The organism is Comamonas sp. HJ-2 (genome assembly GCF_053615495.1).
Window position 1 is genome coordinate 57,012 of sequence record NZ_JBSIFD010000021.1, and the last position, 56,016, is coordinate 113,027.

Below are 56,016 nucleotides of genomic sequence, written 5' to 3' on the forward strand. Positions count from 1 at the left end.
AAGTCTCGCAAGCTGCACGCCGAGGCGCAAGCTGCGGTTAGCCCCAGTAAGGCCGTGGAAGGGGCTGCCACCAAGTCTGCGGGCCGATCGCTCGCAAAAGGTCAGCAAACCAAGGCCACGATTGTCGAGGCCGCGCTCAATCTGGCCACCCATATCGGCCTTGAAGGCCTGTCCATTGGCGCGATTGCCGAACTCACGGGCATGAGCAAATCAGGTGTGTTTGCCCATTTCGGTTCGCGTGAGGAATTGCAGATTTCCGTGGTGCACGAGTACCACGACCGTTTCGAGCAGGAAGTCTTCTACCCCGCCATCGAGGCGCCGCGCGGCATTCCGCGTCTGCGCGCGCTGTTTGGCAACTGGATGAAGCGCACCTCCATAGAGATCGACTCCGGCTGCATCTATATCAGCGGAGCAGTGGAGTTCGACGATCGCACGGGCCCGGTGCGCGATGCGCTGGCCGAGTCCGTCGGCACCTGGCTGGCCGCCATGCGCCGCACCATTGTGCAAAGCCAGGAATGCGGCGATCTGCGTGCCGATGCCGATGCCAGCCAGTTGCTGTTTGAAATTCACGGCCTGATTCTTGCCCTGCATTACGAGGCGCGCTTTCTGCATAGCGAGGGCTCTATAGAGCGGGCTCATGCAGGCTTCAACAACATTCTGGCGCGCTATGCCAGCCAGCCGCCAGCCGCCTGACGCAATTCACGACCCGCGTCAGTTCCAACCCCAAAAAAGCAAACCGTTCAACGCGCAACCATCACAGGAGACGACAAATGCCCAGCTACAACCCGCCACTGCGTGACATGCAATTCCTCATGCACGAGGTCTTCAAGGTCACCGAGACCTATCAGCAGATTCCCAAGTACGCGGAGGTCGATGCCGACACCATCAACGCGGTGGTCGAAGAGGCGGGCAAATTTGCGGCCAATGTCACGTTTCCCTTGAATATCTCCGGCGACGAAGAGGGCTGCACGCTGAACAAGGAGACCCACGAGGTCACCACGCCCAAGGGCTTCAAACAGGCGTATGCGCAGTTCATCGAGGGCGGCTGGCCGGCACTGTCCTGCGATCCGGAGTATGGCGGCCAGGGCCTGCCCTTCGTGCTCAATTCGGCGCTGTATGAAATGCTCAATAGCGCCAATCAAGCCTGGACCATGTATCCCGGTCTCTCGCATGGCGCCTATGAGGCTCTGCATGCCTATGGCACGCCGGAGCAGAAGAAGACCTACCTGGGCAAGCTGACCAGCGGCGAGTGGACCGGCACCATGTGCCTGACCGAGCCCCATTGCGGCACCGACCTGGGCATGCTGCGCACCAAGGCCGAACCGCTGGCAGACGGCAGCTACAAGATTACCGGCAACAAGATCTTCATCTCGGCCGGCGAGCATGACTTCACCAGCAACATCGTGCACCTGGTGCTGGCGCGTCTGCCCGATGCGCCTGTCGGCTCCAAGGGGATCAGCCTGTTTGTCGTGCCCAAGTTCAAGGTGAAGGCCGATGGCTCGCTGGGCGAGCGCAATCCCATCTTCTGCGGTGCGCTGGAGCACAAGATGGGCATTCACGGCAATGCCACGGCCCAGATCAATATCGACGGTGCCATCGGTACCCTGGTGGGCGAGCCCAACAAGGGTCTGCAGGCCATGTTCGTGATGATGAACGCAGCCCGTCTGGGCGTGGGCAACCAGTCGCTGGGGCTGACCGAAGTGGCCTACCAGAATGCGCTGGCCTATGCCAAGGACCGCCTGCAGATGCGCAGCCTGTCGGGCGTGAAGGCCAAGGACAAGCCGGCCGATCCCATCATCGTCCACCCCGATGTGCGCCGCATGCTGCTCACGGCCAAGGCCTATGCCGAAGGCGGCCGCGCGTTGTCCACCTTCTGCGGTCTGCTGCTGGACAAGGAGCTGCACCACCCCGACGAGAAGGTGCGCAAGGACAGCGGCGAGTTGGTGGCATTGCTGACGCCCATCGTCAAGGCCTTCATCACCGACAACGGCTGGACGGCGACGACGCTGAGCCAGCAGGTCTTCGGCGGCCACGGCTTCATCAAGGAATGGGGCATGGAGCAGTTTGTGCGCGATGCGCGCATCAACATGATCTATGAAGGCACGAACGGCATCCAGGCGCTGGATCTGCTGGGCCGCAAGATCCTGGGCAACCAGGGCGCGACGCTCAAGAAGTTCGGCAAGCTGATCGCCCAACTGGTGGAGGAAGAAGGCGTCAACGAGAAGATGAGCGAGTTCATCACGCCCATCGCCGTGCTGGGCGAGCAGATGACCAAGTTCACCACCGAGATCGGCTTCAAGGGCATGCAGAACCCCGACGAAGTCGGCGCAGCCGCCGTGGACTATCTGCGTGTGGCCGGCCATCTGGTCTTCGGCTACCTGTTTGCCCGCATGGCCCAGGTGGCGCTGCGCGAGATCGCGGCCGGCAATGCAGATCCCTTCTACCAGGGCAAGCTGCAGACCGCGCGCTTTTACTTCGCCAAGCTGTTCCCCGAGACGGCGACGCTGATGCGCACCGCGCGCGCCGGCAGCCAGTCGCTGATGGACAGCGACGCGGCCCTGGCCTGATGTTCCGCAGGCGCGTGCTGCTTTGCTATTTAAAGAGTAGCTGCATGCGCTTATTCATCCCTTGTTTTGAATATAAAGGACTCGGAAATGAAGAAGATAAAAGCGGTAGCAGCTCTTGTATTGGTAGCGGGCAGCATGTCGGCGGCCTGGGCGCAGATGTCGCCCGTAGGCACCTGGCGCAGCATGGATGAAAAGGAAAACACGCCCAAGGCGCAGGTGAAGATCACCGAGGCCGGCGGTGTGGTCACGGGCAAGGTCGAGGCCCTGCTGCGCAAGGGCGCTGACCCGAATGCGCTGTGCACCGAGTGCAAGGAAGAGCTCAAGGACAAGCCCGTGGTGGGCATGACGCTGATCAGCGGCGTCAAAAAAGTCGAGGGCAAGGATGTCTGGGAAGGCGGCAGGATTCTCGATCCCGAAAACGGCAAGACCTATACCGTGCGCCTGACGCCCGTCGATGCAGGCCAGAAGCTGGAAGTGCGCGGCTCCATCGGTCCTTTCTGGCGTACCCAGACCTGGATCCGCGTTCAGTAAATCTCAAGACAGAAAACAGCCAGCGCCTCAGTCCCATGCTTTGTCCTTGGCAAGGCCGCTGGCCCTTAATGGAACATAGCTCATGTCCCGATTCAATGTGAAAAAAGTCGCCGTGCTGGGCGCGGGCGTGATGGGTGCGCAGATCGCCGCCCATCTGGTCAACGTCAAGGTGCCGGTCATTTTGTTTGACCTCCCGGCCAAGGAAGGCCCCAAGAGCGGCATTGCAGAGCGTGCCATTGCCAATCTGAAAAAGCTCAAGCCTTCGCCGATCGGCGTGGCCGAGGATGTGGAGCTGATCCAGCCGGCCAACTACGAAGAGCATATGAAGTTGCTCAAGGGCTGCGATCTGGTGATCGAGGCCATTGCAGAGCGCATGGACTGGAAGCTGGACCTGTATCACAAGATCGCGCCCTTCGTCGCCAAGCATGCGCTGCTGGCGTCCAATACCTCGGGCCTGTCGATCACCAAGCTGTCCGAGGCCTTGCCCGACGCCATCAAGCCGCGCTTTTGCGGCATTCACTTCTTCAACCCGCCGCGCTATATGCAGCTGGTGGAGCTGATCAACACGCCCACCACGCAGGCCGAGGTGCTGGATCAGCTCGAAGCCTTTGTCACCAGCACGCTGGGCAAGGGCGTGGTCCGTGCGCACGACACGCCCAACTTCATCGCCAACCGTATCGGCATCGCCGGCATGCTGTCCACGATGAAGGAGGTCGAGAACTTCGGTCTGTCCTTTGACGTGGTGGACGACCTCACGGGCAAGAAGCTGGGCCGAGCCTCCTCGGGCACCTTCCGCACTGCCGACGTGGTGGGCCTGGACACCATGGCCCATGTCGTCAAGACCCTGCAGGACAATCTGAGCCTGGAGACCGACCCCTTCTACGGCAGCTTCGGCACGCCGCCCGTGCTGGCCAAGCTGATCGAGCTGGGCAACCTGGGCCAGAAGACCAAGAAGGGCTTCTACAAAAAGGTCGGCCGTGACATCTTCCAGTTCGAGCTCGACAGCGAGGACTACATTCCCGCAGGCGGCAAGGCCGACGAGGTCTATGGTCGCATGCTCAAAAAGCCCGCTGCAGAGCGCCTCAAGCTGCTGCGCAATGCCGAGGGCAAGGAGGGCCAGTTCCTCTGGGCCATTCTGCGCAACAGCTTCCACTATGCTGCCGTGCACCTGCAATCCATTGCCGACTGCGCACGCGATGTGGACCAGGCCATGCGCTGGGGCTTCGGCATGAAGCAGGGCCCGTTCGAGCTGTGGCAGGAAGCCGGCTGGCTGGAGGTGGCCAGGATGGTCCAGGAGGACATCGACGCCGGCAAGGCGCTGTGCAAGGCGCCGCTGCCCCAATGGGTCTTCGAAGGTCCGGTGGCCGAGGCCGGCGGAGTACACACGGGCAATGGTTCGTGGAGCCCTGCGCAGAATAAGTTCGTGCCGCGCCGTGTGCTGCCCGTGTACGAGCGCCAGCTCTTCCCCGAGAAGCTGCTCGGTGAAACCGATCTGCCCGACTGGCAGACGGCAGGCACGACGATTGCCGAAACCAGGGCGCTGCGCACCTGGACGCTGGACGAGGATGACAGCCCCTCCGGTAAGCGGGTCTTGATTGCCAGCATCAAGAACAAGATGCATGCCATCAGCCCCGAAGTCATGGAAGGCCTGATGGAGGCGGTGGAGACGGCCGAGAGCGACTTCGACGCCATGGTCATCTGGTCCGGCGATGCGCCCTTCAGCGTGGGCGCCGACCTGGAGGCCACCATGCCGGCCTTTGTGATCGGTGGTGCCGACGCCATCGAGAGCATCGAGCAGGAGCTGCAGAACCTGATGCTGCGCCTGCGTTATGCACAGGTGCCCGTGGTGTCTGCCATTCACGGGCTGGCGCTGGGCGGCGGCTGCGAGATGGCGGTGTACTCGGCACGCCGCGTGGCCCATATGGAAAGCTATATCGGTCTGGTGGAAGTCGGCGTGGGCCTGGTGCCCGGCGCGGGCGGCCTGACCTATATCGCGCGCCGCGCTGCCGAAAATGCAGCCACCAGCACCGGCAAGGATTTGCTGCCCTTCCTGACCGAAGGCTTCACGGCTGCCGCCATGGCCAAGGTGGGCACCAGCGCGCTGGAGTCGCGCAAGCTCGGCTATCTGCTGGACAGCGACATCGTCGTGGCCCACAAGGACGAGGTGCTGTTTGTCGCCATCAACGAGGCCAAGGCCATGGCAGCCAGCGGCTGGCGTGCGCCGCACAAGCGTAGCTTCCCCGTGGCGGGCCGCAGCGGCCAGGCCACGATCAAGGGCTCGCTGGTCAATATGCGCGACGGCGGCTTCATCAGCGAGTTCGACCAGCATATTGCGGGCCTGATCGCCAATGTGGTCTGCGGCGGCGATGTCGATGCCGGCACGCTGGTGGATGAGGCCTATCTGATGAGCCTGGAGCGCAAGGCCTTCTGCCATCTGATTGCTCACCCCAAGACCCATGAACGAATCCTGGGCATGTTGAACACCGGCAAGCCGGTTCGCAACTGATTGGATATGAGCATCCCCCTGAGTCGCTGCGCGCCTTCCCCCTTCTCTCGCTTTGCGGGAAGGGGGACGCCAGCAACGCTGCGGGGCGGCCCTTGCTCGCTGGCTGCTGGTATGCGCCGCGAAGCAATTGAAGCCTTGCACACAGGTTAAAGAGCTAAGAGACAACCAAGGAATTTGGTCATGAAACAAGTACAAGACGCCTATATCGTTGCGGCCACGCGCACTCCTATCGGTCGCTCGCACAAGGGTTTTTTCCGCAACTACCGCCCCGACGATCTGCTGGCCACCACGCTCAAGGCGGCGCTGGCCCAGGTGCCTGGCCTGGACCCCAAGGCGATCGAGGACATCGTCTGCGGCTGCGCGATTCCCGAAGCCCAGCAGGGCCTGAACGTGGCGCGTATCGGTGCCGTGCTGGCGGGACTGCCCACCAGCATCGGCGGCATCACCGTCAACCGTTTCTGCGCCTCCGGTCTGTCGGCCGTGGCCATGGCGGCGGACCGTATCCGCGTCGGTGAAGCCGATGTGATGGTTGCTGCCGGCGTGGAGAGCATGAGCATGGTGCCCATGATGGGCAATGCGCCCAGCCTCTCGCCCAGCATCTTCGAGCGCGACGGCGATGTGGGCATTGCCTACGGCATGGGCCTGACGGCGGAGAAGGTGGCCCAGCAGTGGAAGGTCTCGCGCGAGGCGCAGGATGCGTTTGCACTCGAATCGCACCGCCGCGCGATTGCCGCGCAGCAGGCCGGCGAGTTCGCTGCCGAGATCACGCCGATCGAAGTCACCGACCGCACGCTGAACATCGCCACCGGCGAGACCGTGGCCAGCATGCGCACAGTGAGTCTGGACGAAGGCCCGCGCCCCGATACCAGCCTCGAAGGCCTGGCCAAGCTGCGCACCGTGTTTGCGGCGCGCGGCACGGTCACGGCGGGAAATAGCTCGCAGACCAGCGACGGTGCGGGCGCGCTGATCCTTGCCAGCGGCGATGCCGTCAAGCGCTTTGGTCTGACGCCGCTGGCGCGCTTCGTCAGCTATGCCAGCAAGGGCGTGCCGCCCGCCATCATGGGCATTGGCCCCATCGAGGCCATTCCCGCCGCGCTGCGCTATGCGGGTCTCAAGCAGGACGATATCGACTGGTACGAGCTCAACGAGGCCTTTGCGGCCCAGTCCCTGGCTGTCATCAACACCCTGGGTCTGGACCAGAGCAAGGTCAACCCCATGGGCGGTGCGATTGCATTGGGCCATCCCCTGGGGGCGACCGGTGCCATCCGTGCCGCCACCGTGGTCCATGCGCTGCAACGCAAGCAGCTCAAGTACGGCATGGTGACCATGTGCGTGGGCATGGGTCAGGGCGCGGCTGGCATCTTCGAGCGCGTCTGAACGCCGCAGCCGCCATGCAGACCGCCCAGTCGCAAGCCTCCGTACAAGCTCCGGTGCAAGCTGCCGTGCAATGGACGGAGATGGCCTTGCCCATCTCCGTGGGTTCGGCCCATCTGGTGCTGCGCCAGTGTCAGCCCAGGGCGGCAGCGCCGCTGGCGCAGGTGGTGGTGGCTGGCGCCATGGGCGTGCAGCAAAGCTATTACCAGGCCTTTGCCCGCTGGCTCGCGGAGCAGGGCTATGGCGTCACCACCTTCGACTACCGTGGCCATGGCCTGTCGCTGCAAGTGCCGCTGCGTGACGCCAGGGCCGACCTGCTGGACTGGGCCAAGGACTGCGAGCTGGTGGCAGCGCATCTCAAGCAGCAGTTTCCCCAGCAGCCGTTGATCTGGATCGGTCATAGCGTGGGCTCGCAATTGCCGGGCCTGGCATCCATTCCCCTGCCCATCAACGGCTTGCTGTCCGTGGGCAGCGGCAGCGGCTACTGGCGCGACAACGCTGCGCCAACCAAGCGCATGGTCAGGCTGTTCTGGTGGGGCGTCGCTCCGCTGGTCACTGCTTTGTACGGCGCGTTTCCGGGGCGCAAGCTGGGCATTGTGGGCGATCTGCCGGCAGGCGTGATCTGGCAATGGCGTCGCTGGTGCCTGAATCCTCTGTACGCCATGGGGGTGGAGGGGCGCTGGGCGGCCGAGGCCTATGCGGCAGCCCACTACCCCTTGCATGCGCTGTATTTCGAGGACGACGAAATGATGTCGCTGGCCAGCGTGCAGTCTTTGGTGGACTGGTACAAAAGTGCGCCCAGCACGCTGGAGCGTGTCGATCCGGGCCTGGCTCCGTCCGGACGCATAGGCCATCTGGGGTATTTCAAGGAAGAGATGCGTGAGCTACTGTGGCAGCCCCTGTTGCCTTTGCTGCAGAGCTGGCGCGACGGTGACCGTGGCCCAGGCAAACCCTTGTTCGGGCCGCTTGAGTCACCTGTTTGACGGCTTTCATTCCCGCCCTTGGGCAACACTGCCAATCATGAGCACAGACCTCCACCCCTTTGATCGTGCCGTAGCGCTGAGCGCTACGGGCGTGCCCAATCAGTACCAGGGAACGGCTTCGCCCGATTACTGGAATATGGTCGGCCCTTATGGCGGCATCACGGCGGCCAGCCTGGTGCAGGCCATTCAGCAACACCCTCAGTGTCTGGGCGATCCGCTGTCCATCACCGTCAACTATGCGGCAGCCGTGGGGCCGGGTACGTTTGAGATCGACGCCAACCCGGTGCGTACCAACCGCTCCACCCAGCACTGGCTGCTGACCATCACCCAGCCCGATGCCCAGGGTCAGCCGCAGGTCGTGACCACGGCCACGGCCGTGACGGCGGTACGCCGCCAGACCTGGAGCGTCAGCGATATGCCCATGCCCGAGGTCCGGGCTGCAGCCGAGGTGGAGCGCGTGCCGCCGCTGTTCAAGGCCTCCGAGTGGCTGACCCGCTATGAGATGCGATTTGTGGACGGAATCCTGCCGCGTGATGAGGACGGGGCAGAGCGCGACAGTCTGACGCGACTCTGGGTGAGGGACAATCCGCCGCGTCCGCTGGATTTCGCGTCGCTGGCTGCAGTCTCCGATGTGTTCTTTCCACGGGCGTGGTTACGCCGCGCCAAGCGCGTGCCGGCGGGTACGGTGTCCATCACGGTCTATTTCCATGCCGGACGCGAGGAGCTGGCTGCAGCAGGTGACGGATTGCTGCTGGCGCAGGCGCGAGGGCAGGAGTTCCGCAACGGCTTTTTTGACCAGACGGCCCAGCTGTGGGGCCAGTCCGGTCAGATGCTGGCGACCAGCCACCAGATTGTTTACTACAAGGAATAGCGCGCCGAAACCAGCAAGCTGTTCACATCATTCACAAGGCAAGACCATGAGCAATACCCAGGATAGCCAGGACATCCTGGTGCACACCGAAGAGGGCGTGTGCACCATCACCTTCAACCGTGCGGCGAAGAAGAACTCCTTCACCGAGGCCATGTATACCCAGATGGCGGATGCATTGGCCGCCGCCAAGGTCGACGCAGGCGTGCGCGTGGTGGTGTTTCAGGGCGACATCGCCATCTTCAGCGCAGGCAACGATATTGCGGACTTCCTGAAGCAGGCCTCAACCCCCGGTGCAATGGGGGCCGATGCGCCCGTGTGGCGTTTTCTGCAGGAAGTCTCGGTCTTCCCCAAGCCTCTGATTGCTGCCGTCTGTGGTCCGGCCGTGGGCATTGGCACCACGCTGCTGCTGCACTGCGATCTGGTCTATGCCGGCGATAACGCCGCATTCTCGCTGCCCTTCATCAACCTGGGCGTATGCCCCGAAGCGGCATCCAGCCTGCTTCTGCCCCAGATGCTGGGTTATCACCGTGCCGCCGAAGCCCTGCTGCTGGGCGAGCCCTTCATGGCAGAAGCCGCGCTGGAAGTGGGCCTGATCAACCGCGTGGTACCGCCCAGCGAATGCAATGCCGTGGCACAGGCCCAGGCCAGGAAGCTGGCGCGCAAACCCCTGTCCTCGCTGATCGAGACCAAGCGCCTGATGAAGGGCGGCCAGGCCAAGGCAGTGGGCGAGCGTATCGTGGAAGAAGGCGCGGTCTTCGCCCGCATGCTGTGCGAGCCCGCGGCCAAGGAAGCACTGACGGCCTTCATGGAAAAACGCCACCCTGACTTCAGCCAGTGCTGAAGTCAGACATTGCGGCAGCAAGACGAGCGCAGCGATGGGGGGCGATTTCGCCAAAAACGCCACCCTGACTTCAGCCAGTGCTGAAGTCAGACATTGCGGCAGCAAGACGAGCGCAGCGATGGGTGGCGGTTTCGCCAAAAACGCCACCCTGACTTCAGCCAGTGCTGAAGTCAAACATTGCGGCAGCAAGACGAGCGCAGCGATGGGTGGCGGTTTCGCCAAAAACGCCACCCTGACTTCAGCCAGTGCTGAGGTCAGACCTTGCGGCTGCAAGATGAGCGAAGCGATGGGTGGCGGTGTTACCCAAAGCGCCATCCGGATTTCGGCATGTGTCGAATCCGGGCCAGCTTCGCCAGCTTGTACCAGTGCCGATCTGAGAATCGCCCCTTGCCGGGCGATTTTTCTTTGACCTCTTTTCAGGGTTGCCTATGACATCCAGGTCCGTATCGTCCCGTAATTCAGCGCAGGAAATTGCCGAGCCCGTGCAGTTCGAGCCTGAGTTCATCTCCGGCTTGCGAGAGATCTTTGAAACGCGCGTGGCCTTCAACCAGACTATCGGTCTGAAGATCGGCGAGATCACGCCCACGCTGGTGCAGGGGCATATCGCCATGCGACCTGATCTGATCGGGCATTCGGCCTATCAGCGCATTCATGGCGGCGTGATCAGCGCCGGCCTGGACTCCATGGGCGGGCTGGCTGTGATGGCGGCCATTGCGGCCAAGCATATGGACGATACGCCCGCGCAAAGACTGCATCGTTTTTCCCGGCTGGGCACAATCGATCTGCGTGTGGACTACATGCGCCCCGGCATCGGCAAGGAATTTCTGCTCACGGCCAGAGTGCTGCGCCTGGGCTCGCGGGTGGCGAATACTCAAATGGAGTTTCTGTCGGTGGATGGTGAGTTGCTCTCTACCGGCACGGCGGCCTATATCGTCTCTTGACGATCTCTGAAACGAGAGCGTAAAGCGCCGGCGAAATATGGGCTGGCAGCAAAAAGTGCCTCAAAGACAGGCAAGTGAACGCTTGCCCGGATGCTGCCAAATCTTTCATTGTGTGAGATCAGGCAATGCATGCAAGTAACTGAAACTTGTGAAAGCTTTGCTTACCGTTATTGCGAGATGACGGTAAATGTTGCTACTTATGCTGCATAGGATGGCACTTTCTGACTAGGAGATTCCCGCCATGGCTGTGCAAAACCCGTTCTTCGGCAAACGCGATAACGATAACTTTCCTTCACGCAGTTCCGTCACCGGGCTTTCGACAGCGAATACCGCTGCGACATCTGGCGCCAGCTCCCTGAGTAACGCGGGCCTTGGCACGGCACCATCCAGCCCCATGCGTGCGGCTGCGACTGCTGCTCCCACCGCGCCTGTTGCGGAGGAAAACGGTGGCAGCAAGCTGACTGTCGGTCCGAACATCAAGCTCAAGGGCGTGGAAATCACGGACTGCGATACCTTGGTCGTGGAGGGAACGGTTGAGGCGACCATGAACTCCCGCGTCATCAAGATTGCCGAGCAGGGGGCGTTTCACGGTACGGCCGAGATCGATATTGCAGAAATCCACGGCAAGTTCGACGGCACTCTCACGGTGCGCGAAAAGCTGGTGATCTATGGCTCCGGCAAGGTCAGCGGCACGATCCGCTATGGCAAGGTGGTGATCGAAGAGGGGGGCGAGTTGACGGGGCAGATCGAAGCGGGAACCCGTTCCGGCACCAGCAGTTCCAGCAATGCCTCCGCTTCCGCCTGGAGCAAGAGCAGTGCCGGCAGCAGCACGGCGACGGCTGCAACCAGCAGCAGTGAAACCACGGGTAGCGCTGCTGTCGCCTGAATCTCTGCGCACAGCCCATGAAAAAAGCGACCGCTAGAGGTCGCTTTTTTCATGCTCGATGCATGGATCAGCTCTTGGCGGCCGCCTGAGCCTGGAGTTTCTCGCGCCAGGCACGTGTCTGCTCGGTATCAGGCAGAGACTGGGGCTTGCCGGTGGCATCAATGGCCACATAGGTCAGGCGGGCCTCGGTCACCTTCACATATTTGCCCTGGTCGGAAAAGCGCTCGGCAAAGACTTCCACATCCACAGCGACCGAGGTGCGACCCACATGCTGCACGCCCGCGTAAAAGGACAGAATGTCGCCCACGCGCACGGGCTGCTTGAAGATGAACTCGTTGACGGCCACAGTCACCATGCGGGTGTGGCTGATGCGCTGAGGCAGCACCGAGCCGGCCAGGTCCACCTGCGCCATGACCCAGCCACCGAAGATGTCGCCATTGGCATTGACATCGGCAGGCATGGGCACGACTTTGAGGACCAGTTCCTTGTCGGCGGGCAGGGCAACGCTGGGAAGGTCGGGCGAACGGGGAGGCATGGAAATCTGTGACACGAATGGAAAGATTGAATTGTCCCTCAACATCGGGTTTCTACCATGTTGGCGAGAGAAAGCCACTAGCGACGGTTCGGGCAAGTAAGTAGGGGGTAACTATGGGACGGTGTTTGTGGTGGATCTGTGGATGCCTGAGTGTCGTGCTGGCGGCTTGCAGCAGCCATCCGGTAAAAGCCCCAATATCGGGCAGAGACGATGTGACATCGGCAAGGTCGCTCAAGCCGCCTGTGCAGGCCGTGCAGCCCTCCTGCCATCCGGAACCCCTGACCGGCGCGGCAGCGCTGGCCGGACCTTTCACTGCAATGAATCCCAGGCAGGCCTTGCAGGCCGGTGCGCTGAATGCGCGTGTCTGCTGGGCTGGCGGGCTGCGCACCATAGAGGCGGTCGGCGAGCAGCGCGATTGCATGGTTCTGTTGCATGCCGAGTTCAGCGAACAGGGCTTTCTGTCCTGGCCACGCGAGGCAAGCTTCTTCAAGGCCTGCGGTGCCGGCCCGTATGACAGGCAGTTGCTGCAGCCCTTCACCCTGGTCTGGGTGAGCGCAAAAGTGACGGGACAGGCAGAATTCGCGGGTACCCCGATTCCCGTCATAGAAATAGACGCCCTCTACCGCGGCTCCGACTGCCAGCAGGGCGACACAGCCCCACAATGCGTTCACAGTTACCTGCAACCCCAGAAGAAGCCGCAGTAGCGGCAAACCAGTCAGACGGCACCACGCTGCGTCGCCTCTTTCCCTATATCTGGCGCTACAAATGGCATGCGCTGGCGGCGCTGGCGTTCATGATCTGCGCCAAGCTGGCCAATGTGGGCGTGCCCATCTTGCTCAAGCATCTGGTCGATGCGCTGGATATCAAGCCCGGGCAGGCACAGGCCGTGCTGGTGGTCCCCGTGGGTCTGCTGGCGGCCTATGGATTGCTGCGGTTTTCCTCAACGATGTTCACCGAGCTGCGCGATCTGGTCTTTTCCAAGGCCACGCAAGGGGCATCACGCTCGATTGCGCTGTCGACCTTCGAGCATCTGCATGCGCTGAGCCTGCGCTTTCATCTGGAGCGCCAGACCGGAGGCATGACGCGCGACATCGAGCGCGGTGTGCGCAGCACCGAGTCGCTGATCTCGTATTCTCTCTACTCCATCCTGCCCACGCTGATTGAGATGGCGCTGGTGCTGGGCATTCTGGCCGTGCGTTTCGACATCTGGTTTGCCGTCATCACGCTGGCAGCGCTGGTGTTCTATATCGGCTTCACGGTCACAGTGACGGAGTGGCGCACACGCTTCAGAAAAGAGGCCAATGCCCAGGAGTCGGCGGCCCATACCAAGGCCATCGATTCCTTGCTCAATTACGAGACCGTCAAGTATTTCAACAACGAACAGTTCGAGTCAGCGCGCTACGACGAGAACCTAGAGAACCTGCGCCGCGTGCGGCTCAAGAGCCAGACCACGCTGTCCATGCTCAACTGCGGCCAGCAGCTCATCATCGGTGCTGCGCTGGTGGCCATTCTGTGGCGTGCCACGCAGGGCGTGGTCGACGGCAGGCTGACGCTGGGCGATCTGGTCATGATCAATGCCTTCATGATTCAGCTCTATATCCCGCTGAATTTCCTGGGCGTGATCTACCGCGAGATCAAGCAGAGCCTGACCGACCTGAACCGCATGTTCACGCTCATGGACAAGGAGCGAGAGGTGGCCGATGCGCCCGGTGCCCAGTCCTTGCAGATCGACAATCCGCCGCCCGAAGTGCGCTTTGAAAACGTGCAGTTCGCCTACGATAGCGCGCGGCCCATACTGCATGATGTGAGCTTCACCATTCCTGCGGGCAAGACCGTGGCCGTGGTCGGTCCCTCGGGGTCGGGCAAGAGCACGCTGGCGCGTCTGCTGTTTCGCTTCTATGACGTGCAGGGCGGCCATGTGCGCATTGCCGGGCAGGACATCCGCACGGTGACCCAGAGCAGCGTGCGCCACTGCGTGGGCATTGTTCCGCAGGACACGGTGCTGTTCAACGACACGGTGGCCTACAACATCGCCTATGGCCAGCCGGGCGCCACGCAGGAGCAGGTGGTTGCAGCGGCCAAGGCTGCGCGCATCCATGACTTCATCGAGCGCACGCCCCAAGGCTATGCCACGCGTGTGGGCGAGCGCGGCCTCAAGCTCTCGGGCGGTGAAAAGCAGCGTGTGGCCATCGCGCGCACCCTGCTCAAGAACCCGCCGATCCTGATCTTCGACGAAGCGACTTCGGCACTGGACAGCGCCAACGAACGTGCCATCCAGAACGAGCTGCGCAGCGCGGCGCAGGGCAAGACATCGCTGGTCATTGCCCACCGCCTGTCCACCGTGGTCGAAGCGCATGAAATCCTGGTCATGGACAGCGGCCGCATCATCGAGCGAGGCACGCACGAGGAGCTGCTGGTCACCGGAGGGCGTTACTCCAGCATGTGGAATATGCAGCTCAATCAGCAGGAGTCATCGGAGATTCCCGCCTGAGTGCGGCCGCCTCTCGCCAGACGTTTGATAAGCCACCTTCGGGTGGCTTTCTTTTTGACTGTTTTGCTTATATGTATACATGTTGTTAGGTATTTACCCTTGGATTTGCAATTAAATCGCTGTTTTATGATTTTTATGTATACATTTATTCCGTCTACCAAGAATTAAATACCCCGCGAGACATGCCACCCTCCATTGCCCCCGCTGCTGCAGCGGAAGAAAACCATTCCCAGGTCGTGAAGGCGCAGCTGCAGCTGCGCGAAATGATTCTTGCCGGCGAGATGGCGGCCGGCGAGCGCATCTCCGAGCTGGTGCTGGCCGAGCGTCTGGGTATCTCCCGCACTCCCATACGTGCAGCGCTGATGCGGCTTGAGCAGGAGGGCATGCTGGAGGCCACGTCCGGCGGGCGCGGCTACAAGGTGCGCGTGCTGTCCGAAGCCGATGTCTCGGACGCCATCGAGCTGCGCGGCACGCTGGAAGGTCTGGCGGCGCGCATGGCGGCCGAGCGCGGGGTCGATGCAGCCCTGCTGGCGAGAGCCGCGCGCTGTCTGGATGCCATCGACCGTGTGCTGGATGCCCAGAACTGGGGCGACGAAGCGTTTTCCGCCTATGTGGCCTTGAACTCCGAATTTCACGACATCTTGCTGGAGATGTCGGGCAGCAGCTTCATGCAGCGCGAGCTGGAGCGGGTCAAGCGCCTGCCCTTTGCCTCCCCCTCGGGTTTTGTGGTGGCCGACTCCGAGTCGCCGCGCGCGCTTCGCAGCCTGATCCTCGCGCAGGAGCAGCACCGTGAAGTGATTGACGCCATCGAGCACCGCGAAGGCGCGCGTGCCGAGGCGCTGATGAAAGAGCACTCACGCATTGCGCGGCGCAACCTGCGCGAAGCCATGCGCTCGCCCGAGACCACGCGCGTACCCGGTGCGCAACTGATTCGCGCCAGCCGCTGATACCCGGTCCGTGGCGGAGCAGGCGGTGCCCGGACCAGACCCCGACCGATAAATACAAGGAGACACCCACGATGAGCAAGCAAGCACAGCCCACCTATCCTCGCAACACCTGGTACGTCGCTGCGACGGCGGCCGAAGTCACGGACAAGCCGCTGGGGCGTCAGATCTGCGGCGAGCGCATGGTTTTCTACCGCGCCCTGGAAGGCAAGATGGCCGCCGTCGAGGACTTCTGCCCGCATCGAGGCGCACCGCTGTCGCTGGGCCGCGTCTGCGAAGGCAAACTGGTCTGCGGCTATCACGGGCTGGAGATGGGCTGCGACGGCAAGACGGTTGCCATGCCCGGCCAGCGCGTGCGCGGCTTTCCTGCCATCAAGAGCTATCCGGTGGAAGAGCGTTACGGCTTTGTCTGGGTATGGCCGGGCGACAAGGATGCGGCCGATGCAGCGCTGATCCCGGATCTGCAATGGCATGACAACCCCGAGTGGGCCTATGACGGCGGGCTGTTCCACATCAAGGCCGACTATCGCCTGATGATCGACAACCTCATGGACCTGACCCATGAGACCTATGTGCATGCCAGCAGCATCGGTCAGGCCGAGATCGACGAGACGCCCTGCAAGACCGAGGTCCTAGGCGACAGCGAGGTGGTTACCAGCCGCTTCATGGAGAACATCGAGGCACCTCCGTTCTGGAAGATGGCTCTGCGCAGCAATGGTCTGGCCGATGACGTGCCTGTGGACCGCTGGCAGGTCTGCCGCTTCACCCCTCCCAGCCATGTGCTGATCGAAGTCGGTGTGGCACATGCGGGCAAGGGCGGTTATGACGCAGCGGACGAGCACAAGGTCTACAGCATGGTGGTGGACTTCATCACGCCCGAGACCGACGGCAGCATGTGGTACTTCTGGGGCATGGCGCGCAAGTTCAATCCCGGCGATGCATCGGTGACGGCGGCCATCAAGCAAGGCCAGCACAAGATCTTCAGCGAAGACCTGGAGATGCTGGAGCTGCAGCAGCGCAACCTCGAGGACTATCCGCAGCGTCAGCTGCTCAAGCTCAATATCGATGCCGGCGGCGTGCAGTCGCGCAAGATCATCGAGCGCCTGATCGATGAAGAGAAATGCGAGTCGCGCGTTGCGGCGCTGGCTTGAGCGGCGGCAGGCGGGGCAGATCATGCCTGTAGATGGAGTAATCTTGCAGCTCCTCGAATCGGAGTCAGCGATGCCCATAGGCAGCGCTGCCCTTGCTACGCTGCTGCATGGAATCGCCCACCACACCCAACCCGCTTTCCCTGGATCTCTACGACCAGCCAGGTCATCTGATTCGACGAGCCCAGCAGATTGCTGCGCTGCTGTTTCGAGAAGTGCTGGGCCCCGATGTGACGCCGGTTCAGTACGCCATCCTGCGCATGCTGCAAGAGTCTCCCGGCATCGACCAGGTGACGCTGGCGCGTCTTGTCGCACTGGACAACTCGACCACGGCCGATATCGCTGCGCGTCTGGAAAGCAAGGGATGGATTCATCGCGAGCTGCTGCCAAGGCGTCAGCGCCGTTTGAGCCTGACCACCGAGGGCGAAGCCATGCTGGCAGCGTTTGTGCCCAATGTCTACGAGCTGCAGCAGCGCATGCTTTCCGCGCTGGAGCCCGAGGAGCAGACGGAGTTCAAGCGTCTGCTGCGCAAGTTCGTGCAGTTGCACGACAGCACTGAAGCCGGCGAGCAAGCGGCGATCAACGGCTGACAGCCCGTTCTGGCTCGGCGGCTTCACTGCGATCACGCCGGGCAGCGCCGGCGGTGAACCGGCACGACTAGGGAATTCACTTGTGCTGGATCAAAAGTTCATTCAGTAAACTGAATGTGATTCAGTATGCTGAATGATTGATAAAAAACAAGGAGACAACGATGGAACAGGATTTGCGCGCGCATCTGGACCAGCGGCCCATGACGACCTTCCAATGGTCGGTCATCGCGGTATGCATGGCCCTGAACATGATTGATGGCTTTGACGTGCTGGTGATGGCCTTCACGGCTTCGGCGGTGTCCGGGCACTGGAAGCTCAGCGGCTCGGAACTGGGCTTTTTGCTCAGTGCCGGCCTCTTCGGCATGGCCGCAGGTTCGCTGCTGCTGGCGCCCATGGCCGACAAGCTGGGGCGCCGTCCCCTGATTCTGCTGTGCCTGGCCGTGTCCGGGCTGGGCATGCTGGCTTCGGCCTGGAGCCAGACGCCGACGCAGCTGGCCGTGCTGCGCGTGATCACGGGCCTGGGCGTGGGCGGCATTCTGGCGTGCAGCAACGTGATTGCCAGCGAATATGCCTCGCTGCGCTGGCGCAGTCTGGCGGTCACGCTGCAATCGACCGGCTATGCGCTGGGCGCGACCATTGGCGGCAGTATTGCGGTCTGGCTGCTGGCCCACCATGGCTGGCGCTCCGTCTTCCTGTTTGGCGGTTGCTCCACGCTGGCGGTGCTGGTTCTGGCCTGGTTTGCCTTGCCCGAGTCCCTGGACTTTCTGCTGGTCAAGCGACCCGCCAATGCGCTGCAGCGTCTCAATGGACTGATCCGCAAGATGGGCCTGCCGGTACTGGGCTCCCTGCCTCAGACCGTGGCGGCAGGCAGCGGTGAAGGCAAGCGCATGGGCCCTTTGCAACTGCTGTCTCCCAAGCTGCTGCGCCCCACGGTGCTGGTCTGGCTGTCCTTCTTCTCGGTGATGTTCGGTTTTTATTTCGTGATGAGCTGGACGCCCAAGCTGCTGGCGGCCTCGGGGCTGACGCCCGAGCAGGGCGTGACCACGGGCGTGCTGCTGAGTCTGGGCGGCATTCTGGGCGCGACCTTGCTGGGCCTGCTGGCGGCGCGTTTCGCGATTCACCGTGCGCTGGCGGTCTTCATGCTGGTGACGGCAGTGCTGCTGTGCTTTCTGGTGGGTAGCTCCGGCGCGCTGTGGATGTCGTACACGCTGGCCTTTCTGATTGGTGTGTTTGTGAATGCCTGCGTGGCCGGCCTCTATGCGATTGCGCCTGTGGTCTACGGCAGCGATGTGCGCGCCACGGGCGTGGGCTGGGGCATAGGCATCGGCCGCATCGGGGCGATTGTGTCGCCGCTGGTGGCCGGTGGCCTGCTGGATGCGGCCTGGTCGCCCGATCAGCTGTACCTGGGTTATGGCCTGGCGTTTGTCCTGGCTGCCGTCATCGTGTCCATGCATCGCATTGCAGGCCCGCAGGCTGCGGACAGGCGCGCTGCATCCGAGACAGTGGCTGCCGCTCATTGACCAGGGAGATTTCGATGAACCAGATTTCCCAACCCACGAGCGCGGCCCTGCCGGCCTTTCCGCTGGATCAATGGTATGTGGCAGGCTTTGCCTGGGAGCTCAAGGACCAGCCGGTGGCGCGCACCTTGCTGGGCCAGCCCGTGGTCTTGTTCCGCACGGAAGATGGCCGCGTCGCGGCGCTGGAGGATCGCTGCTGCCACCGCGAGCTGCCGCTGTCCTGCGGCACGGTGGAGGCTGCGGGTCTGCGCTGTGGCTACCATGGTCTGCTCTTCAGTCATGAGGGGCGCTGCCTCGAAATACCGGGCCAAGAACGGATTCCGGCCAAGGCCTGCGTGAAGTCCTTCGAGCTGCGCGAGCGCGACCAGATTCTCTGGATCTGGATGGGCGCGACGCCGGATTCCGTGCCGGGCACGGAGCCACCGGCCTATGCCATGCACAGCGACCCGCAATATCGTTTTGGCGGCGGCGTCTACCACTACGACGCTCCGTATCAGCTGATTCACGACAATCTGCTGGATCTGAGCCATCTGGGCTATGTGCACCTCAAGACCATAGGCGGCAATGCCAGGGTGCATATGAACGCGGATCTCAAGGTCAGCCAGGACGGGGACAGCGTGAAGGTGGTGCGCTGGATGCCGGATTCGGACCCGCCGCCCACCTATGCGCAGGCCTGGCCTTTTCAGGGCCGCATCGACCGCTGGCAGGAAGTGGAGTTCCACCCCTCGCATGTGCGTATCTGGACCGGTGCCATGGATGCCGGCCAGGACAGACTGGACAACCCGGCGCGCGAAGGATTCCATATGCGCGGCTTTCACGGCGTGACGCCGGAGACGGAGACCAGCGCGCATTACTTCTGGACGATTGCGACCAATCCGCATCCGCAGATGCAGGACACGACACAGCTGGTGATCGATCAGACGGCGGCCACTTTCAAAGAAGACAAGGTGGTAATCGAAGCCCAGTTCCGCAACCAGCAGCGGTTTGGTTCACGCGCCGTGGTGGATATCCACGTGGATGTGGGGCCCAACCGTGCGCGGCGCGTGATCGAGCGCTTGCGCCAGGCCGGCGCGCAAGCCTCGCAGGCGCTGGCCTAGCGACGCACAAGCAAAAGAGAAGTACCCGAGATGAAGACTGAAACCACGTTCGAGGTGCGCATTGCGCACAAGCAGGAGCAGGCAGCCGGTATCTGCAGCCTGGAATTGCGGGCTCTGGAAGGCAGCAGCCTGGCGCCGTTCAGTGCGGGTGCGCACATCGATGTGCACCTGCCTGGTGGGCTGGTGCGCCAGTATTCGCTGAGCAACGATCCCGCCGAGCTGGACCGCTATGTGATTGCCGTGCTGCGCGAGCCCGCCTCGCGCGGTGGCTCGGCGGCCGTGCATGAGCAGCTGCAGGCCGGCCAGCAAATCACCATCAGCCTGCCGCGCAACCATTTCGAGCTGCATGCGCCGGCCCGCAAGCATCTGCTGCTGGCAGGCGGCATAGGCATCACGCCGATTCTGGCCATGGCGCGCAAGCTGGCGCGCGACGGTGCGGATTTCGCACTGCACTACTGCGGCCGCTCGCGTGAGCGCATGGCGTTTGCCCAGACCATAGAGGCTGCGCAATGGGCTGACAAGGCGCAGATCCATGTGGATGACGCCCATGGAAAGTCGTCGCTGGGCTTGAGCGAATTGCTGCAGCAAAGAGAGCAGGGGCAGCATCTGTATGTGTGCGGACCCAAGGGCTTTATGGACGCCGTGCTCGATACGGCACGAGAGGCGGGCTGGCCCGCCGAACAGCTGCACTACGAGTTCTTTGCCGCCGAAGTGGAGCACCGCGCCGACGACGAGAGCTTCGAGGTGGAGGTCGCCAGCAGCGGCCAGGTGGTGCGTGTCACGCCCGCGCAGACCGTGGTGCAGGCGCTGGAGTCCATCGGAGTCTGCGTCCAGACATCGTGCGAGCAGGGCGTCTGCGGCACTTGCCTGACGCGCGTCATCTCTGGTCAGCCCGATCACCGCGATATGTATCTGACGGAAGACGAGCAGGCTGCCAACGACCAGTTCCTGCCCTGCTGCTCGCGCGCCAGGTCGGCTCGCCTGGTGCTGGATCTGTGATGAACGGATCGGGCAGGTTTTGACCATGCACGGGCAGGGCTGGCGCAGCCTGCTCAAAATAGGCGTTTTCCATGAAAGCGCCGCGTTCCCGCCATGAAGCCTGCCCTGCTAGTCCTGAATCTCCAGGTCCCCGCCCATCTGCAGCAGATGGAGCAGACCTTTGCCGACTTTGATGTGATCTATGCGCCCGAGGCCGATCAGGCCGAGGCCGCAATCGCCGCCCACGGAGCTCGCGTGCAATGCGTGTGCACGATTGGCGCAACGGGCCTGTCGGCCGCGCAGATGCAGCGCATGCCCGGGCTTGCTCTGGTCTGCGCCATGGGCGCGGGTTACGAGAACATCGACGTGGCCTATGCCAAGGCGCACGGGATTGCCGTCGGCAACGGCGTGGGGACGAACGACGACTGCGTGGCCGACCACGCCATGGGTCTGCTGATCGCCGCAGTGCGCGGCATCGTCAAGCTGGACAAGGCCACGCGTGCCGGCATCTGGCGCTCGGCCCTGCCGCTGCCGGCCAATGTCTCGGGCAAGCGCCTGGGCATCGTGGGGCTGGGCCAGATCGGCGCCAAGATCGCCAGGCGCGCGGCCGCCTTCGATATGCCCGTCGGCTATCACAACCGCAAGCCGCGCGAGGGCGCCGACTACCGCTACTTCGACGATCTGCTGGCGCTGGCTGCCTGGGCCGATGTGCTGCTGGTGGCCACGCCGGGCGGCGCTGGCACGCGCCATCTGATCAATGCCGAGGTGCTCGATGCGCTGGGCGAGAAAGGCGTGCTGGTGAATATCGCGCGCGGCTCGGTGGTCGATACCGAGGCGCTGGCCGACGCCGTGCGTGCAGGTCGCCTGGCCGGAGCCGGACTGGATGTCTACGAAAGCGAGCCGCTGCCGCCGAAGGAACTCATCGATCTGGACGCCGTGGTGCTGACGCCCCATGTGGGCGGCTGGTCGCCCGAGGCCGTGCAGAACTCGGTGGACCGCTTCATCGCCAATATGCGCTGCCATCTGGATGGCAAGCCCTTGGTTTCGCCCATCTGAGTGCTATTGAATTGAAAGCTGCTTGCGATTGATGTGGTTGTATTTCAATTTGATTTGATGTTGAAATTCACTTATATCAGGCGCTTACAGCTTTGATATTCATAGCAAAAAAATCCCCGCCACGGCAAGCCGTGCGGGGATTTTTACTATCTGCGGCGCCATGAAGCTGGCGCGGACCAAACCAGTGACACCAAGCAAGGGCCGCCCCGCAGCGAGGGTGTCGTCCCCCTCCCGAAGAGAGAGGGGGAAGCCGCGGGGCCGCCTAGGCGTAGCGGCTCAGGGGGAGCTTATTTCTGGCTGGCTGCAATGGCCTTTTCGGCCTTGTCGACCAGCGGTGCGCCGATTTGGCTCTTCCACTTGTCGAACACGGGGCGCGTGGCCTTCACAAAGGCTTCGCGCTCGGCAGCGTTAGGCGTGGTCACGGTCACGCCCAGGCCTGCCAGGTCCTTGAGCAAGGGCTTGTCGGCTTCGACCAGGCCCTTGCGAGCGATGGCGATTTCTTCCTTGGCGGCATCCAGCGCGGCTTGCTTGACGATGGCCTGGTCAGCCGGTGTCCAGCTGTTCCAGATGTCCTTGTTCACCACAAAGATCAGCGGATCGTTCATGTAGCCCCACATGGTCAGATGCTTCTGGCCCACGGACTGCAGCTTGGCCGCCATGTAAACGCCGATGGGGTTCTCCTGGCCGTCCACGGCGCCGCTGGCCATGGCGGGCTGGGCATCGGCCCAGCTCATCTGCGTGGGATTGGCGCCCAGGGCCGTGAAGGTGTCCAGGAACAGGGGCGAGCCCACGACGCGAATCTTCATGCCCTTGAGGTCGGCGGGCGTCTTGATGGCGTGCTTGGAGTTGGAGATTTCGCGGTAGCCGTTCTCACCCCAGGCCAGAGGCACGACGCCGCCTTTTTCCAGGGTCTTGAAGATTTCCTGGCCCACTTCGCCCTGGGTCACGGCATCCACGGCCTTGAAGTTGGGGAAGAGGAAGGGCATGGAGAACAGGTTCAGCGACTTGACCTGGGGCGACCAGTTGATGGTCGAGCCCACGGCCATGTCGATCACGCCCTGGCGCAGCGCGGAGAACTCACGCGTCTGGTCGCCCTGCACCAGCGAGGTGCCGGGGTAGAGCTTGATGTTGATGCGGCCCTGGGTGCGCTCGCGCACCTTGTCGGCCCACAGCTCGCCGCCCTTGCCCCAGGGAAAGGCCGTGCCCAGCACCAGGGACATGCGGTATTCGCTCTTGTACTTGGTCTGTGCCATGGCCATGGGCGATGCAAAGGCCAGTGCGGCGGCTGTCGCCACGGCGGATGCGAGGAAGCTACGAAGTTTCATTTGGTTTGTCTCCCTTTTAGAAACGAAAAAATGCTTTGCTTGTTAGATGCATTGCACATTGAATACGCACGGCCCATCTCAGTAGACACCGCGCAAGGGCCGCCCCGCCGCGCTGGTGTCGTCCCCTCCCGAAGAGAGAGGGGATGCGGCAAAGCCGCTCAGGGGAGGCTAGTACCCCATCTTTGCGGGCAGCCACAGCGCGAGCTGGGGGAAGGCAATGACCAGAATCATCACGGCGAACATGGACAGCAGCATCCAGCCCACCCAGCGCACGGTGGACTCCATGCGCACGCCCGCAATGCGGCAGCTGACCATCAGGTTCACGGCCAGCGGCGGCGTGAACTGGCCCAGTGCCACCTTGAGCGTGAGGATCACGCCAAACCAGACGGGATCCCAGTGGTAGTGATTCATGATGGGCAGCAGCAGCGGCACAAAGATCAGGAAGATCGAGATGCCGTCGAGGAACATGCCCACGGTGATCAGCAGCAGGATCAGCAGACCCAGCACGCCGTATTCGCCGAGACCGGAGTTCACGATGGCGTTGGCCACGGGATCGATCACGCCCAGGGTGGACAGCGAGAAGGCAAAAATGCCGGCCAGCGACACCACCAGCAGGATCACGGCCGACAGCTCGCCGGCTTCGCGCAGAATCGGGAACAGGTCGCGCACGCCGATGGTGCGGTGAATCACCATGCCGACGAACAGCCCGTAGAACACGGCAACCACGGCGGCTTCGGTGGGGGTGAACCAGCCCATGCGCATGCCGCCCAGGATCAGCACCGGAGCGGCCAGGCCCCAGGAGGCCTCGCGCAGGCTTTTCCAGAACGGCGGGCGGGGCATGGAGGCTTCGAGCGCACCCATCTTGTGCTTGCGCGACATCCACACGGCGGGAATGATGAGCGCAATACCCGCCAGCACGCCGGGAATCATGCCGGCCGCGAACAGGGCCGGCACCGAAGCGCCGGGCACCAGCACCGAGTAGATGATGAAGGCCACCGAAGGCGGAATCAGAATGTCCGTCGCTGCGGCCGCTCCGACCACGCTGGCGGAGAAGCTCTTGGGGTAGCCCGCGCGGCTCATGGCGGCAATCATCACGCCGCCCACGGCCGCTGCATTGGCCGGCCCGGAGCCGGAGATGCCGCCCAGGAACATGGCCACGGCAATCGCCACCAGCGGCAGCATGCCGGGGCCGCGGCCCACGATGGCCACGGCAAAGTTCACCAGCCTCAGGGCAACGCCCGAGCGATCGAAGATGGAGCCCACGAGCACGAACATGGGAATGGCCAGCAGCGGATATTTGCCCAGCCCGGCATAGAAATTCTGCGGCACGGCCAGCAGGCCGAACCACTGCGTATCGGCATTGGCCAGGGCAATCGCCGCCGCACCGGCCAGACCGAGGGCGGCACCTATGGGCACGCCGATGAACATCAGGCCCAGAAAGGCCACGAACAGCAAGGTGGCGATCATGCGATCTCCTTGCTGTGGTCTTTTTCCACGGGCTCGTCGGGGAAGGCGCCGGGCTTGCCCTGGCGGATGAACAGGCCGATGGCGCGTGCAGTGATCAGTGCCGAGACCACGGGCAGCCAGATCGAATACCACCATTGGGGCAGGCCGATACCGGGCGAGGTCTCCTCGAAACGGAAGTCGTCCCAGACCACGCGCACGCTGAGCACGGCAATGATGGCAAACAGCAATGCCACCATCAGAGAGCCGAACCGGGCCAGTGCCTTGCGGCGCTGGACGGAGCCGCTGTCCGAGAAAAACTCGATGCGGATATGCTGATTGCGCGCCACGGCGGCAGAGCCTGCGACCAGGGCCAGCAAGATCATCAGAAAGACCGAGATTTCCTCGGTCCAGGCGAAGGAGGAGTTGGTGAAGTAGCGCACCAGCACATTGGCAAACGTGATCAGGGCCAGAGCGGCCATGATGATCACGGTCAGCCAGTCTTCAATGCGCAGGGAACGAGGCTCGTCCGGGCGCGCGCCGGCATCGGCGGCACCATCGGTCTCGGGAGGAGTGGAGGACATGAACGCGGAAAGTCAGAAAAACACACAGGAGTCAGGGCAGCTCGCCTGAATGGCGTGATCCGCGCGCACTCGATGAGAATGCCCTTATGTTCACGACTTACGCAAAACGGGTTCCGGCAAGACGATTGCCTCAGGAGGCAGGCCGCGTTGCATTCTTGTTTGCGTAAGTCCTTATGTTGTTCCTTGACCTTCACGGCGTTGTGCGCCGGGATGGCTTGGAGCGAGTAGACACACCGGATAGATGTGAGCAAATATTATCAAGGTATCTATGTCGCAGGGCTTACGTCCGGCGGCAGGCATTACCCTAGGGTCTGGCGACCAAGGCATGGCTCATCGTCGAGTCTGTGTTTTGTCCCGTTTACTAGCCAACAAGGATTACCTCCGTTGCACAGCTTTGGTGCAGGGCAGCGGATAATGAGAGTCTATGGAAACCAAATGGCTTGAAGATTTTGTCAGCCTTGCTGAAACCCGCAGTTTCAGCCGCTCGGCCCAGCTGCGCCACGTTACGCAACCTGCGTTCTCGCGCCGCATCCAGGCGCTGGAGGCCTGGGCGGGAACCGATCTGGTCGACAGAAGCTCGTATCCGACGCGACTGACGCCAGCAGGCAAGACCATGTACGAGCAGGCGCTGGAGATACTGCAGTCCTTGCAGAGCACCCGCACCATGTTGCGTGCCCACGTCAGTGCGGGCAAGGGCATGGTGGGCTTTGCCGTGCCGCATACCTTGGCGTTCACGTTCTTCCCGAACTGGGTTTCGGCCGTGCACGAGAAGTTCGGCCCCTTCCGCAGCCGTCTGTTCGCACTCAATGTGCATGACGCGGTGATGCGTCTCGTGGAAGGTGGCTGCGATCTGCTGATTGCTTACTACCACTCTTCGCAGCCCTTCCAGCTGGACCCTTCGCGCTATGAGATGGTGAGCCTGGGGCATGAGGTGCTGGCTCCCTACTCCAAGCCGGACGAGAACGGCAACCCCATCTTTGCCCTGCCCGGCCGCCAGGGCCAGCCTTTGCCATACCTGGGCTATGCCGCTGGCGCTTATCTGGGGCGGGTGACGGAGCTGATCCTCAAGGAGGCGGCCGAGGCCGTGCACCTCGAGCGCGTCTATGAAACCGATATGGCCGAAGGCCTCAAGGCCATGGCGCTGGAAGGTCATGGCGTGGCCTTTTTGCCCTATAGCGCGGTACGCGGCGAGCTGGAGTCCGGTCGACTGGTGCGTGCAGTGCCGGAAGGTGTGACCGGTTTTCAGATGGACATGGAAGTGCGGGCCTATCGGGAAAAACCCACGGGCGATGCCCCTCAGGGAGGAGCGGCTGCGCTATGGAACTTCCTCAAGGAGCAGGGCGAGATTGCGGGTGGCGAGGTCAAGGCTGTGTAACCCGATCGAGTGTTGCTTTTCTTCCAAAAGGGCCAGTTGGCCCTTTTTTTGCTTGTGTGACCAGCTTGCCGTGATTTCAGGTGTTTTACTGGTGAAAACCCTAATGTTATGCATCGGGTTAATACTGAATATGCAAGTTGCGCATAAGGATTTTTGCCATCGGCATTGGCTTGTGAAATCACGAAAGCATTAGAGTTCGCAGCTTGCACAAAAAGAGGTGCTGCTTTGCAACACAAGATTGAGGCGGTAAGTAGGTGGTTGCCTTCCTGAATTGCCTACGGGAAAAGTCTTAGAAATGATTGCATTTCAGCCATCTTCATGACTGCACAATGTGTGCAGTACATTTGTTAACGCAACCTGTCCACCCTCACAAAGGGCGATGCGTTAAGGAGTGGCAAGCGTTTTTGGTCCTTACCAATAGGAGATCCGTATGAAGAAGCATTTGTTGGCCATCGCCGTAACCGCACTGGCAACTGGCACCGTGTTTGCCCAGGCCAATGACACCTTGGCCAAGATCAAGTCCACCGGCAGCGTCACTCTGGGCGTGCGTGAATCGTCCGGCCTGGGCTATACGCTGGGCAATGGCAAATATGTAGGCTTCCATACCGAAATGGGTGAGCGCATTCTCAAGGACATCCAGAAGCAACTGGGCCTGACAGCGCTGGAAGTGAAGTACCAGCCCGTGACCTCGCAAAACCGTATTCCTCTGGTGCAGAACGGCACCGTGGACATCGAGTGCGGCTCCACCACCAACAACACGGCTCGTCAGAAGGATGCAGCCTTTGCCTTCACCACCTATGTGGAAGAAGTGCGCATTGCCACCCGTGCCAACTCCGGCATCACCGGCATCAAGGACCTGAACGGCAAGACCATCGTGACCACGACGGGTACGACTTCCGTGCAGACCCTGCGCAAGAACAAGCGCGCTGACGGCCTGACCTTCAAGGAAGTCATGGGCAAGGACCACGCCGACAGCTTCCTGATGCTGGAAACCGGCCGCGCCGATGCCTTCATCATGGACGGCTCCATCCTGGCTGCCAATATCTCCAAGTCCAAGGCTCCCAACGATTACAAGATCGTGGGTGAAGTGCTGTCGGTGGAACCCATCGCCTGCATGATGCGCAAGGACGATCCCGCCTTCAAGAAGGCTGTGGACGAATCCATCGTGCGTCAGATCAAGGATGGTTCTCTGACCAAGCTGTACGACAAGTGGTTCCTGCAGCCCATTCCTCCCAACAACGTGAAGGTGGGTCTGCCACTGTCGGCAGCGACCAAGGATGCGTGGGCTCACCCCAACGACAAGCCCATGGAAGCTTACGAAGTCAAGTAATCCCGCCTATAGGTGTACCGCCCCTTCTGCCAAGCGGTTAGAAGGGGCTTTTTTGTTGCGAGGGCCGGTGTGAGCGTTTGCCCTCATAAACCAAGAATGAAAGAGGTGCTCGTATGAGTTGGGATTGGCAGGTGTTCTGTCAGGACACCATTACCCAAGAGGTCGGGCAGAGTTGTTTTGGCAAGAACGGTGACATCACCTATCTGGATTGGATGATGTCGGCCTGGGGCTGGACCGTGTCGGTGGCATTGCTGTCGCTGGTCATCGCTCTGGTGCTGGGCGCAGTCATCGGTACCTTGCGTACCTTGCCCGATCGTCCGTGGATAGTGCGCCTGGGCAATGCCTGGGTGGAGTTGTTCCGCAATATTCCCTTGCTGGTCCAGGTGTTCATCTGGTACCACGTGGTTCCGGCTATCTTCCCCGCAATGAAGTCCCTGCCGGGCTTTGTGCTGGTGGTGTTTGCGATCGGTTTCTTCACCTCTGCCCGTATTGCCGAGCAGGTGCGCTCCGGTATTCAGGCTTTGCCGCGGGGCCAGCGCTACGCCGGCATGGCAGTAGGTTTCACGACCTTCCAGACCTACCGCTATGTGCTGCTGCCGATGGCGTTTCGCATCATCATTCCGCCGCTGACCAGCGAGGCCATGAACGTGTTCAAGAACTCGTCCGTGGCGTTTGCCGTGTCCGTGGCCGAGCTGACCATGTTCGCCATGCAGGCCCAGGAAGAGACGGCTCGTGGCGTCGAAATTTATATGGCTGTGACAGGTCTGTATGTGATTTCTGCCTTCATCATCAACCGCATCATGGCCTTCATCGAGAAGCGTTCTCGCGTGCCCGGTCTGATTGCAGCCAGCGGTGGAGGCCACTGATATGAATCTCAACCTCGACTGGTCGTTTTTCTCGTGGGACCTGTTCAGCAACTTTGTGCTGAAGGGGCTGTATTTCAGCGTGTCCCTGACCGTGATCGCCACGCTGGGCGGCATCTTCTTCGGCACCTTGCTGGCGCTGATGCGCCTGTCGGGCAAGAAGTGGCTGGACCTGCCTGCCACCATCTATGTCAACGGCATGCGCTCCATCCCGCTGGTGATGGTGATTCTGTGGTTCTTCCTGCTGATGCCCATGCTGATCGGCAAGCCCATCGGTGCGGAGACTTCGGCCATCATCACCTTTGTGGCGTTCGAAGCAGCATATTTCTCTGAGATCATGCGTGCCGGCATCCAGTCCATTCCACGTGGACAGGTGTTTGCCGGACAGGCGCTGGGCATGACCTATGGTCAGAACATGCGTCTGGTGGTGCTGCCTCAGGCCTTCCGCAACATGCTGCCCGTGCTGCTGACCCAGACCATCATCCTGTTTCAGGATACCTCGCTGGTCTATGCAATCGGTGCCTACGACATGCTCAAGGGCTTCGAAATCGCCGGCAAGAACTTCGGCCGACCCATCGAATCCTATCTGGCGGCTGCCGTGACCTATTTTGTGATCTGCTTTGCACTGTCTTGGTTCGTCAAGCGTCTGCACAAGAAGATTGCCATTATTCGATGAAACACCCCCTGAGTCGCTTCGCGCCCTCCCCCTCAAGGGGGACGACGGCCTCGGCTGCGGGGCGGCCCTTGCTGGCCGTCCCTGGCCTGACCGAGCCCGTTGCAGGCGCTGCGATGGATCACTGACAAAAGTCGGAGTGAAAAATGATTGAACTCAAGAACGTTTCCAAGTGGTACGGCAGCTTTCAGGTGCTGTCCGATTGCTCCACCAATATCAACAAGGGCGAGGTGGTGGTGGTGTGCGGCCCTTCGGGCTCCGGCAAGTCCACGCTGATCAAGACCATCAATGCGCTGGAGCCTTTCCAGAAGGGCGAGATCTTTGTGGACGGCACGGCAGTGCACGATCCCAAGACCAATCTGCCCAAGCTGCGCAGCCGCGTGGGCATGGTGTTCCAGCACTTTGAGCTGTTCCCCCACCTGTCGGTGACGGAGAACCTGACCATCGCACAGATGAAGGTGCTGGGCCGCAGTGCTGCCGACGCCAAGACCCGTGGCCTCAAGATGCTGGACCGTGTGGGCCTGACCGCTCACAAGGACAAGTTTCCCGGCCAGCTCTCCGGCGGCCAGCAGCAGCGCGTGGCCATTGCGCGCGCTCTGTCGATGGATCCCATCGTGATGCTGTTCGACGAACCCACTTCGGCACTGGATCCCGAAATGGTGGGCGAAGTGCTGGACGTGATGATGGGCCTGGCCAACGAAGGCATGACCATGATGTGCGTGACCCATGAAATGGGATTTGCGCGCAAGGTGGCAAGCCGTGTGATCTTCATGGACGTGGGCGGCAAGATTCTGGAGGACTGCAGCAAGGAAGAGTTCTTCGGCCATCCCGAAAACCGCCAGCCGCGTACTAAGGAATTCCTCAACAAGATCCTGCAGCATTGATGCTGCAGGCAAGCCGCAAAAAGGCGCTCGCAAGAGCGCCTTTTTTCATGGCCTCGCGCCAGACCCAGACCGGCCGCTCAGCATTGCAGCACGCCGCGAGGCTCGCGCATCAGCGTGCTCTGCCCGAACAGGCTTTGCACCAGATCCACCACCAGCTCCGCCGTCTGGTTGCGCAGGTCCAGCGCCGGGTTGAGCTCCACAATGTCCAGCGAGGCAAGACGGCCGGAGTCGGCAATCATTTCCATGCACAGCTGGGCCTCGCGGTAGGTGGGGCCGCCGCGTACCGGCGTGCCGGTGCCGGGAGCAATGTCAGGATCGAGAAAGTCCACGTCAAAGCTCAGATGCAGATGGATGTCCCTGTCGTTGCGTCCCAGCAGGCTGACCAGGGCGCGGCGCATCACTTCACGCATGCCCAGCTCGTCAATGGCCCGCATGTCGTAGACCTCCAGCCCCAGCTCTCGGATCATGTGCTTTTCGCTCTCGTCCACGCTGCGCAGGCCGATCTGGCAGAACGATGAGGCAGGCAGGGCGGGAGTCGTGCCCGACAGCGAGGCCAGTTCCGCCGGTCCCAGTCCGCAGAGGCTTGAAACCGGCATGCCGTGCAGATTGCCCGTGGGCGAACTTTCGGGGGTGTTGCAGTCCGAGTGGGCATCCAGCCAGAGCACGCGCAGTTGCTTGCCCGTGGCGCGGCAATGGCGGGCCACGGCGCTGATGGAGCCTGTGGCCAGCGTATGGTCGCCACCCAGCAGTATGGGCAGCCGGTGTTGCTGCAGCACCTGCAGCACCGCGTCATGGGCGATCCGGTTCCAGCTCAGGCATTCGGCCAGATTGCGCAGACCCTGAGCATCGCGCGCGCCACGCGGGTTGGCGGGGCCGCTCAGATTGCCCAGATCGCTGACCTGCACACCCAGCCGTTGCAGCGCCGGACCGAGCTGGGCCACACGCAGGGCATCGGGCCCCATGGCCGCGCCAAGGCGCGAGGCACCGATATCGGTGGGCAGACCGATCAGTGTGGACGATGTGTATGCCATGAGCCGCTCCGCTTCAGGCCGTCTTACGGGCCGCAAGATTGATGATCTGGGGACTGGCTGCCTGTCTCACCATGGCAAACAGATCCTTGGGGTCGGCGAGCTCCGGCACCAGCTCGATCTGTGACAGCAGGCCCGCGCCTCGTGCCAGGCTGTGCATGGTGCGCAGCGCCGAGTAGTCCTCCAGCGCGAAGCCCACGGAGTCGAACAGGGTGATCTGGGCATCCGATGTCCGGCCCGGCGCCAGCTTCTGCAGCACGCGCCAGAGCTCGGTCACGGCAAAGTCGGCGGGCATTTGCTGCAGCTCGCCCTCGATGCGCGTCTGCGGCTCGTACTCGACAAAGACCTGCGCACGCTGCAGGGCGCTGGCATCGAACTCGGTCTTGCCGGGGCAATCACCGCCCACGGCATTGATATGCATGCCGGGCTCCAGCAAATGTCCGGGGATGATGGTGGCGCGGGTCTTGTCGGCGGTGGCGGTGGTCACGATGTCCGTGCCGGCCACGGCGTCCCGCACGCTGGTGCAGACGATGACCGTGGCGCAAAAGCCGGGCAGGAACGGCTGCAGGTTGCGCAGCAGCTTTTGCGAGGCCGCAGGGTCGATGTCGAACAGGCGCAGCTCGCGCACGCCCAGCAGCTCCATGAAGGCCAGAGCCTGGAATTCGCTTTGCGAGCCATTGCCGATCAGCGCCATGCTGCGGTTGCCGGCGCGCGCCAGATGGCGCGCAGCCATGGCGGATGTGGCGGCGGTGCGCAAGGCCGTGGTCAGCGTCAGCTCGCTGACAAAGCGAGGCATGCCGGTGGCGACATCGGCCAGCGCGCCGAAAGCCATCACGGTGGGCAGGCCCAGGCGCGGATTGTGCGGGTGGCCGTTGACGTATTTGAAGGCGTAGTCCCGCGCATCGGCCACCGGCATCAGCTCGATCACGCCGCTGGCTGAATGGGCGGCGGTGCGCGCGCTTTTGTCGAAGTCCTGCCAGCGGCCGAAGTCGGCCTCGAGGGCTTGGCTGATCAGGCGCAGCACCTGGGTGATGCCGACGCGCGCGACCAGCCGGGCAGCGTCGCTGGCGCTGAGAAAGTCGGTCCGGAATGGTGTACCGGCCGGAGCTTGAGGAACAGGCATGAGACTTCCTCCTTGGCTTCATTTTTGAGGATTTTTGCGCCAAATGCCAGAGAGAAGAGCCTGTGACCGCCGTGGGAGCACTGCTCTTGCGGGGTCGGGTGCGGCCTTGCCGCCAGGGAAGATGGGACAATATCGGCCATGACTCAGACCATCACGATTACCCGCCCCGATGACTGGCACTTGCATGTGCGCGATGGCGATGCCATGCGCTGCGTGGTGCCGCACACTGCCCGCCAGATGGGCCGTGCCATCATCATGCCCAACCTCAAGCCCCCGGTCACCACGGCGGAGATGGCTGCGGACTACCGCGCCCGCATTCTGTCGGCCGTGCCTGAAGGCAGCCAGTTCCAGCCGCTGATGACGCTGTATCTGACGGACAACCTGGGCCCTCAGGAAATCGTGCGCGCCAAGGCGGCCGGCGTGGTGGCCTGCAAGCTGTACCCCGCAGGTGCCACGACCAATTCCGACCATGGCGTGACCGATCTGCGCAAGATCTACCCGACGCTGCAAGCCATGCAGCGCGAAGGCCTGGTGCTGCTGGTGCATGGTGAAGTCACCGATCAGAGCATCGACCTGTTCGACCGTGAAGCCGTGTTCATCGAGCAGCAGCTCAAGCCTCTGCGCAAGGATTTCCCCGAGCTCAAGATCGTCATGGAGCATGTGACGACCAAGGAAGCCGCCGAGTACGTGGCTGAGGCCGATGATTTCCTGGCTGCGACCATCACGCCCCAGCATCTGCTGTTCAACCGCAACGCCATCTTCCTGGGCGGCGTGCGCCCGCATTTCTATTGCCTGCCGGTCCTCAAGCGCGAAACCCATCGCCTGGCGCTGGTGCAGGCCGCCACCAGCGGCAGCAGCAAGTTCTTCCTGGGCACGGACAGCGCACCCCATGCAGCGCATCTGAAGGAAGCCGCGACCGGTTGCGCCGGCTGCTACAGCGCCCACGCCGCCATCGAGATGTATGCCGAGGTGTTTGACGGCGTCGGGGCTCTCGACAAACTGGAAGCCTTTGCGTCCTTCAACGGCGCCGACTTCTACGGACTGCCCCGCAACACCGACACCATCACCCTGGTCAAGGAAAGCTGGAAGCCGCCCGTGAGCTTTGCATACGGCGAAGGGGCGCAGCTCAAGCCGTTGCGCTTTGGCGAAGCCCTGCCCTGGAAGATGCTGGATTAAAAACAGTAGCTGCAGGCGCCTGTGTTCACTTGAATTAAAGGTATTTTCGGTCTGAAATCAATAAAGGAGTTGCGCAAGCTGCTCCTTTTTTAATTTGGCTTTGAGCAAGGCCTCGGTTAGGCTTGGCCAAACAGCGCTCAGGAGATTGCATGCCCAACGATGTCCAGCCCAGGATTGCCTTGCTGATCGATGCGGACAACGCGCCCGCGGAGATGATTGACGAGATATTGACCGAGCTGTCCACCTTCGGCCTGATCAATATTCGCCGTGCCTATGGCAACTGGACCAAGGCCGGTCTGCACGGCTGGCAGAGCAAGCTGCTGGAGTACGCCGTGCGGCCCATGCAGCAGTTCGACTACTCCAAGGGCAAGAACGCGACCGATATGGCCATGACGGTGGATGCCATGGAGCTGCTCTATACCGAAAAGCCCGATGCCTTCGGCATCGTTTCCTCGGACGCCGATTTCACGCCGCTGGTCATGCATTTGCGCGCCAAGGGCGCTGCGGTCTATGGATTCGGTGCGGAGCAGACGCCCAGGGCTTTCGTCAATGCCTGCTCGCGCTTTCTGTATTTCGATGCGCTCAAGGAACTCGGCGACGGCATTGTCAGCCGCAGTGAACGCCGCGAAGCACTGGAGGCCGAGGTGGTTCCACGTGCAGTGCCTGCGGCAAGCCAGCCATCCGAGCAGACCCTCCCTGTCAGCAATGGCAAGGTGGCCGGTGGCACGGGCGCTGCGGCCCCGGCATGCACCACGTTGCGCGTGCCTTCGCACATGCTCAAGGAAGACAGGCAGCTCATTGCCATGCTGCGCGATGCCGTCAAGGCCACGCAGGACGAAGCTGGCTGGGCACGTGTGGCTGCGGTGGGCACGCATATCGGCAACAAGTTGTCGTTTGATGCGCGCAACTATGGCTATGCCTCGCTGACCAAGCTCATGGCTGCGACCCAGGTGTTCGAGCTGCGTGACGAGGGCACGGCCAGGGTGGCGGTGCGCGATCTGCGTGGGCATCAGGACGAGGTGCTGCCTTGATGCAGCCAGCCGCAATGCAGTCAGTGGATTGGGCCATTGACTGGCAGGCGCCCTGGCTGGCACCGCTGCAGGCGCTGGGCCGCCAGGTTCATGACCGGGTGCTGGGCGGTGCCGGCGTGGCCCGGGCCTTGCAGGAGGTGGCTGCCGCCCAAGGACTGCTGCCGGGCTGGCAGTTCGTCGATCAGCTGCAGCTGCCTGCCGGCCAGGCCTATGAGGCATTCATCCACAGCCGGCGCAGCATTCCCACGCGCGACAATCTGCATGACTTCTTCAACGGCCTGATCTGGCTGCACTGGCCGCTGCTCAAGCAACGGCTCAATGCATTGCAGGCGGCCGAGATCGCGCGCCAGGGTGTGGGGGCGCAGCGCGGGCGCCTGCGCGATTCGATCACGGTGCTGGACGAGAACGGCGGCTTGCTGCTGGCGCCGCAGGCCCTGTGCGATGCGCTGCGCGACAAGCGCTGGCAGGAGCTGTTTGTGACCCGGCGTGCGCTGTGGGAGCAGGCGCGCTTCCTGCCCATAGGCCATGCCCTGCTGGAAAAGCTGGTTCAGCCGCGCAAGGCCATCACGGCGCATGTGATCTGCGTGCCGCTGGAGCAGGCGCCGCGCCTGGCATCGCTGGCCGAGGCAGACGGCTGGCTGGACCATCAGTTGCGGACCCAGTCTTGCAATCTGGCCAGCAAGCCCTATCTACCAATTCCCATATTGGGAATCCCGGACTGGTGCCTGCAAAACCAGAACTTTTCCTTCTATGATGACTCTCTAGTTTTCCGAGCCCCACGTACCGCACAAACAACACAACAACGGGTACTGCCAGAAAGAGAACTGGCTTGATGAGCATTCGCCCTGCACAGGCGGTGCCTCAGGGGTTCTGGTCATTTTGTCCCCTGTGTGGAGTACACCCTCGATGAAACGTATTGCCTTATTTCTACTGACCAATATCGCCGTGGTGGCGGTATTGGGCATCGTCGCCAGCTTGCTGGGCGTCAACCGCTACCTCACTGCCAACGGCCTCAATCTGGGCGCCCTGCTGGGCTTTGCCTTTATCATGGGCTTTGGCGGCGCCATCATCTCGCTGCTGATCTCCAAGCCCATGGCCAAGTGGACATCGGGTGTGCAGGTCATCAACGAGCCGCGCAACGCCGATGAGGCCTGGATCGTCAACACCGTGCGCGGCTTTGCCGAAAAGGCTGGCATCGGCATGCCCGAGGTCGGCATCTATGAGGGCGAGCCCAACGCCTTTGCGACCGGCGCTTTCAAGAACTCGGCCCTGGTGGCCGTGTCCACAGGTCTGCTCGAAGGCATGACCCGTGAAGAGGTCGAGGCCGTGATCGGTCACGAAGTGGCCCACATCGCCAATGGCGACATGGTGACCATGACGCTGATCCAGGGCGTGATGAACACCTTTGTGGTCTTCCTCTCGCGCGTGATCGGCTATGCGGTCGACTCCTTCCTGCGCCGCAACGACGAGCAAAGCACCGGCCCTGGCATCGGTTACATGATCACCACCGTGGTGCTGGATATCCTGCTGGGCTTTGTCGCCGCCATGATCGTGGCCTGGTTCTCGCGCCAGCGCGAGTTCCGTGCCGACGCGGGTGCTGCCCAGCTCATGGGGCGCAAGCAGCCCATGATGAATGCGCTGGCCCGTCTGGGCGGAATGCATCCGGGCGAGCTGCCCAAGAGCGTGGCGGCCATGGGCATTGCCGGTGGCATCGGCCAGCTGTTCTCTACCCACCCGCCCATCGAGCAGCGCATTGCTGCACTGCAGAACGCCCGCTAAGCGTACGCATGTGTAAACGGCAGTAGCCGGTCTTTACCGCTGCTTCACAAGCCCCTGTCAACAACCGGCAGGGGCTTTTGCGTTGTAGGAGCATATACATGTCCCCGGACTTTCAGGAGTTGTGATGTCCTTCATCTCTCAAACCATGACCCGCCGACTGCTGCCGGTCTTGCTGCTGGGCGGCTCCGCTGCCCTGCTTACGGGCTGCGTGGTGGCCCCGGCCTATCCGGCTTATGGAACCGAGGTGGTTGCGGGCGACGTCTATGCACCCATGGCCCCGCCTCCCCTGATCAACGAGGTGATCCCGGTGGCTCCCTCGCCGGCCTATGTCTGGATCGGCGGCTCCTGGGGCTGGGGCGGCGGGCGCTACAACTGGCGTCCCGGCCGCTGGGCCATGCCGCCACGTCCCGGCTATGGCTGGCATGAAGGTGGGTGGAATCATGGTCCTGGCGGCTGGCATCACGGCGGCGGCCATTGGGGACCGCGCCGCTGAGGGCGTCCGCTAGGTGACAAGAGAGGGCATCCGCCCGCTAGGCGGGCCGTGCATGTATCGCTAGAGTCGGATGCAGGAGGTTTGCCGTGAATCCTGCTCTTGTCACCCGCCGCGAAGGCGCTGTTCTCATCCTCTCCAACAACAACCAGGCAGCGCGCAATGCGCTGTCGCCCGAGTATTACCACGCGGTCATGGAAGCGCTGCGTGCGGCCGGCACCGATGCCTCGGTGGCCGCCGTGATTCTGACGGGCGAGGGCGGTCATTTCTGCGCTGGCGGCGATCTGAACCAGCTGGCAACGAGGCGCGAGATGCTGCTGGCCGAACGCCGCCTAAAGCTTGAGGACCTCAATCATCTGATGCGTGCCATACGCGACTGCCCCAAGCCCGTGATCGCGGCGGTGGAAGGCGCTGCCGCAGGTGCGGGCCTGTCGCTGGCCATGGCCTGCGACATGCTGGTGGCGGCAAGGTCGGCGGTTTTCTCGGTGGCCTATGTGAAGGTCGGTCTCACCCCCGACGGTGGCGCGACCTCGTTTCTGGCCGAGTTCATGTCCCGTCAGTTGCTGACCGAGCTCTGTCTGACGGGTGAGCGCATCAGCGGCGAGCGCATGCATGCGTATGGCTGCATCAACCGTTTGACGGAGCCGGGCCAGGCCCTGGCCCAAGCGCTGGAGCTGGCGCGGCAACTGGCCCAGGGGCCGGAGGTGGCGACTGCGCGTATCAAGGCACTGTGCCGGGTGGCTCACAACCACAGCCTGGAGCAGCAGCTGGCGCTGGAGGCTGACCATATGGTCGAGGCCCAGGGCAGCGAGGAGTCCCGCGAAGGCATCGCGGCCTTTCTGGAAAAGCGTGCGCCCGACTTTGCCAGGCTGCGCGGAGCCTGATGGAGCGCTTCTGGCGAGCTAGCGAACCGTGTAGTTGAGCTGGAACATCACGCCGGCATTGCCCAGCACATTGATCTGGGCTCCCCAGTTCCGATTGAAGTCATAGCCCACGGCCGGAATGGCCGTGATGCCCCAGCCATGCCGGTTGTTGAACGGGATCTTCTTGTTGTACGGAAACTTGTAGCCGTGAATGATGCCGCCCGTGACCTTGAAGAAAAGGCCTGGCACGCTGTCAAACGGCCTGAAGCGCCAGCCGTAGTAGGCGTACTGGCTGGGCTGACCGAATGAATTCCTGAAATAGGCCAAGCCTGCGATATGGCGTTCGTCCAGCTCCTTCTCGGCCTGGATCAGCCAGACATAGGCGTGCTTTTGTTCGTCGGGCTCGAAATCGTTTTCCTTCTTGGCATCGGAGAAATGCCAGTCCAGCGGGGCGTAGCCAAACATCCAGCCCGAGAGCGCCGAGGGCTTGTCGGCGCTCTTGTCCGCCGCGGCAGCGGGATCACTAGTTTGTGCGCCGGCACTGGCGGCAGCCAGCCAGCAGGCCAGTCCCAGGGTGGCAGAGGCAGGGGCGAGTCGCAGAGATTTCATGATGACGCTGGCATGCGATGAAGTCCCCAGCGTAGCGATGCCAGGCCCTGGACCATGTCAGTCAGCGTCCCAAAACTTGTAAAAGCCATGACCAGCGGTGTGCTCGTGCCCCTTAAAGGCAGCCAGCTGCGGGGCAGCCATGCCTGGGGCACACAAAGAGGCCGCTGCCGCGTTGCTTACAGCGCGCCGCCCGAGCCGCGCGCGCCCGAGGAGGGCACCTCTACGCCGAGAATCGCGGCCGCAACTGCTTCGCCGACCTTGATGCCGTCCACACCGGCCGACAGAATGCCGCCCGCGTAACTCGCACCTTCACCGGCCGGGTACAGACCACGCGTGTTATCGCTCTGGAAGTCGGCGCCGCGGCCGATCTTGACCGGGGACGAGGTGCGGGTTTCCACACCGGTCAGCACCGCATCCTTCATGTCGTAGCCGCGAATCTTCTTGCCAAAGGCGGGCAGGGCCTCGCGCATGGCTTCGATCGCATAGGCGGGCAGGGCCTGGTGCAGATCGCCGAGGCTGATGCCGGGCTTGTACGAGGGTTGCACCTCGCCAAATTCGGTGGAGGGCTTGCCAGTCACAAAGTCGCCCACGAGCTGGCCGGGCGCACTGTAGTTCTGGCCGCCGAGCACATAGGCTCTGGATTCCAGCTGGCGCTGCAGCACAATGCCGGAAAGCGGGTGATGCTCGCCTTTTTGCTGCTTTTCAACACCAAAGGTCTTGCCGTCAAAGGCCCAGGCAAAGCTCTCGGCGTCTTGCGGGTAGTCCTCGGGGCTGATGGCGCAGACCATGCCGGCATTGGCATTGCGCTCGGCGCGCGAATACTGGCTCATGCCGTTGGTGACCACGCGCCCGGGTTCGCTGGTCGCTGCCACCACGGTGCCGCCCGGGCACATGCAGAAGCTGTAGACGGCGCGGCCATTTTTGGCATGGTGCACCAGCTTGTAGTCGGCAGCGCCCAGCAGCGGGTGGCCGGCATCCTTGCCCCAGCGGGCGCGATCGATCACGCTTTGCGGATGCTCGATGCGAAAGCCCACGGAGAAGGGCTTGGCCTCCATGGCCACGCCGCGCTCGTAGAACATGGCAAAAGTGTCGCGCGAGCTGTGGCCCAGAGCCATCACTGCATGATGGGTGGGCAGCGCATAGCTTTGGCCTGTGGCCTGGTCGAGCACCTGCAGGCCGACCAGTTGGCGCTGGCCGTCGACTTCTTCGATCTGTACATCGGTCACGCGCTGCTCGAAGCGGATTTCGCCGCCCAGGCGCACGATTTCCTCGCGAATGCCTTCGACCAGCTTGACCAGCTTGAAAGTTCCGATATGAGGGTGAGCCGCGTAGAGAATTTCGGGCGGCGCGCCATAGGTCACGAACTCGGCCAGCACCTTGCGGCCCAGATGGCGCGGGTCCTTGATCTGGCTGTAGAGCTTGCCGTCGGAGAAGGTGCCGGCGCCGCCTTCGCCGTACTGCACATTGGACTCGGGCGTCAGCTCGCGCTTGCGCCACAGCCGCCAGGTGTCCTTGGTGCGCTCGCGCACGGTCTTGCCGCGCTCCAGCACGATGGGCTTGAAGCCCATCTGGGCCAGAACCAGCCCGGCAAACATGCCGCAGGGGCCAAAGCCCACGACCACGGGGCGCTCATCCAGATCGGCCGGAGCCTGACCCACGGGCTGCCAGCTCATGTCTGGCGTCGGGTTGACATGGGGATGGTCGGCAAACTGCGTCAGCAGCGCGGCCTCCTGGCCCTCGTCGGCCAGCGTGATATCGACGATGTAGACGGCCAGCAACTCCGCCTTGCGCGCATCGAAGCTGCGCTTGTGCACATGCAGCTTGGCAATGGCGGCGGCCGCAATTCCCAGGCGCTCGGCCGCAAGCTGCGTGAGCTTGTCCGTGGGCTGGTATTCGGTGTGGTTCTCGGGGTGGTATTCAACCGCCGAGAGAGGGAGTTTGAGTTCTGCGATCCGGATCATGGCTTGTACCTATCAAGCAAGGGTCTGGATGGTACGGCAAAGACCTGATGACTGCGCGACGAGGCCATGGTGACCTCGGCTTTTGTTGTGCTTATCGCTTCTAAGAAGATAGCGGTTTGCGCTTGATACAGCTCATGTTCTCATCTCTTTGAATACGAAGTTGCTATGTAACAAGCGCAGCCAGCTATGCATTTGATAGTGATGTGCTGGTGGCCTTTTGTTATTTGTAGAGCAGTTGCGGCAGCCACAGACCGATCTGCGGCCAGATGTAGAGCAGCACGATGGCCAGGATTTGTATGCCCATGAAGGGCATCATGCCCACGAATATCTGGTTGAGCGTCACCGAAGGCGGTGCCACCCCCTTGAGGTAGAAGGCAGACATGGCCACGGGCGGAGAGAGGAAGGCCGTCTGCAGATTCAGCGCCACCAGCAGGCCGAAGAACAGCGGGTCAACGCCAAAGTGGTTGAGCAGAGGGATGAAGATGGGCATGAAGATGACGATGATCTCCGTCCATTCCAGCGGCCAGCCCAGCAGAAAGATCACGACCTGAGAGAGGATCATGAACTCTATCTTGCTGAGGTTCATGGACAGCACCCAGCGCTCTATCAGCTCCTGCCCGCCCAGCAATGCAAAGGCGGCGGAGAAAATGGCCGAGCCCACAAACAGCCAGCAGACCATGGCCGAGGTTTTGGCAGTCAGGTACACGGACTCCTTGACGACATCGATACTCAGGCGCTTGTAGGCAGCGGCAAGCACAAAGCCGCCCAAGGCGCCCATGGCAGCCGCTTCGGTCGGCGTGGCCAGGCCAAAGACAATGGAGCCGAGTACGGTCAGGATCAGCACCACCAGCGGAAAGAACGAGCCCAGCAGCATCTTGAAGATTTCCAGCCGCGCAAAACTCAGAAACAGATAAAACAGTGCGGTGCAGGTCCCCAGCAGTGCAAAGCCAATCCACCACCAGGTGGGGGCTGGCTGGGTTTCAGCCTGGCTGGCAGCAGGCACGCCCGGTGCGTTGCTGCCTGTTTCAGGCTCTGTCGGCGCCGTTGCTGCCACCGGGGCGGAGGACTCTGAGCCGGGCGGCTCCTGCAGCCCTCCTTCTGTGGGTGGTTCCTGCAAGCCACCTTCTATAGGCGGCTCGGCAAGGCCAGTGCCGGAGCTGGAGGAGCTGCCGCTTTCCATGCCTATGGGCTGGATCTCGAACTGTTCCTGTACCTTCGGCGTCGTCACTGCCTGCCAGCTGCTGGCAGCCAGCAGCAGGAACAGCATTCCGGGCAGAACCACCACGGCCAGCTGGCGCAGCAGATAGCCCGTGGGAACCTGTGCATTGCGCTGGCCTTTGAGTGCGGTCAGCAGGCGCATGGGGGCGTATTGCTGAGCGGTGGCGGGCAGCTCGCGCGTCAGGGGCGGTAGAGCTACCAGGCGCTCGGCGGCTGACAGCGGTGGTGCCCAGGCCGGCTTGATCTTGGCCATGATAACCACATAGCCCACGTACAGGCCGGCAAGCATCAGGCCGGGGAAGAAAGCGCCGGCATACAGCTGGACGACGGAAACGCCTGCTGTCGCGCCATAGAGAATCAGCAGCACCGAAGGCGGTATCAAGATGCCCAGGCAGCCACCCGCCGTGATGGCCCCTGCCGCCATGGACGTGCTGTAGCCGGCACGCAGCATGGTGGGCAGTGCCAGCAGGCCCATGAGCGTGACCACGGCGCCCACAATGCCGGTGGCGGTGGCAAACACGGTGCAGGTCACCAGCGTGGCCACAGCAAGCGAGCCCGGCACGCGGGCCATGGCCAGGTGCATGCTTTTGAACAGCTTTTCGATCAGGTTGGCGCGCTCGACCAGATAGCCCATGAAGACGAAAAGGGGGATGGCGATGAGCACGTCATTGGTCATGCTCTTGTAGGCTGACTGCACCATCAAATCCAGTGTGCGTGTGGTATCGCGCTCATAGGCCAGCCAGGTGAAGATCATGCCCATGCCCATCAGCGTGAAGGCAGTGGGAAAGCCCAGCATGATGGCGACCACCACCAGCGACAGCATCAGCAGGCCCAGATGGCCGTTGGTGATGTTTTCTACGCCCAGCAGCAGCACGATGGCCGAGAGCACGACCAGGGCCATGATGGAAAAGCCGAACCAGAGTTCCTTGCGCATCTTCATGCTTTGCCCTCCTGCACCATTTCCTTGAGCTTTTCCACATCCACTTCTTCCACGTCTGCGCCGCGACGGGGCCATTGGCCGTCGCGCAGGCACAGCATGCAGCGGGCGATTTCAGCCAGGCCCTGAAGCAGCAGCACGCCACCAGCCAGCGGAATCATGAATTTGAATGGATACAGCGGCAACGGATGGGCAGAGAAGGTCTGCTCGCGAATGTCCAGCGATTCGTGGGCATAGGTCCAACCGGCCCAGGTCAGCGCCAGTACGCCAGGCAGGAAGAACAGGATGTACAGGCACAGATCCACGGCAGCCTGCGCACGCGGGCTGAAGAAGCCGTAGAGCACATCGCCGCGCACATGGCCGTTCTTGGACAGGGTGTAGGCGCCGGCCAGCATGAACATGGTGCCGTAGAGCATGATCTGTGCATCCAGCACCCAGGCGTGAGGTTTGTTCAGTGCGTAGCGGGAGAATACTTCCCAGCTGATCAGCATTGTCAGCAGCACCACGGCCCAGGCCGCCACCTTGCCGATAAAGGTCGAGAACGCATCGACAGCAAGCAGAATTTTTTGCATGGCAGTCTCCGCTGCGTGATGCAGCGAGGTGCGAAGAGGATGGGATGCCCGCCTGCCGGGGCGGGGTTGCGGGAGGCAGACAGGCGCAGCCCCTTCTGGGCTGCGCTGTGTCGGCATCAACTGCGTTTTTGCGCGAAGTAGTGGTTCCAGGCCATCTTGAAGTCGAGGTCGGTATCGTTTTGCCAGCGCCCGCTGCGCTGGGCAAACGTGCGCATGGAGTCCATCACCCGCTTGAACATGGGGTTCTCGGAGGCCTTCTTGGATGTCACCTTGTCCCAGGCGGCCAGTTGGGCGCGCAGGATGGTGTCGGGTGTCTTGTAGAACTTCACGCCCTGCTTGGACTGCATCTCTGCATAGTCCTTGGCATAGCGGTCGGTGGCCTTCCAGCTCATGTCGGCGCTGGCGGCCTGGGTGGCGTACTCGATGATGGACTTGATCTCGGCCGGCAGGGCGTTGAACTTGGTTTTGTTGAACAGCACCTCGAACTGCTCGCTCGACTGGTGAAAGCTTTGCAGCATGCAGTTCTTGGTCACATCCGGAAAGCCCAGCACGCGGTCGCTGGATGCATTGTTGAACTCGGCGGCATCCAGCAGGCCGCGATCCAGGGCTGGAACGATCTCACCGGCAGGCAGCGGGTTCACTGCCAGACCCATTTCCGTAAACACATCCACGGCAAGGCCGACGGTGCGGAATTTCAGTCCCTTCAGGTCCTCCACCTTGGCCACGGGTTTCTTGAACCAGCCCAGCGGCTGGGTCGGCATGGGGCCGTAGAGTTTGGAGACCACGTCCATTTTCAGGCCGCCGTAGATCTCGTCCAGCAACTCCTTGCCTCCGCCATAGTTGTGCCAGGCCAGCACCATATTGGCATCCATGCCAAAGGCCGGTCCGGACCCCCACAGCGCTACGGCCTGGCTTTTGCCATACCAGTATGCAATCACGCCGTGCCCGCCATCCAGCGTGCCTTTGGATACGGCATCCAGCAACTGGAATGCAGGCACCACGGAGCCGGCAGGCAGCACCTCGATCTTGAGGCGGTTGCCAGTCATGTCGTTGACTTTCTTCGCGAAGTCCTGGGCAAACTCGTGAAAAATATCCTTGGCTGGCCAGGTACTCTGAAAGCGCCAGGACGTGGTCTGGGCCGTGCTTATCATGGGCACGGACATGGCGGAAGCAGCCACCGCGGCACCTTTGAGTAGGTTGCGGCGGCCGGTTTTCTGGGTCTCCTGTGTCATCTACTTCATCTCCTCTGGGTGGTTATCCTGGCCTTCCGCCAGTGCATGCATCTTTGAAGCGAGTGACAGGCCGGCGCAGAGGGTTAACACCAGACTTGATGAGTGGATGGCGGCTTGAATTCTTGATATTTTCTTATTGAAATCAATCTATTACGCCCGAAATTAAAGTGGTGTTTGCTATGGATTGGTGAGTGTTTGGCAGTGCTGGAGATTTGCCGGTTAAGGGTAATTTGGGGGGCACTGCGTGGATGTATCGTTGCGGTAAAGCTCGCAAGGCAAGCGCCTGAATGACTTGCCGTGCACTAGCATGCAGTCAGTCAGTCTGACTTGACGCCAAAGCTGCATGTCTCATTCATCCTCCGACTCTTTTCTACCGCTTACCCGCAGACATTGGCTGCAGCATTCCGGTGCTGTGCTGGGGGTGCTGCCCGTCATTCCCTTGCTCGGCTGCGCAGCTCCCGCTACGGAGTCGGTGAGGAGCGTGGGGAAAGCGGCTGCTCCATGGTTGAGCGGTGGCACCAAGGCCATCACCGCCGCCGTGCGCGGCATCAACCCGTTTGCCGGTGCCGGGCTGGCGGGCAGTTGCCGCCTGACCTGCGAGGCCACCATCGGCCCCTGCCATACGCTGTCTCCCGAGCGCATGGATGTCAGCGATGGCTGGGATGGCCTGCCGCTGCATATGCAGATCCGCGTGGTCAACGAGCGCTGCGAGCCGGTGCCGGGCACGATTGTGGAGATCTGGCATACCAATCACACGGGCGGTTACTCGGGCCAGATCCACCGCATGTGCAACAACGATGCGACCGATGGGAACAAGCAGTTCTTTCGCGGCTATCAACGCACCGACGGCAATGGCGTGGCGCGCTTCGACAGCTGCTACCCCGGCTGGTATCGCGGCCGCGCCGTGCATGTGCACTTTCGCATTCTGCAAGGCAGCTACGACCCGGCGGACAGCGCTGCATCGTGGCTGACCAGCCAGTTGTTGTTCAGCGATGCGCTCAACAGCGAGATCTTTGCGCAGGCGCCGCTTTACAGGGACAAGGGCCAGCCCGATACCCGCCTGGATGTGGACAACGTGGTCGGGCAGGAGCCGGACAAGACGCCTTATGTCTTCGATGTGCAGAACCTGGGAGGGGTGATGCTGGCATCGAAGACCGTGGTGGTGCGCAGCGATAGTGCCGACAAGCTCTGCCAGGTCAAGGGCTCCATGCCGCCAGGCGGGCCAGGAGGCCCGGGGCGGCGGCCGCCGCGCCCGGGCATGATGCCGCCACCTCCGCCCGGCACCTGAACCAGGCTTCAGATCACCAGTCTGGAGTAGCCGATTCCGGCTGCTTTTTCCACGCGGATCTGCGCCGGAATGCGCTCCTTGAGCGCTTCCACATGGCTGATGACGCCAATCATCTTGCCGCTGGCGTTGAGTGTATCGAGCGCGGCGAGGGCCATCTCCAGCGTATCGCCGTCCAGCGTGCCGAAGCCTTCGTCGAGGAATAGCGAATCGATCGAGGTCTTGCTGCTGACCAGATCGGACAGTGCCAGTGCCAGTGCCAGGCTGACGAGAAAGGCCTCGCCGCCCGAGAGCGTGCGCGTGTCGCGCGCCACATCGCCCTGCCAGCCGTCCACGATGTCCAGCTCCAGCTCGCCAGTGGGCTTGCGCCGCAGTAGATAGCGACCGTGCAGGCGCTCCAGGTGTCGGTTGGCCAGATGCAGCAGATGATCCAGCGTCAGCCCCTGTGCGAACTTGCGGAACTTGTCGCCTCTGGCGGAGCCTATCAGGCTGTCCAGGTGTTGCCAGAGATCGCTGTCTTGTTCCTGCTCGGCAATCCGTGCCAGCAAGGCTTGCTGGCCCGCGCGGCGGTCATCGTCATCTTTGAGGCGGGCGCGGTGGGCGCCCAGTTGCTCGGCTTGCTGGGCGCGTTCGGTCTCCAGCTGGGTAATCTGCTCGGTAATGGTTTCGGGTGCTTCGTCGCTGAGCGCCTGTGCTTGCAGTGCGGTCAGGCGCTGGCTGGCGTCTGCCTGCAAGGCGGCTGCGCGTTGTGCCGCGCCCTGAAGCTGGTTGCTCAGTGCCTGCAGACCTTGCTGTTCGGCATCGGACAGCAGGGCTGCGGTGTACTGCGCTTCGTCGGAGAACGGGCTGGCCTGCAGCGCCTGCTGCCATTCGGCCTGGGCCTGCCGCGTCGATTGCTGCAGCTGCTCAAGCGTGGCTTGTGCCTGGCTTGCCTGACCTTGCAGCCTGGCCAGTTGCTGCGCTGTTTGTTCGAGCAGAACTCTGCAGTCCTGCAGCGTGGCAGCGGCTGGCACTGTATAGGCGGTGGCGTCGGCGGACATGTCAGGCAGGGCCTGGCTGCGTTGCAGCCAGTGCTCGGCATCTTGCGCGGCTTGTTCGACCTGGCGTTGCAGAAGGTCGATCTGCTGGGTCAGCTCTTGCATTGCCTGTTGCTGACGCTGCCATTGCTGCCATTCCTGCTGACGCGCAGCCAGCCAGTCTGCGGTGTCCGCGCTCTCGGGCAATGCGTAGCCTGCCGTCTGCAGGGCAAGCTGCAAGCGAGTTTGCAGGTCGCCGGCCTGCTGCATCAAGGCTTGCAGTGCCTGAGCGGTCTGCTCCTGCTGCGTCAGATTGTTCTGCAGAGCCTGCCGGGTGCTGGCCTGTGCATGCTCGATCTGCTGCTGGTGTTGCAGAGCCGCCTGGCAGGCGTCCTTGGACTGTTGCAGCTGGCGTTCGGCAGTTTCGGCATCGGCCAGGTTCTGCTGCAGCTGCGCAATCTGTTGCCCGGCTTCAGCGCAAGCGGTGTGCAGTGCTTCGGGCTGCTGCCATGCCGCCTCATCCAGCGGCACTGCGCTCTGCGCGCGCAAGTCAGCCCAGCGTGACAGCCATTTTTCAATCTGCTGGGCAATGGCCTGGTGCTGCTCCTGCTGCAGCTGCCGCTGACCCTGGGCAGTGGCCAGCGCGGTGTTCAGCTGTTCGCCCTGGCGCTGCAGCGACTCGAGTTCGCTCTGTGCCTGCTGCAGCGCAGCGGCTGTGGCTGATACATCCAGCGCCGCGTATTCGGTGATGGCTGGGTGATCCTGAGACCCGCACAGCGGGCAGGCATCTCCGGGCTGCAGCGCGGCGCGGTGCTCTTGCAGGCTTTGGATGAGGCGCTCCTGGTCAAGCAGGGCTTGCTTGTCGGCCACCTTTTCCTTGAGAGCCTTGTACTGCGCACGCAAGTCATCGCGTTGCGCCAGCTGCTCCTGAATGCGGGAATCAACGGAGCTCAGCGCCTGCGAATTGCGCTGCTGCTGCACGTCCAGGGGCTGGCGCAGTGCGGCATGTTCCTGCAACTGCTGCCAGTGATGCAGCTGGCGCTCTGCGTTTTGCCAGTGGCTGCGCAGCTGAGGCAGGCTGCCGTGCGTGGTCAGCTGCTGCTGCAGGGCTTGCTCTGCGGCCTGCTGCTGTTGCAGCGTCTGGGAGACTTGCCGTGTCGACTGCGTGGATTGCTGCGTCTGTGCGTCTGCTTGCTGCTGCAGTTGCCGGGCGAGCTTCTGCAGCTGCGTCATCTGGCCTTCTGTCTGGACGGTTTGCCGTTGCAGTTGCTGGCCTTGCTGCAGCTGCTCGCGCCAGCCGCTGAGGTTTTCACCCAGCAGGGCGCGGCTGGCATGGGCTTGCTGCCATGCCGTTAAGTCGGCCTGCCGGGCCAGTGCAGACTGCAGCTGCAGCCTTGACTGCTGCAGCTGATCGCCGGCCAGTTGCCGGGCCTGTTGGTGTTGATGCCATTGCGCGCTTTGGGCTTGCAGCCGCAGGGTATGCAGTTGCTGCAATTGCGCGGCCTGTTCGCTTTGCTGGTCTTGTGCCAGCTGCCAGCGATGGTGCATGGGCTGGATTGCCTGCGCAGGTCCGTGGGCCTGCAGGCGCAGCAAATCTTGTGCTGCATCACTCAGCGCTTGCTGGGCGTTTGCTTGTGCATTGCGTGCCTGCTCCACCTCCTCCATGGCCTGCATGGTCTGTGCCTGCCAGCGTTGTACGGTTTGCAGTTGCTGGTGGCGTGCCTGCAGATCCGTCAAGCCGGTCTGCAGCAGTGCCGCCTGGGACTGCAACTGCTCGCGTGTGCCTGCATCCAGCAGTTGCATGCCCTGTGCCTGGGCCTGTTGCTTTTCCAGGGCCTGGCGGGCGTCGCGCGCTCTTTCGAAAACGGACTGCGAGATGCGACCGTAGATATCGGTGCCGGTCAGTTCTTCGAGCAGCTCGGCGCGCTCATTGGCCGTGGCCTGCAAGAAGGCGGCAAAGCCTCCCTGGGCCAGCAGCATGGACTTGGTAAAGCGCGCAAAGTCCAGTCCGGTGATTTCGGCGATGCGCCGGGTTTTGTCCTTGATATGGGTGGTGAGTATGCTGCCGTCCGCCACCAGTGCCAGCTCCACCCTGGGAGCTTGAAGGGCGGCATCCGGCTTGCCGCGCGCGCGGCGCTGGCTCCAGAAGGCGCGGTAGGCCACGCCCTTGACTTCGAACTCCACCTCGGCTTCGCACTCGCCGGTGTGGCGCGTCATGATGTCGTTGCTGCCGCTGATGCTGTCGAGGCGCGGCGTCTGGTGATAGAGCGCAAGGCAGATGGCATCGAGCAGCGTGGACTTGCCAGCGCCCGTGGATCCGGTGATGGCAAACAGGCCGTTGTCGGCAAAGGGGGCAGCGGTGAAGTCGATGTTCCACTCGCCCTTGAGCGAGTTCAGGTTCTTCAGCCGCAGTTTGAGAATTCTCATGCCGCTGCTCCTTGCTCGTCGTGGAGGCCGTGCAGCACCTGTTGATAGCGCTCGGTCAGCGCCGATTGCAGTGGCGGCTCCAGGCTCTCCTGGGCCAGTCGGCGCGCAAACACATCGAGGGGGGTGAGTTCATCCAGCGACTCGCGGGCTTCGCCGGACAGCTGTGCCGCAGCCTGGCCGCGCTGACGCTTGATGCGCAGAATCTCCACGGGCAGCGACTCGGCCATGGCCTGCACGCGTGCCGTGAGGTCGGAGAGATAGTCGTCTTCCTGTACCGTCACCTCCAGCCAGACCGGTCGATCGGCTTGTGCCTGGGCCGAGGCAGATTTCAGCAATGCAGGCATGTGCGTCAGACTGCCGGCGATGGAGGCCATGGGCTGGAACATCGGCACGGGCAGGGCGGTGACGGCCTGCAGCCCATCGGCATTGAGATCCACCAGCTGTACCTGCTTGGTCTGCCTGGCTTCGTCAAAGCCCAGGGCGATGGGCGAGCCACTGTAGCGGATGTGATCGAGCCCGCCGACGAGCTGCGGCTTGTGGATATGGCCAAGGGCGATATAGCAGGCTGGCGGGAAAGCATTGGTCGGAAAAGCCTCCAGTGCGCCTACATAGATTTCACGCACCGATTCATTGCTGCTGGCACCCACCGTGGTCAGATGGCCGGTGGCAATGATGGGCAGCAGTTCGCCCTGGCTGGCCTGTATCTCATTCTGCGTTTGAAGGGCGGCGGCATACACGCGCTGGTAGGTGGATGCAATCGCGGCTTGCAGTGCCTGCTGCTTGTCCTGTGCGCTTTGTCCGGCCTGGCTTTGCTGCACATCACGCGGGCGGATGAAGGGCAGTGCGCAGACGATGCAGCCCGGCTCCCGCGCGGTGCCACGTCGAGGCAGCGTGACGACATGCCGGGCCTCGTCGCCGGTCGAGCTGACCACCTGGGCGCCCAGGTAGGTCAGCAGCTCGCGGCTTTCATCGAGCACGCTGACCGAGTCATGATTGCCCGCCAGGATCAGCAAGGCCGCGCCTGCGTCGTGCAGGCGCACGATGAGCTGGTTGTACAGCTCGCGCGCATAGCTGGGCGGGGCTCCGGTGTCGAAGATGTCGCCGGCGATCAGCACGGCATCCACGGCATGGGCCTGCACCTGGGTGAGCAACCAGTCGATCAGGGCCTGATGCTCGGCCTGACGGCTGCGGCCCATGAAGTGCTGGCCCAGATGCCAGTCGGAGGTATGGAGAAGACGCATGCGGCGATGGTATGCCAGCCGGCCCCGTCTTACTCGCTGTCCAGCCGTGCTTGCGACAGCTCCTGCTCGAACAAGGCATGGCCTTTGGCCCAGCCGCCACCCCAGATCAGGTCCATGGTCTCGGCCAGCGCTTCCAGACGCGGTTCATCGAGGTCCGAGCGCGCATGCTCGGCCTGGAACAGGCGGTAGAGCGCGGCCTGGCTCATGCCTTCATCCCTGAGGGAATGAGCCAGTTTCTCCAACGCCGCCGCAGTCGGTGCCAGCTGGTCTGGCCGCAGAGCTGCTTGCAGGCGTCTGGCTGGAATCATTTCAGCGCTTGCCTGTGCGCTTGGCCGTCCAGTAACTGAATTCTTCCTTGCCGACTTCATAGTCCAGCTCCTGCAGCCTGGCCTGCAGATTTTCCTGCACATCGGCCACGGCACGGTTGTAGATGCTGGGGCCTATTTCCGCGAGAAAGAAATTCAGCAGGGCGCCGGATTGCATATTGCCTATGGGTTCGTCCATGTTTTCGCGGAAATAGCGTTCTATGGAGGCAATGGCCTGCTGCTGCGCGTGTTTGGGGAGTTCTATGCTCATTGATCAAGCTTTCTTGTAAATTTTCTTTCGCTTCAAGCGTCGGATTCTTCTTCAGCTGACTAACTACCTTGTCTCGCAACTGGCGGTGTGACAGTGGCAGTCCGCTTCATGGCTTCGGCCAAGTACGGAGCGTCATGCGGTGATTGCTGCACCACATGCACTTATTATGTGCATGAGCTCATGTTGATGCACGCAGATGGCATGAATACGATGGTTTCTTCATCATTCCCAAGGAAAAGCCATGGCTGTCGCCATTCGAATCTACAGCTCAGGTGCGCCCGAAGTGATGCAGCTCGAAGAGCTGGATCTGCCGTCACCGGGGCCGGGCGAAGTTCTGCTCGAGCAGACCGCCATCGGTGTCAATCCTCTGGATGTCAATCAGCGCAAGGGCCTGGTGCCGATTGCATTGCCTTCGGGGCTGGGTCTGGAGGGTGCGGGAACAGTGGCAGCCGTGGGCTCGGGAGTGTCGGGCCTGAAGTCGGGGGACCGTGTCGGCTACGCAACCGGGCCGCTGGGCGCGTATGCCAGTGTGCGCTTGTTCCCCGCTGATCGTTTGATCCGGCTTCCGGACAGTCTCGCGGATGATGCCGCCGCGTCGGTCCTGTTCAAGGGCATCACGGCTCAGTACCTGCTCAAGACCACCGGCCAGGTGAGTCAAGACAGCCGAGTCCTGATTTATGGCGCTGCCGGGGCTCTCGGACAGCTGATGTGCGCGTGGGCCAAGCATCTGGGCGCCCAGGTTCTGGGCGTCGTCTCCAGGCCCGCCAGCGTGGAACGAGCCAAGGCGGCAGGCTGCGATCAGGTGTTTGTCTTTGATGCGCAGACACTGGCATCCCAGGTGATGCAGGCCACGCAGGGACGAAAGGTGGACGTGGTCTACGACTCCATCGGAAAAGACACTTTCCTGGCTTCGCTGGACTGCCTACGACCCAGAGGGCTGATGGTGTCGTTTGGTGCCACATCGGGCCTGCCGCCTGCCATTGAGGTTGGCGAGCTTAATGCCAAGGGCTCGCTGTTTCTGACCCGTCCGTCTCTGGCCGCGCATACGGCAACGATAGAGGAGTATCAAAGCCGTGTGCAGGACGTGCTTGACGCCATCGCAGGCGGCATACTCACGCCTCGCATATGGAAAAGCTACGCGCTCAAGGACGCAGCCCTGGCGCATGCAGACCTGGAGCAAGGACGCTCGCAAGGCTCGATCATCCTCACCCCCTGAATCGCTACAGACACCATGGAGACATTCGACAGCCAGCACACGGATGAGCTCGCCACGCTGGTCGCACTGGCAGACCAGGGTTCGTTTGCCGCTGCGGGACGATTGCTGGCGCGTCACCCTTCGGTGCTCTCCAAGCGCATGCAGGCTCTCGAGCGAAGACTGGGCGTGCGCCTGGTGGAGCGCACCACGCGCCAGCTGCATTTCACCAACGAAGGCTGGCGACTTGTCGAAAAGCTGCGCCAGGCTGCCCATCTGATTCGGGATGCAGAGCAGGAAGCAGCTCAGGGAGCGCAGGAAATACGGGGGCGCCTGCGCTTGTCCATGCCCGCGACGATGGGGCGGCGGTGGATCAGCCCCATGCTGGCGGATTTTTCCCTGGCCTACCCGGAAGTGGCGCTCGAAGTGGAGTACAGCGAGCGCATCGTGGACATTGTGGGAGAGCGTTTTGACGCCGCCATACGTATCGGCAATCTGGCGGACAGCCGGCTGGTTGCCACGCGGCTATGCGATCAGTACCGCCTTCTGTGTGCATCATCCAGCTATCTTGAGCGCCATGAAGCGCCAGACAGGCCTGCAGATCTCGTCCGTCACAACTGCCTGGGCTACACCGGCTTGCTGGACTTTCCGCAATGGCGACTGGTTCAGTCGGCAGGAAAGAAGGTCGCCAGTGTTGCCGAATCAGTGCGCGTCAGCGGCTCCATCCTCAGCAACGACAACGAAGCTTTGCTTCATGCGGCAATCAAAGGGGTGGGCATCATCGCCGGGAGCGACTGGCACCTCATGCCCTCCATCCATGCTGGAGAGCTGGTCCGCATACTGCCGCAATGGACATTGGGGGAGGCCGGCGGCATTTACCTGCTACGACCTTCGGGGCAGTACAACACGGGCGCCATGAAGGCGTTCAAGCAATGGGTGACGGAGGCCTTTGCGGCGGCTCCCTGGCGGCCCTTAGACCGCTGAGGAGTCCTGCCTGCCCTGCTGCTTCAGGGCGATGAGTACAGGTCGCTCAAGGCCTGGAACTCGGTTGCCGCGCGAGGATCAGGAGCCGCTCTTGCTTCCCAGCCAGGCAGCGCTATTGAGAAAAAAGCGTACCAGCTCGCTTTGACGGCGGGCGCCGGTCTTGGAGAAGATGGAGCGCAGGTGAGCTCTTGCGGTATTGAGGCGAATGCCCAGCGCTTTGGCTGCTTCCTCCAGCGTCAGGCCGTGGGTCAGCTGGATCACCAGCGCGGTCTCTGCCGACGTGAGCTGAAACAGCTGCTGCGCCAGGTGCGCTGACGGATCGGCCTTGTCATCGGTGTTGCGCATGAACACCGCGACGCAGGGACGGCTCTTGGCCTCTGCGTTGTCACCCGAGGAAATGCTTTGGACCACAAGCCCCCAGTTGAGCTGACCCGAAGGACGGGCAATCGAGATGCCTTCGGTCATGACGGACGCGGATGCCAGGGAGGACAGCAAGGCATCCTTGACCAGTCGCTGGAGCTTTCGGTTGTCGCTGGCATATTCAGCCTCCAGCATGCCACCGGAGATCCTGAGTCCATCCTGAGCATCGAGAATGCCTTTGGCCGCAGGATTGCTTTCCAGCACTTGGCCATTCTGGTCCAGGATGACGACACCCACCATCAAGCGAGCCGTGACGGTGCTGTACAGCGACATGACCTGACGATCATGGTGCAGTGCCAGATGCATATTCAGTGCACGGCGGATGTGCGGCATGATCATGCGGCCCAGATCCAGATCCCGCTGGCTGAAGGCCGGCTCCGACTCGGGGCGCGTGATCCGCAGGCCGTAGACACTGCCATCGGTGGTCACGATATCGGCAGCCATCACATGGAAAATATTGTGCACACGGCACCAGTCCTTGTAATAGACGCTGCTGCGCCATTCGCTTTCGGACATCAGGTCGGGAATGGTCTTGAATTGTTCCTTGGGCATGCCAAGGAAAGGACTGTGCTCGCTGTAGACGTCGTGCGTAAGCAAGCCCTCGAGCCCTCCGGATGCAGTGATCGTCAAACCGATATTGTCTCCCTCGGTCTGGCGGATGATCAGCACTGCAAAATTGCTGCGCATATGCGTGCGAATCACCTCCAGGCAGGGAACCCAGGCCTCCGGCAAAGAAGCCGCATCGTAGAGGTGATTGATGAATTCGCTGAAGCGCTCCGCACTGATCAGCTCTGCTGTCTCTGGGCTCTGAACTCCGGAGATCGAGCCATCTTTGAGAGCAAAAGTCATTGAGGCTTGTGCGTAATCCATGGGTTTCAGTTTGCCGTAGGTGGGGCTCATTGCGTTGACCTCTTGCTGTCCCGCATTATCTGCGCCTGATTGTTCGGCTTCGATTTGCAAGACTTCATCCATGGTGTCATTAGTGTCCCTGGCTCCGGCGCTGGCCAGGACGGCAGGAATTGGCCGGGCCGACATTCTCGGTCCTGGCCCGATCAGCACCGGCAGCCGCAGGTGCCGGCACACGGAGGCATCGCACTGCTTGGCGAGACATCAATCGTCAAAGTCCCAGAGCTCATGCAGGTCCAGGCGCAGACGACTATCGCTCTCCAGCGTGTCCATACGTGCCATGCGCTCGGCCAGCACTGCGTCGGCAAGCACACGGCGCGCAGCCAGGAGCTCGGCCAAGCCGGACTCGCCGGCACGATAGGCGCGCATTGTGCGGTCGGTCGCACTGCGCTGAAGCGTCGCCGCTCGGACCTGCGCCGCGGCTGCAGCACGCCTGCCATTCAGCTGACTCCAGAGCACATCGAAGTCCGCCCCCAGGCGTCTGGCTACCGCCAGGCGACGCGACAGCGCCGCATCGGCATCGGCCAGCGCGGCCGCAGCCTGGGAAGCCCGGTGGGCGGAGCCCAGTGGCAGACTGATGCTGAGGCCTGCAATGCGCTCGGCACCACCACGCTCGCTGCTGGCAAACACACCGATCGTGGGGTCTGGGCGGCGTTCGAGATCCGTGCGGCGGGCCTGGTGCAGCGCAAGAGTCTCCTCGGACAGGGCCAGCAAATACTCATGGCTGTGCTCTATGTAGCGCGAGCGCAGCTGAGCCTCCGATCCGTTCGGGAGTGCGGGCAGCGCGCTTGCGTCGATTGAAATGCCGGCCAGAGGGCAGAGGTCGGGAAAGCGTGAGCAGAGCTCGGCCTGCGCCGAGGCCTGTGCGGCCTCTGCTGCGGCCAGCGCAGCCAGCATGCGGGCCTGTTCGGCGGCCGCCAGCTCGGCTTCAAGCCTGGCCGCATCGCCCGCGCGCAGACGGCGCTCGGTGATGCTTGCAAGCTCAGCGGCGGCATCGGCATTGCCCTGCGCCGCCTGCCGGGCCTGAGCAGAGCGCTGAACCGAAAACCACAAGGCCAGCAATTGGCGTGCAGTCTCGTGCCGGGCGTCTTGCGCTGCCAGCAGGCCGGTGGCCCGGGTTGTCTCGGCCAGCTCGGCGTCGACGGCTGCCTTGCCCCAGAGTCGTAGCGGTCGCTCGATGGCAATCTGGCCTTCGGTGAATCGCTGGCCGGAGCCATCATGGGTCCAACGGCGCTGACCACTAGCTCGGGCTACCGTTTCATGAGGGCCCACGCGCAGACCGTCGGCTCGAGCCTGAGCACCCCTTCGTGCTGCGTCGGCCGCTTGCACAGTAGGCGATTGTTCTACCGCCATGCGCACCGCCGTCTCCGAAGGCAGGTAGCTCTGAGCCTGGGCTGCACTCGTAAAAAGTAGAACTGCGGCACAGGCATGAAGCAGACGATTTTTCATAGGCAAACTCAGAAAATACGATTTGGAGCTACCGTGTGCTCTATTGCAAAAAGCGTTTGCAGCTTTCATTTTTGTACTTCCCTAGCACTGCGTGCTACGCCAAAGCGCTCAAACAGCAGTGGTAACAACAGCAAGGTCAGAGCCGTGGAACTGATCAATCCCCCTGCC

General features: G+C 62.4%; 51 protein-coding genes (1 of these 51 cut by a window edge). 34 read left to right on the forward strand and 17 right to left on the reverse strand.

All coding sequences use genetic code 11. The annotated features are described in order from the left end of the window. The 11 genes from ACWGXF_RS17450 to ACWGXF_RS17500 form a co-directional block, all read left to right on the forward strand. Nucleotides 1-693: the 3' portion of a TetR/AcrR family transcriptional regulator gene (locus ACWGXF_RS17450; protein WP_122974662.1), read on the forward strand. 102 nt of this gene lie to the left of the window's left edge; 693 of the gene's 795 nt are visible here — the last part of the coding sequence; its start codon lies off the left edge, out of view; its stop codon occupies nucleotides 691-693. A 77-nt stretch (nucleotides 694-770) separates the two neighbouring features. Beyond that, nucleotides 771-2,567: an acyl-CoA dehydrogenase C-terminal domain-containing protein gene (locus tag ACWGXF_RS17455; RefSeq protein WP_256628613.1), complete on the forward strand. Its 1,797-nt coding sequence runs from the start codon at nucleotides 771-773 to the stop codon at nucleotides 2,565-2,567. A gap of 87 nt (nucleotides 2,568-2,654) precedes the next feature. Continuing rightward, nucleotides 2,655-3,098 carry a DUF2147 domain-containing protein gene (locus ACWGXF_RS17460; protein WP_256628612.1) on the forward strand — a complete coding sequence of 148 codons (444 nt, stop codon included), beginning with the start codon at nucleotides 2,655-2,657 and terminating at the stop codon, nucleotides 3,096-3,098. Nucleotides 3,099-3,180: 82 nt separating this feature from the next. Beyond that, nucleotides 3,181-5,604: a 3-hydroxyacyl-CoA dehydrogenase/enoyl-CoA hydratase family protein gene (locus ACWGXF_RS17465; RefSeq protein WP_256628611.1), complete on the forward strand. Its 2,424-nt coding sequence runs from the start codon at nucleotides 3,181-3,183 to the stop codon at nucleotides 5,602-5,604. A gap of 180 nt (nucleotides 5,605-5,784) precedes the next feature. Beyond that, on the forward strand, nucleotides 5,785-6,981 hold the full coding sequence (locus ACWGXF_RS17470; protein WP_256628610.1) for an acetyl-CoA C-acyltransferase: 1,197 nt from the start codon (nucleotides 5,785-5,787) through the stop codon (nucleotides 6,979-6,981). A 14-nt stretch (nucleotides 6,982-6,995) separates the two neighbouring features. Continuing rightward, a complete protein-coding gene (locus ACWGXF_RS17475) occupies nucleotides 6,996-7,961 on the forward strand; it encodes an alpha/beta hydrolase family protein (protein WP_256628609.1) in 966 nt (321 codons plus the stop codon). Nucleotides 7,962-7,998: 37 nt separating this feature from the next. Further along, nucleotides 7,999-8,832 carry an acyl-CoA thioesterase gene (locus ACWGXF_RS17480; RefSeq protein ID WP_256628608.1) on the forward strand — a complete coding sequence of 278 codons (834 nt, stop codon included), beginning with the start codon at nucleotides 7,999-8,001 and terminating at the stop codon, nucleotides 8,830-8,832. Nucleotides 8,833-8,878: 46 nt separating this feature from the next. Next, nucleotides 8,879-9,673: an enoyl-CoA hydratase gene (locus tag ACWGXF_RS17485; RefSeq protein ID WP_452102206.1), complete on the forward strand. Its 795-nt coding sequence runs from the start codon at nucleotides 8,879-8,881 to the stop codon at nucleotides 9,671-9,673. Between the two features lie 34 nt (nucleotides 9,674-9,707). Then, nucleotides 9,708-10,082, forward strand: a complete 375-nt coding sequence (locus tag ACWGXF_RS17490) for a hypothetical protein (RefSeq protein WP_256628606.1) — start codon at nucleotides 9,708-9,710, stop codon at nucleotides 10,080-10,082. 19 nt (nucleotides 10,083-10,101) lie between these two features. Then, nucleotides 10,102-10,614 (forward strand): thioesterase family protein, encoded by a 513-nt coding sequence (locus ACWGXF_RS17495; protein ID WP_039050040.1) that lies wholly within the window; start codon nucleotides 10,102-10,104, stop codon nucleotides 10,612-10,614. Nucleotides 10,615-10,855: 241 nt separating this feature from the next. After that, the gene (locus ACWGXF_RS17500; RefSeq protein WP_256628605.1) at nucleotides 10,856-11,500 is read left to right on the forward strand and encodes a bactofilin family protein; all 645 of its coding nucleotides are present in this window, start codon (nucleotides 10,856-10,858) and stop codon (nucleotides 11,498-11,500) included. Between the two features lie 67 nt (nucleotides 11,501-11,567). Here ACWGXF_RS17500 and ACWGXF_RS17505 read toward each other — a convergent pair whose 3' ends face one another. Further along, nucleotides 11,568-12,035, reverse strand: coding sequence for an acyl-CoA thioesterase (locus ACWGXF_RS17505; RefSeq protein ID WP_003068067.1), 468 nt, complete (start codon nucleotides 12,033-12,035; stop codon nucleotides 11,568-11,570). A 212-nt stretch (nucleotides 12,036-12,247) separates the two neighbouring features. Here ACWGXF_RS17505 and ACWGXF_RS17510 point away from each other — a divergent pair, with 212 nt between their 5' ends. The 9 genes from ACWGXF_RS17510 to ACWGXF_RS17550 all read left to right on the forward strand — a co-directional run bounded on the left by ACWGXF_RS17510 (nucleotide 12,248) and on the right by ACWGXF_RS17550 (nucleotide 21,856). Beyond that, complete coding sequence (locus ACWGXF_RS17510) at nucleotides 12,248-12,739, forward strand: hypothetical protein (protein ID WP_256628604.1); 492 nt, start codon at nucleotides 12,248-12,250, stop codon at nucleotides 12,737-12,739. Next, nucleotides 12,697-14,526 carry an ABCB family ABC transporter ATP-binding protein/permease gene (locus ACWGXF_RS17515; protein ID WP_256628603.1) on the forward strand — a complete coding sequence of 610 codons (1,830 nt, stop codon included), beginning with the start codon at nucleotides 12,697-12,699 and terminating at the stop codon, nucleotides 14,524-14,526. Before ACWGXF_RS17510 ends, ACWGXF_RS17515 begins: the two co-directional genes overlap by 43 nt. 182 nt (nucleotides 14,527-14,708) lie before the next feature. Continuing rightward, on the forward strand, nucleotides 14,709-15,473 hold the full coding sequence (locus ACWGXF_RS17520; RefSeq protein WP_179626889.1) for a GntR family transcriptional regulator: 765 nt from the start codon (nucleotides 14,709-14,711) through the stop codon (nucleotides 15,471-15,473). A gap of 71 nt (nucleotides 15,474-15,544) precedes the next feature. Then, a complete protein-coding gene (locus ACWGXF_RS17525) occupies nucleotides 15,545-16,621 on the forward strand; it encodes an aromatic ring-hydroxylating dioxygenase subunit alpha (RefSeq protein WP_256628602.1) in 1,077 nt (358 codons plus the stop codon). A 107-nt stretch (nucleotides 16,622-16,728) separates the two neighbouring features. Beyond that, on the forward strand, nucleotides 16,729-17,208 hold the full coding sequence (locus ACWGXF_RS17530; protein ID WP_012839886.1) for a MarR family winged helix-turn-helix transcriptional regulator: 480 nt from the start codon (nucleotides 16,729-16,731) through the stop codon (nucleotides 17,206-17,208). A 161-nt stretch (nucleotides 17,209-17,369) separates the two neighbouring features. Further along, complete coding sequence (locus ACWGXF_RS17535; protein ID WP_452102207.1) at nucleotides 17,370-18,728, forward strand: MFS transporter; 1,359 nt, start codon at nucleotides 17,370-17,372, stop codon at nucleotides 18,726-18,728. A 14-nt stretch (nucleotides 18,729-18,742) separates the two neighbouring features. Further along, entirely contained in the window at nucleotides 18,743-19,822 is a 1,080-nt protein-coding gene (locus ACWGXF_RS17540; RefSeq protein WP_452102208.1) for a Rieske 2Fe-2S domain-containing protein, read from the forward strand. A gap of 30 nt (nucleotides 19,823-19,852) precedes the next feature. Next, nucleotides 19,853-20,821 (forward strand): PDR/VanB family oxidoreductase, encoded by a 969-nt coding sequence (locus ACWGXF_RS17545; protein ID WP_012839883.1) that lies wholly within the window; start codon nucleotides 19,853-19,855, stop codon nucleotides 20,819-20,821. A 93-nt stretch (nucleotides 20,822-20,914) separates the two neighbouring features. Next, the gene (locus ACWGXF_RS17550) at nucleotides 20,915-21,856 is read left to right on the forward strand and encodes a 2-hydroxyacid dehydrogenase (RefSeq protein ID WP_452102209.1); all 942 of its coding nucleotides are present in this window, start codon (nucleotides 20,915-20,917) and stop codon (nucleotides 21,854-21,856) included. A gap of 287 nt (nucleotides 21,857-22,143) precedes the next feature. Here the strand turns inward: ACWGXF_RS17550 and ACWGXF_RS17555 are convergent, their stop codons facing one another. The 3 genes from ACWGXF_RS17555 to ACWGXF_RS17565 form a co-directional block, all read right to left on the reverse strand. After that, nucleotides 22,144-23,181, reverse strand: a complete 1,038-nt coding sequence (locus tag ACWGXF_RS17555) for a DctP family TRAP transporter solute-binding subunit (protein ID WP_452102210.1) — start codon at nucleotides 23,179-23,181, stop codon at nucleotides 22,144-22,146. Nucleotides 23,182-23,349: 168 nt separating this feature from the next. Further along, nucleotides 23,350-24,648, reverse strand: coding sequence for a TRAP transporter large permease (locus tag ACWGXF_RS17560; protein WP_182284627.1), 1,299 nt, complete (start codon nucleotides 24,646-24,648; stop codon nucleotides 23,350-23,352). After that, on the reverse strand, nucleotides 24,645-25,208 hold the full coding sequence (locus tag ACWGXF_RS17565) for a TRAP transporter small permease (protein ID WP_003068089.1): 564 nt from the start codon (nucleotides 25,206-25,208) through the stop codon (nucleotides 24,645-24,647). The genes ACWGXF_RS17560 and ACWGXF_RS17565 overlap by 4 nt, the downstream gene beginning before the upstream one ends. A gap of 424 nt (nucleotides 25,209-25,632) precedes the next feature. Here ACWGXF_RS17565 and ACWGXF_RS17570 point away from each other — a divergent pair, with 424 nt between their 5' ends. The 5 genes from ACWGXF_RS17570 (at nucleotide 25,633) to ACWGXF_RS17590 (ending at nucleotide 30,333) form a co-directional block, all read left to right on the forward strand. Further along, a complete protein-coding gene (locus tag ACWGXF_RS17570; protein ID WP_039050033.1) occupies nucleotides 25,633-26,583 on the forward strand; it encodes a LysR substrate-binding domain-containing protein in 951 nt (316 codons plus the stop codon). 430 nt (nucleotides 26,584-27,013) lie between these two features. Next, nucleotides 27,014-27,913: a transporter substrate-binding domain-containing protein gene (locus tag ACWGXF_RS17575; RefSeq protein WP_003051113.1), complete on the forward strand. Its 900-nt coding sequence runs from the start codon at nucleotides 27,014-27,016 to the stop codon at nucleotides 27,911-27,913. Nucleotides 27,914-28,026: 113 nt separating this feature from the next. Next, a complete protein-coding gene (locus ACWGXF_RS17580) occupies nucleotides 28,027-28,779 on the forward strand; it encodes an amino acid ABC transporter permease (protein ID WP_003068095.1) in 753 nt (250 codons plus the stop codon). A gap of 1 nt (nucleotide 28,780) precedes the next feature. Beyond that, nucleotides 28,781-29,452, forward strand: coding sequence for an amino acid ABC transporter permease (locus ACWGXF_RS17585; RefSeq protein ID WP_003068096.1), 672 nt, complete (start codon nucleotides 28,781-28,783; stop codon nucleotides 29,450-29,452). Nucleotides 29,453-29,595: 143 nt separating this feature from the next. Then, complete coding sequence (locus ACWGXF_RS17590; protein WP_003068099.1) at nucleotides 29,596-30,333, forward strand: amino acid ABC transporter ATP-binding protein; 738 nt, start codon at nucleotides 29,596-29,598, stop codon at nucleotides 30,331-30,333. A gap of 77 nt (nucleotides 30,334-30,410) precedes the next feature. On the opposite strand, the gene rocF is transcribed toward ACWGXF_RS17590, so the two are convergent. Together rocF and ACWGXF_RS17600 are read right to left on the reverse strand one after the other, a co-directional pair. Beyond that, entirely contained in the window at nucleotides 30,411-31,364 is a 954-nt protein-coding gene (rocF, locus tag ACWGXF_RS17595; protein ID WP_046460560.1) for an arginase, read from the reverse strand. Between the two features lie 13 nt (nucleotides 31,365-31,377). Next, nucleotides 31,378-32,484, reverse strand: a complete 1,107-nt coding sequence (locus ACWGXF_RS17600) for an ornithine cyclodeaminase (RefSeq protein WP_452102211.1) — start codon at nucleotides 32,482-32,484, stop codon at nucleotides 31,378-31,380. Nucleotides 32,485-32,613: 129 nt separating this feature from the next. Between ACWGXF_RS17600 and pyrC the strand changes: the two genes are divergently transcribed. The 6 genes from pyrC to ACWGXF_RS17630 all read left to right on the forward strand — a co-directional run bounded on the left by pyrC (nucleotide 32,614) and on the right by ACWGXF_RS17630 (nucleotide 37,844). Next, entirely contained in the window at nucleotides 32,614-33,660 is a 1,047-nt protein-coding gene (pyrC, locus tag ACWGXF_RS17605) for a dihydroorotase (protein WP_452102219.1), read from the forward strand. 149 nt (nucleotides 33,661-33,809) lie between these two features. Further along, nucleotides 33,810-34,691 carry an NYN domain-containing protein gene (locus ACWGXF_RS17610; protein ID WP_202787688.1) on the forward strand — a complete coding sequence of 294 codons (882 nt, stop codon included), beginning with the start codon at nucleotides 33,810-33,812 and terminating at the stop codon, nucleotides 34,689-34,691. A gap of 14 nt (nucleotides 34,692-34,705) precedes the next feature. Next, nucleotides 34,706-35,524, forward strand: coding sequence for a DUF3025 domain-containing protein (locus ACWGXF_RS17615; protein WP_202787687.1), 819 nt, complete (start codon nucleotides 34,706-34,708; stop codon nucleotides 35,522-35,524). Between the two features lie 73 nt (nucleotides 35,525-35,597). After that, complete coding sequence (gene htpX / locus ACWGXF_RS17620; protein ID WP_452102212.1) at nucleotides 35,598-36,470, forward strand: protease HtpX; 873 nt, start codon at nucleotides 35,598-35,600, stop codon at nucleotides 36,468-36,470. 124 nt (nucleotides 36,471-36,594) lie between these two features. Next, nucleotides 36,595-36,963 (forward strand): YXWGXW repeat-containing protein, encoded by a 369-nt coding sequence (locus tag ACWGXF_RS17625; RefSeq protein ID WP_003068115.1) that lies wholly within the window; start codon nucleotides 36,595-36,597, stop codon nucleotides 36,961-36,963. Between the two features lie 86 nt (nucleotides 36,964-37,049). Next, entirely contained in the window at nucleotides 37,050-37,844 is a 795-nt protein-coding gene (locus ACWGXF_RS17630; protein ID WP_452102213.1) for an oxepin-CoA hydrolase, alternative type, read from the forward strand. Nucleotides 37,845-37,862: 18 nt separating this feature from the next. Here ACWGXF_RS17630 and ACWGXF_RS17635 read toward each other — a convergent pair whose 3' ends face one another. The 5 genes from ACWGXF_RS17635 to ACWGXF_RS17655 form a co-directional block, all read right to left on the reverse strand. Next, nucleotides 37,863-38,432, reverse strand: a complete 570-nt coding sequence (locus ACWGXF_RS17635; protein WP_054073861.1) for a hypothetical protein — start codon at nucleotides 38,430-38,432, stop codon at nucleotides 37,863-37,865. Between the two features lie 176 nt (nucleotides 38,433-38,608). Continuing rightward, nucleotides 38,609-40,393 carry an NAD(P)/FAD-dependent oxidoreductase gene (locus ACWGXF_RS17640; protein WP_452102214.1) on the reverse strand — a complete coding sequence of 595 codons (1,785 nt, stop codon included), beginning with the start codon at nucleotides 40,391-40,393 and terminating at the stop codon, nucleotides 38,609-38,611. Nucleotides 40,394-40,613: 220 nt separating this feature from the next. Beyond that, nucleotides 40,614-42,551 (reverse strand): TRAP transporter large permease, encoded by a 1,938-nt coding sequence (locus ACWGXF_RS17645; RefSeq protein WP_452102215.1) that lies wholly within the window; start codon nucleotides 42,549-42,551, stop codon nucleotides 40,614-40,616. After that, nucleotides 42,548-43,120 carry a TRAP transporter small permease subunit gene (locus tag ACWGXF_RS17650; RefSeq protein ID WP_003068125.1) on the reverse strand — a complete coding sequence of 191 codons (573 nt, stop codon included), beginning with the start codon at nucleotides 43,118-43,120 and terminating at the stop codon, nucleotides 42,548-42,550. The genes ACWGXF_RS17645 and ACWGXF_RS17650 overlap by 4 nt, the downstream gene beginning before the upstream one ends. A 116-nt stretch (nucleotides 43,121-43,236) precedes the next feature. Further along, nucleotides 43,237-44,352: a TRAP transporter substrate-binding protein gene (locus ACWGXF_RS17655; RefSeq protein WP_012839868.1), complete on the reverse strand. Its 1,116-nt coding sequence runs from the start codon at nucleotides 44,350-44,352 to the stop codon at nucleotides 43,237-43,239. A gap of 343 nt (nucleotides 44,353-44,695) precedes the next feature. Here ACWGXF_RS17655 and ACWGXF_RS17660 point away from each other — a divergent pair, with 343 nt between their 5' ends. Further along, nucleotides 44,696-45,640 carry a dioxygenase family protein gene (locus tag ACWGXF_RS17660; protein WP_452102216.1) on the forward strand — a complete coding sequence of 315 codons (945 nt, stop codon included), beginning with the start codon at nucleotides 44,696-44,698 and terminating at the stop codon, nucleotides 45,638-45,640. 8 nt (nucleotides 45,641-45,648) lie between these two features. Here ACWGXF_RS17660 and ACWGXF_RS17665 read toward each other — a convergent pair whose 3' ends face one another. From ACWGXF_RS17665 to ACWGXF_RS17680, 4 genes are read right to left on the reverse strand one after another with little or no spacing between them, the layout of a single operon-like run. Then, nucleotides 45,649-49,080 carry an SbcC/MukB-like Walker B domain-containing protein gene (locus tag ACWGXF_RS17665; protein WP_452102217.1) on the reverse strand — a complete coding sequence of 1,144 codons (3,432 nt, stop codon included), beginning with the start codon at nucleotides 49,078-49,080 and terminating at the stop codon, nucleotides 45,649-45,651. Further along, nucleotides 49,077-50,321 (reverse strand): exonuclease subunit SbcD, encoded by a 1,245-nt coding sequence (gene sbcD, locus ACWGXF_RS17670; RefSeq protein WP_256628592.1) that lies wholly within the window; start codon nucleotides 50,319-50,321, stop codon nucleotides 49,077-49,079. Before sbcD ends, ACWGXF_RS17665 begins: the two co-directional genes overlap by 4 nt. Nucleotides 50,322-50,350: 29 nt before the next feature. Then, nucleotides 50,351-50,629 carry a hypothetical protein gene (locus ACWGXF_RS17675; RefSeq protein ID WP_452102218.1) on the reverse strand — a complete coding sequence of 93 codons (279 nt, stop codon included), beginning with the start codon at nucleotides 50,627-50,629 and terminating at the stop codon, nucleotides 50,351-50,353. A gap of 1 nt (nucleotide 50,630) precedes the next feature. After that, nucleotides 50,631-50,897, reverse strand: a complete 267-nt coding sequence (locus ACWGXF_RS17680) for a DUF2164 domain-containing protein (RefSeq protein ID WP_003068137.1) — start codon at nucleotides 50,895-50,897, stop codon at nucleotides 50,631-50,633. A gap of 241 nt (nucleotides 50,898-51,138) precedes the next feature. Between ACWGXF_RS17680 and ACWGXF_RS17685 the strand changes: the two genes are divergently transcribed. Beyond that, nucleotides 51,139-52,113: a quinone oxidoreductase family protein gene (locus tag ACWGXF_RS17685; protein ID WP_256628591.1), complete on the forward strand. Its 975-nt coding sequence runs from the start codon at nucleotides 51,139-51,141 to the stop codon at nucleotides 52,111-52,113. 15 nt (nucleotides 52,114-52,128) lie between these two features. Beyond that, entirely contained in the window at nucleotides 52,129-53,073 is a 945-nt protein-coding gene (locus tag ACWGXF_RS17690; RefSeq protein ID WP_054073868.1) for a LysR family transcriptional regulator, read from the forward strand. Nucleotides 53,074-53,151: 78 nt separating this feature from the next. Here the strand turns inward: ACWGXF_RS17690 and ACWGXF_RS17695 are convergent, their stop codons facing one another. Both ACWGXF_RS17695 and ACWGXF_RS17700 read right to left on the reverse strand, forming a co-directional pair. After that, complete coding sequence (locus ACWGXF_RS17695) at nucleotides 53,152-54,393, reverse strand: helix-turn-helix transcriptional regulator (RefSeq protein ID WP_046460573.1); 1,242 nt, start codon at nucleotides 54,391-54,393, stop codon at nucleotides 53,152-53,154. Between the two features lie 210 nt (nucleotides 54,394-54,603). Beyond that, entirely contained in the window at nucleotides 54,604-55,848 is a 1,245-nt protein-coding gene (locus ACWGXF_RS17700) for a TolC family protein (protein ID WP_087866463.1), read from the reverse strand. Between the last annotated feature and the right edge of the window lie 168 nt (nucleotides 55,849-56,016).

Bases quoted from the DNA above. Each gene is read 5' to 3' on its own strand.
- ACWGXF_RS17455 (WP_256628613.1), top strand. From the start codon at position 771: ATGCCCAGCTACAACCCGCCACTGCGTGACATGCAATTCCTCATGCAC.
- ACWGXF_RS17460 (WP_256628612.1), top strand. From the start codon at position 2,655: ATGAAGAAGATAAAAGCGGTAGCAGCTCTTGTATTGGTAGCGGGCAGC.
- ACWGXF_RS17465 (WP_256628611.1), top strand. From the start codon at position 3,181: ATGTCCCGATTCAATGTGAAAAAAGTCGCCGTGCTGGGCGCGGGCGTG.
- ACWGXF_RS17470 (WP_256628610.1), top strand. From the start codon at position 5,785: ATGAAACAAGTACAAGACGCCTATATCGTTGCGGCCACGCGCACTCCT.
- ACWGXF_RS17475 (WP_256628609.1), top strand. From the start codon at position 6,996: ATGCAGACCGCCCAGTCGCAAGCCTCCGTACAAGCTCCGGTGCAAGCT.
- ACWGXF_RS17480 (WP_256628608.1), top strand. From the start codon at position 7,999: ATGAGCACAGACCTCCACCCCTTTGATCGTGCCGTAGCGCTGAGCGCT.
- ACWGXF_RS17485 (WP_452102206.1), top strand. From the start codon at position 8,879: ATGAGCAATACCCAGGATAGCCAGGACATCCTGGTGCACACCGAAGAG.
- ACWGXF_RS17490 (WP_256628606.1), top strand. From the start codon at position 9,708: ATGGGGGGCGATTTCGCCAAAAACGCCACCCTGACTTCAGCCAGTGCT.
- ACWGXF_RS17495 (WP_039050040.1), top strand. From the start codon at position 10,102: ATGACATCCAGGTCCGTATCGTCCCGTAATTCAGCGCAGGAAATTGCC.
- ACWGXF_RS17500 (WP_256628605.1), top strand. From the start codon at position 10,856: ATGGCTGTGCAAAACCCGTTCTTCGGCAAACGCGATAACGATAACTTT.
- ACWGXF_RS17505 (WP_003068067.1), bottom strand. From the start codon at position 12,035: ATGCCTCCCCGTTCGCCCGACCTTCCCAGCGTTGCCCTGCCCGCCGAC.
- ACWGXF_RS17515 (WP_256628603.1), top strand. From the start codon at position 12,697: ATGCGTTCACAGTTACCTGCAACCCCAGAAGAAGCCGCAGTAGCGGCA.
- ACWGXF_RS17520 (WP_179626889.1), top strand. From the start codon at position 14,709: ATGCCACCCTCCATTGCCCCCGCTGCTGCAGCGGAAGAAAACCATTCC.
- ACWGXF_RS17525 (WP_256628602.1), top strand. From the start codon at position 15,545: ATGAGCAAGCAAGCACAGCCCACCTATCCTCGCAACACCTGGTACGTC.
- ACWGXF_RS17530 (WP_012839886.1), top strand. From the start codon at position 16,729: ATGGAATCGCCCACCACACCCAACCCGCTTTCCCTGGATCTCTACGAC.
- ACWGXF_RS17535 (WP_452102207.1), top strand. From the start codon at position 17,370: ATGGAACAGGATTTGCGCGCGCATCTGGACCAGCGGCCCATGACGACC.
- ACWGXF_RS17540 (WP_452102208.1), top strand. From the start codon at position 18,743: ATGAACCAGATTTCCCAACCCACGAGCGCGGCCCTGCCGGCCTTTCCG.
- ACWGXF_RS17545 (WP_012839883.1), top strand. From the start codon at position 19,853: ATGAAGACTGAAACCACGTTCGAGGTGCGCATTGCGCACAAGCAGGAG.
- ACWGXF_RS17550 (WP_452102209.1), top strand. From the start codon at position 20,915: ATGAAGCCTGCCCTGCTAGTCCTGAATCTCCAGGTCCCCGCCCATCTG.
- ACWGXF_RS17555 (WP_452102210.1), bottom strand. From the start codon at position 23,181: ATGAAACTTCGTAGCTTCCTCGCATCCGCCGTGGCGACAGCCGCCGCA.
- ACWGXF_RS17560 (WP_182284627.1), bottom strand. From the start codon at position 24,648: ATGATCGCCACCTTGCTGTTCGTGGCCTTTCTGGGCCTGATGTTCATC.
- ACWGXF_RS17565 (WP_003068089.1), bottom strand. From the start codon at position 25,208: ATGTCCTCCACTCCTCCCGAGACCGATGGTGCCGCCGATGCCGGCGCG.
- ACWGXF_RS17570 (WP_039050033.1), top strand. From the start codon at position 25,633: ATGGAAACCAAATGGCTTGAAGATTTTGTCAGCCTTGCTGAAACCCGC.
- ACWGXF_RS17575 (WP_003051113.1), top strand. From the start codon at position 27,014: ATGAAGAAGCATTTGTTGGCCATCGCCGTAACCGCACTGGCAACTGGC.
- ACWGXF_RS17580 (WP_003068095.1), top strand. From the start codon at position 28,027: ATGAGTTGGGATTGGCAGGTGTTCTGTCAGGACACCATTACCCAAGAG.
- ACWGXF_RS17585 (WP_003068096.1), top strand. From the start codon at position 28,781: ATGAATCTCAACCTCGACTGGTCGTTTTTCTCGTGGGACCTGTTCAGC.
- ACWGXF_RS17590 (WP_003068099.1), top strand. From the start codon at position 29,596: ATGATTGAACTCAAGAACGTTTCCAAGTGGTACGGCAGCTTTCAGGTG.
- rocF (WP_046460560.1), bottom strand. From the start codon at position 31,364: ATGGCATACACATCGTCCACACTGATCGGTCTGCCCACCGATATCGGT.
- ACWGXF_RS17600 (WP_452102211.1), bottom strand. From the start codon at position 32,484: ATGCCTGTTCCTCAAGCTCCGGCCGGTACACCATTCCGGACCGACTTT.
- ACWGXF_RS17610 (WP_202787688.1), top strand. From the start codon at position 33,810: ATGCCCAACGATGTCCAGCCCAGGATTGCCTTGCTGATCGATGCGGAC.
- ACWGXF_RS17615 (WP_202787687.1), top strand. From the start codon at position 34,706: ATGCAGTCAGTGGATTGGGCCATTGACTGGCAGGCGCCCTGGCTGGCA.
- htpX (WP_452102212.1), top strand. From the start codon at position 35,598: ATGAAACGTATTGCCTTATTTCTACTGACCAATATCGCCGTGGTGGCG.
- ACWGXF_RS17625 (WP_003068115.1), top strand. From the start codon at position 36,595: ATGTCCTTCATCTCTCAAACCATGACCCGCCGACTGCTGCCGGTCTTG.
- ACWGXF_RS17635 (WP_054073861.1), bottom strand. From the start codon at position 38,432: ATGAAATCTCTGCGACTCGCCCCTGCCTCTGCCACCCTGGGACTGGCC.
- ACWGXF_RS17640 (WP_452102214.1), bottom strand. From the start codon at position 40,393: ATGATCCGGATCGCAGAACTCAAACTCCCTCTCTCGGCGGTTGAATAC.
- ACWGXF_RS17645 (WP_452102215.1), bottom strand. From the start codon at position 42,551: ATGAAGATGCGCAAGGAACTCTGGTTCGGCTTTTCCATCATGGCCCTG.
- ACWGXF_RS17650 (WP_003068125.1), bottom strand. From the start codon at position 43,120: ATGCAAAAAATTCTGCTTGCTGTCGATGCGTTCTCGACCTTTATCGGC.
- ACWGXF_RS17655 (WP_012839868.1), bottom strand. From the start codon at position 44,352: ATGACACAGGAGACCCAGAAAACCGGCCGCCGCAACCTACTCAAAGGT.
- ACWGXF_RS17660 (WP_452102216.1), top strand. From the start codon at position 44,696: ATGTCTCATTCATCCTCCGACTCTTTTCTACCGCTTACCCGCAGACAT.
- ACWGXF_RS17665 (WP_452102217.1), bottom strand. From the start codon at position 49,080: ATGAGAATTCTCAAACTGCGGCTGAAGAACCTGAACTCGCTCAAGGGC.
- sbcD (WP_256628592.1), bottom strand. From the start codon at position 50,321: ATGCGTCTTCTCCATACCTCCGACTGGCATCTGGGCCAGCACTTCATG.
- ACWGXF_RS17675 (WP_452102218.1), bottom strand. From the start codon at position 50,629: ATGATTCCAGCCAGACGCCTGCAAGCAGCTCTGCGGCCAGACCAGCTG.
- ACWGXF_RS17680 (WP_003068137.1), bottom strand. From the start codon at position 50,897: ATGAGCATAGAACTCCCCAAACACGCGCAGCAGCAGGCCATTGCCTCC.
- ACWGXF_RS17685 (WP_256628591.1), top strand. From the start codon at position 51,139: ATGGCTGTCGCCATTCGAATCTACAGCTCAGGTGCGCCCGAAGTGATG.
- ACWGXF_RS17690 (WP_054073868.1), top strand. From the start codon at position 52,129: ATGGAGACATTCGACAGCCAGCACACGGATGAGCTCGCCACGCTGGTC.
- ACWGXF_RS17695 (WP_046460573.1), bottom strand. From the start codon at position 54,393: ATGAGCCCCACCTACGGCAAACTGAAACCCATGGATTACGCACAAGCC.
- ACWGXF_RS17700 (WP_087866463.1), bottom strand. From the start codon at position 55,848: ATGAAAAATCGTCTGCTTCATGCCTGTGCCGCAGTTCTACTTTTTACG.